Annotated in this window: 45 protein-coding genes; 24 read left to right on the forward strand and 21 right to left on the reverse strand. The window is 66.6% G+C overall.

Translation table 11 applies throughout. The annotated features are described in order from the left end of the window. Positions 1 to 148 precede the first annotated feature (148 nt). Both ACFR9U_RS11755 and ACFR9U_RS11760 read left to right on the forward strand, forming a co-directional pair. On the forward strand, positions 149 to 1,720 hold the full coding sequence (locus tag ACFR9U_RS11755) for a succinic semialdehyde dehydrogenase (protein ID WP_247380897.1): 1,572 nt from the start codon (positions 149 to 151) through the stop codon (positions 1,718 to 1,720). A 485-nt stretch (positions 1,721 to 2,205) separates the two neighbouring features. Then, positions 2,206 to 3,285: a YihY/virulence factor BrkB family protein gene (locus tag ACFR9U_RS11760; protein WP_247380894.1), complete on the forward strand. Its 1,080-nt coding sequence runs from the start codon at positions 2,206 to 2,208 to the stop codon at positions 3,283 to 3,285. A 22-nt stretch (positions 3,286 to 3,307) separates the two neighbouring features. On the opposite strand, the gene ACFR9U_RS11765 is transcribed toward ACFR9U_RS11760, so the two are convergent. The 3 genes from ACFR9U_RS11765 to ACFR9U_RS11775 form a co-directional block, all read right to left on the reverse strand. Continuing rightward, positions 3,308 to 4,354, reverse strand: a complete 1,047-nt coding sequence (locus ACFR9U_RS11765) for a Brp/Blh family beta-carotene 15,15'-dioxygenase (protein WP_247380890.1) — start codon at positions 4,352 to 4,354, stop codon at positions 3,308 to 3,310. Positions 4,355 to 4,357: 3 nt separating this feature from the next. Further along, complete coding sequence (locus ACFR9U_RS11770) at positions 4,358 to 5,146, reverse strand: lycopene cyclase domain-containing protein (protein ID WP_247380887.1); 789 nt, start codon at positions 5,144 to 5,146, stop codon at positions 4,358 to 4,360. 164 nt (positions 5,147 to 5,310) lie between these two features. Next, positions 5,311 to 6,051 (reverse strand): bacteriorhodopsin, encoded by a 741-nt coding sequence (locus ACFR9U_RS11775; RefSeq protein ID WP_247380884.1) that lies wholly within the window; start codon positions 6,049 to 6,051, stop codon positions 5,311 to 5,313. Positions 6,052 to 6,308: 257 nt separating this feature from the next. Here ACFR9U_RS11775 and ACFR9U_RS11780 point away from each other — a divergent pair, with 257 nt between their 5' ends. From ACFR9U_RS11780 to ACFR9U_RS11800, 5 genes are all read left to right on the forward strand, one after another. Then, positions 6,309 to 6,770 (forward strand): histidine kinase, encoded by a 462-nt coding sequence (locus ACFR9U_RS11780; protein WP_247380881.1) that lies wholly within the window; start codon positions 6,309 to 6,311, stop codon positions 6,768 to 6,770. Positions 6,771 to 6,851: 81 nt separating this feature from the next. After that, positions 6,852 to 8,033, forward strand: a complete 1,182-nt coding sequence (locus tag ACFR9U_RS11785) for a tRNA sulfurtransferase (protein ID WP_247380878.1) — start codon at positions 6,852 to 6,854, stop codon at positions 8,031 to 8,033. Positions 8,034 to 8,084: 51 nt separating this feature from the next. Further along, entirely contained in the window at positions 8,085 to 8,639 is a 555-nt protein-coding gene (locus ACFR9U_RS11790) for a DUF6735 family protein (RefSeq protein WP_247380875.1), read from the forward strand. A gap of 66 nt (positions 8,640 to 8,705) precedes the next feature. After that, on the forward strand, positions 8,706 to 9,488 hold the full coding sequence (nucS, locus tag ACFR9U_RS11795) for an endonuclease NucS (protein ID WP_379814383.1): 783 nt from the start codon (positions 8,706 to 8,708) through the stop codon (positions 9,486 to 9,488). 70 nt (positions 9,489 to 9,558) lie between these two features. Further along, on the forward strand, positions 9,559 to 9,951 hold the full coding sequence (locus tag ACFR9U_RS11800) for a cupin domain-containing protein (RefSeq protein WP_247380873.1): 393 nt from the start codon (positions 9,559 to 9,561) through the stop codon (positions 9,949 to 9,951). Positions 9,952 to 9,960: 9 nt separating this feature from the next. On the opposite strand, the gene mutS (ACFR9U_RS11805) is transcribed toward ACFR9U_RS11800, so the two are convergent. The 6 genes from mutS (ACFR9U_RS11805) to ACFR9U_RS11830 all read right to left on the reverse strand — a co-directional run bounded on the left by mutS (ACFR9U_RS11805) (position 9,961) and on the right by ACFR9U_RS11830 (position 17,264). Continuing rightward, on the reverse strand, positions 9,961 to 12,675 hold the full coding sequence (gene mutS, locus ACFR9U_RS11805; protein WP_247380869.1) for a DNA mismatch repair protein MutS: 2,715 nt from the start codon (positions 12,673 to 12,675) through the stop codon (positions 9,961 to 9,963). Between the two features lie 79 nt (positions 12,676 to 12,754). Further along, entirely contained in the window at positions 12,755 to 13,594 is an 840-nt protein-coding gene (locus ACFR9U_RS11810) for a DUF1641 domain-containing protein (protein ID WP_247380868.1), read from the reverse strand. A gap of 10 nt (positions 13,595 to 13,604) precedes the next feature. After that, positions 13,605 to 14,783, reverse strand: a complete 1,179-nt coding sequence (locus ACFR9U_RS11815; protein WP_247380867.1) for an NAD(P)/FAD-dependent oxidoreductase — start codon at positions 14,781 to 14,783, stop codon at positions 13,605 to 13,607. Between the two features lie 136 nt (positions 14,784 to 14,919). After that, the gene (locus ACFR9U_RS11820; RefSeq protein ID WP_247380865.1) at positions 14,920 to 15,915 is read right to left on the reverse strand and encodes a sulfite exporter TauE/SafE family protein; all 996 of its coding nucleotides are present in this window, start codon (positions 15,913 to 15,915) and stop codon (positions 14,920 to 14,922) included. Between the two features lie 2 nt (positions 15,916 to 15,917). Next, positions 15,918 to 16,067 (reverse strand): DUF7512 family protein, encoded by a 150-nt coding sequence (locus ACFR9U_RS11825; RefSeq protein ID WP_247380863.1) that lies wholly within the window; start codon positions 16,065 to 16,067, stop codon positions 15,918 to 15,920. Positions 16,068 to 16,088: 21 nt separating this feature from the next. Beyond that, on the reverse strand, positions 16,089 to 17,264 hold the full coding sequence (locus tag ACFR9U_RS11830; RefSeq protein WP_247380862.1) for an MBL fold metallo-hydrolase: 1,176 nt from the start codon (positions 17,262 to 17,264) through the stop codon (positions 16,089 to 16,091). A 231-nt stretch (positions 17,265 to 17,495) separates the two neighbouring features. On the opposite strand from ACFR9U_RS11830, the gene ACFR9U_RS11835 reads away from it, so the two are divergent. From ACFR9U_RS11835 to cydB, 6 genes are all read left to right on the forward strand, one after another. Further along, positions 17,496 to 18,584, forward strand: coding sequence for a rhodanese-like domain-containing protein (locus ACFR9U_RS11835; protein ID WP_247380860.1), 1,089 nt, complete (start codon positions 17,496 to 17,498; stop codon positions 18,582 to 18,584). A gap of 200 nt (positions 18,585 to 18,784) precedes the next feature. Then, entirely contained in the window at positions 18,785 to 19,963 is a 1,179-nt protein-coding gene (locus ACFR9U_RS11840; protein WP_247380857.1) for an NAD(P)/FAD-dependent oxidoreductase, read from the forward strand. Positions 19,964 to 19,965: 2 nt separating this feature from the next. Next, positions 19,966 to 20,802: a helical membrane plugin domain-containing protein gene (locus tag ACFR9U_RS11845; protein WP_247380856.1), complete on the forward strand. Its 837-nt coding sequence runs from the start codon at positions 19,966 to 19,968 to the stop codon at positions 20,800 to 20,802. Between the two features lie 182 nt (positions 20,803 to 20,984). After that, entirely contained in the window at positions 20,985 to 21,674 is a 690-nt protein-coding gene (locus ACFR9U_RS11850) for a peroxiredoxin (protein ID WP_247380853.1), read from the forward strand. Positions 21,675 to 21,749: 75 nt separating this feature from the next. Then, positions 21,750 to 23,150, forward strand: a complete 1,401-nt coding sequence (locus ACFR9U_RS11855) for a cytochrome ubiquinol oxidase subunit I (RefSeq protein WP_247380851.1) — start codon at positions 21,750 to 21,752, stop codon at positions 23,148 to 23,150. Continuing rightward, on the forward strand, positions 23,143 to 24,150 hold the full coding sequence (gene cydB / locus ACFR9U_RS11860) for a cytochrome d ubiquinol oxidase subunit II (RefSeq protein WP_247380849.1): 1,008 nt from the start codon (positions 23,143 to 23,145) through the stop codon (positions 24,148 to 24,150). The genes ACFR9U_RS11855 and cydB overlap by 8 nt, the downstream gene beginning before the upstream one ends. A gap of 9 nt (positions 24,151 to 24,159) precedes the next feature. Here cydB and ACFR9U_RS11865 read toward each other — a convergent pair whose 3' ends face one another. Both ACFR9U_RS11865 and ACFR9U_RS11870 read right to left on the reverse strand, forming a co-directional pair. Beyond that, positions 24,160 to 24,357, reverse strand: a complete 198-nt coding sequence (locus tag ACFR9U_RS11865; protein ID WP_247380846.1) for a DUF8073 family membrane protein — start codon at positions 24,355 to 24,357, stop codon at positions 24,160 to 24,162. Between the two features lie 126 nt (positions 24,358 to 24,483). Then, positions 24,484 to 24,684 carry a hypothetical protein gene (locus ACFR9U_RS11870; RefSeq protein WP_247380844.1) on the reverse strand — a complete coding sequence of 67 codons (201 nt, stop codon included), beginning with the start codon at positions 24,682 to 24,684 and terminating at the stop codon, positions 24,484 to 24,486. Between the two features lie 276 nt (positions 24,685 to 24,960). Here ACFR9U_RS11870 and ACFR9U_RS11875 point away from each other — a divergent pair, with 276 nt between their 5' ends. Together ACFR9U_RS11875 and ACFR9U_RS11880 are read left to right on the forward strand one after the other, a co-directional pair. Continuing rightward, positions 24,961 to 26,250 carry a cbb3-type cytochrome c oxidase subunit I gene (locus tag ACFR9U_RS11875; protein ID WP_247380841.1) on the forward strand — a complete coding sequence of 430 codons (1,290 nt, stop codon included), beginning with the start codon at positions 24,961 to 24,963 and terminating at the stop codon, positions 26,248 to 26,250. Positions 26,251 to 26,340: 90 nt separating this feature from the next. Continuing rightward, the gene (locus ACFR9U_RS11880; protein ID WP_247380932.1) at positions 26,341 to 27,489 is read left to right on the forward strand and encodes an MBL fold metallo-hydrolase; all 1,149 of its coding nucleotides are present in this window, start codon (positions 26,341 to 26,343) and stop codon (positions 27,487 to 27,489) included. A 17-nt stretch (positions 27,490 to 27,506) separates the two neighbouring features. On the opposite strand, the gene ACFR9U_RS11885 is transcribed toward ACFR9U_RS11880, so the two are convergent. Further along, complete coding sequence (locus ACFR9U_RS11885) at positions 27,507 to 27,728, reverse strand: hypothetical protein (protein ID WP_247380838.1); 222 nt, start codon at positions 27,726 to 27,728, stop codon at positions 27,507 to 27,509. 109 nt (positions 27,729 to 27,837) lie between these two features. Beyond that, positions 27,838 to 28,728: an NAD(P)-dependent oxidoreductase gene (locus ACFR9U_RS11890; protein ID WP_247380836.1), complete on the reverse strand. Its 891-nt coding sequence runs from the start codon at positions 28,726 to 28,728 to the stop codon at positions 27,838 to 27,840. 112 nt (positions 28,729 to 28,840) lie between these two features. Between ACFR9U_RS11890 and ACFR9U_RS11895 the strand changes: the two genes are divergently transcribed. Continuing rightward, on the forward strand, positions 28,841 to 29,719 hold the full coding sequence (locus tag ACFR9U_RS11895) for an EamA family transporter (protein WP_247380833.1): 879 nt from the start codon (positions 28,841 to 28,843) through the stop codon (positions 29,717 to 29,719). 25 nt (positions 29,720 to 29,744) lie between these two features. On the opposite strand, the gene ACFR9U_RS11900 is transcribed toward ACFR9U_RS11895, so the two are convergent. Then, positions 29,745 to 30,647 carry a hypothetical protein gene (locus ACFR9U_RS11900; RefSeq protein ID WP_247380830.1) on the reverse strand — a complete coding sequence of 301 codons (903 nt, stop codon included), beginning with the start codon at positions 30,645 to 30,647 and terminating at the stop codon, positions 29,745 to 29,747. A 100-nt stretch (positions 30,648 to 30,747) separates the two neighbouring features. Here ACFR9U_RS11900 and ACFR9U_RS11905 point away from each other — a divergent pair, with 100 nt between their 5' ends. Beyond that, positions 30,748 to 31,143, forward strand: a complete 396-nt coding sequence (locus ACFR9U_RS11905; RefSeq protein WP_247380828.1) for a CopG family ribbon-helix-helix protein — start codon at positions 30,748 to 30,750, stop codon at positions 31,141 to 31,143. Between the two features lie 29 nt (positions 31,144 to 31,172). Here the strand turns inward: ACFR9U_RS11905 and ACFR9U_RS11910 are convergent, their stop codons facing one another. Together ACFR9U_RS11910 and ACFR9U_RS11915 are read right to left on the reverse strand one after the other, a co-directional pair. Next, entirely contained in the window at positions 31,173 to 32,021 is an 849-nt protein-coding gene (locus tag ACFR9U_RS11910; RefSeq protein WP_247380826.1) for an ABC transporter permease subunit, read from the reverse strand. Next, the gene (locus ACFR9U_RS11915; RefSeq protein ID WP_247380822.1) at positions 32,018 to 32,941 is read right to left on the reverse strand and encodes an ABC transporter ATP-binding protein; all 924 of its coding nucleotides are present in this window, start codon (positions 32,939 to 32,941) and stop codon (positions 32,018 to 32,020) included. Before ACFR9U_RS11915 ends, ACFR9U_RS11910 begins: the two co-directional genes overlap by 4 nt. 199 nt (positions 32,942 to 33,140) lie before the next feature. Here ACFR9U_RS11915 and ACFR9U_RS11920 point away from each other — a divergent pair, with 199 nt between their 5' ends. Continuing rightward, complete coding sequence (locus tag ACFR9U_RS11920; protein ID WP_247380820.1) at positions 33,141 to 34,172, forward strand: AIR synthase family protein; 1,032 nt, start codon at positions 33,141 to 33,143, stop codon at positions 34,170 to 34,172. A gap of 49 nt (positions 34,173 to 34,221) precedes the next feature. On the opposite strand, the gene ACFR9U_RS11925 is transcribed toward ACFR9U_RS11920, so the two are convergent. Beyond that, on the reverse strand, positions 34,222 to 34,374 hold the full coding sequence (locus tag ACFR9U_RS11925) for a hypothetical protein (RefSeq protein ID WP_247380818.1): 153 nt from the start codon (positions 34,372 to 34,374) through the stop codon (positions 34,222 to 34,224). Positions 34,375 to 34,590: 216 nt separating this feature from the next. On the opposite strand from ACFR9U_RS11925, the gene thiD reads away from it, so the two are divergent. Beyond that, positions 34,591 to 35,961 carry a bifunctional hydroxymethylpyrimidine kinase/phosphomethylpyrimidine kinase gene (gene thiD / locus ACFR9U_RS11930; RefSeq protein ID WP_247380815.1) on the forward strand — a complete coding sequence of 457 codons (1,371 nt, stop codon included), beginning with the start codon at positions 34,591 to 34,593 and terminating at the stop codon, positions 35,959 to 35,961. A gap of 5 nt (positions 35,962 to 35,966) precedes the next feature. Here the strand turns inward: thiD and ACFR9U_RS11935 are convergent, their stop codons facing one another. Beyond that, on the reverse strand, positions 35,967 to 37,217 hold the full coding sequence (locus ACFR9U_RS11935; RefSeq protein WP_247380812.1) for an MgtC/SapB family protein: 1,251 nt from the start codon (positions 37,215 to 37,217) through the stop codon (positions 35,967 to 35,969). 134 nt (positions 37,218 to 37,351) lie between these two features. Continuing rightward, positions 37,352 to 38,842, reverse strand: a complete 1,491-nt coding sequence (locus ACFR9U_RS11940; RefSeq protein WP_247380809.1) for a CocE/NonD family hydrolase — start codon at positions 38,840 to 38,842, stop codon at positions 37,352 to 37,354. Positions 38,843 to 39,019: 177 nt separating this feature from the next. On the opposite strand from ACFR9U_RS11940, the gene mutS (ACFR9U_RS11945) reads away from it, so the two are divergent. After that, the gene (mutS, locus tag ACFR9U_RS11945) at positions 39,020 to 41,722 is read left to right on the forward strand and encodes a DNA mismatch repair protein MutS (RefSeq protein WP_247380806.1); all 2,703 of its coding nucleotides are present in this window, start codon (positions 39,020 to 39,022) and stop codon (positions 41,720 to 41,722) included. Position 41,723: 1 nt separating this feature from the next. On the opposite strand, the gene ACFR9U_RS11950 is transcribed toward mutS (ACFR9U_RS11945), so the two are convergent. After that, the gene (locus tag ACFR9U_RS11950; RefSeq protein ID WP_247380803.1) at positions 41,724 to 42,095 is read right to left on the reverse strand and encodes a hypothetical protein; all 372 of its coding nucleotides are present in this window, start codon (positions 42,093 to 42,095) and stop codon (positions 41,724 to 41,726) included. A 135-nt stretch (positions 42,096 to 42,230) separates the two neighbouring features. On the opposite strand from ACFR9U_RS11950, the gene ACFR9U_RS11955 reads away from it, so the two are divergent. Together ACFR9U_RS11955 and ACFR9U_RS11960 are read left to right on the forward strand one after the other, a co-directional pair. Then, a complete protein-coding gene (locus tag ACFR9U_RS11955) occupies positions 42,231 to 42,722 on the forward strand; it encodes a pyridoxamine 5'-phosphate oxidase family protein (RefSeq protein WP_247380800.1) in 492 nt (163 codons plus the stop codon). A gap of 62 nt (positions 42,723 to 42,784) precedes the next feature. Then, positions 42,785 to 43,201: an SRPBCC family protein gene (locus tag ACFR9U_RS11960; RefSeq protein ID WP_247380796.1), complete on the forward strand. Its 417-nt coding sequence runs from the start codon at positions 42,785 to 42,787 to the stop codon at positions 43,199 to 43,201. Positions 43,202 to 43,221: 20 nt separating this feature from the next. Here ACFR9U_RS11960 and ACFR9U_RS11965 read toward each other — a convergent pair whose 3' ends face one another. Next, positions 43,222 to 44,235 (reverse strand): lysylphosphatidylglycerol synthase transmembrane domain-containing protein, encoded by a 1,014-nt coding sequence (locus tag ACFR9U_RS11965; RefSeq protein WP_247380793.1) that lies wholly within the window; start codon positions 44,233 to 44,235, stop codon positions 43,222 to 43,224. A 123-nt stretch (positions 44,236 to 44,358) separates the two neighbouring features. Between ACFR9U_RS11965 and mutL the strand changes: the two genes are divergently transcribed. Then, positions 44,359 to 46,560, forward strand: coding sequence for a DNA mismatch repair endonuclease MutL (mutL, locus tag ACFR9U_RS11970; protein WP_247380791.1), 2,202 nt, complete (start codon positions 44,359 to 44,361; stop codon positions 46,558 to 46,560). Positions 46,561 to 46,658: 98 nt separating this feature from the next. Next, positions 46,659 to 46,841 (forward strand): hypothetical protein, encoded by a 183-nt coding sequence (locus tag ACFR9U_RS11975; RefSeq protein WP_379814396.1) that lies wholly within the window; start codon positions 46,659 to 46,661, stop codon positions 46,839 to 46,841. Positions 46,842 to 47,000 lie beyond the last annotated feature (159 nt).

The following is a 47,000-nucleotide window of genomic DNA, read 5'->3' on the forward strand; positions in this document are numbered from 1 at the left end:
CTGGACTAAAACGACCTTCACGCTCGCTTTGCTCGCGTGAAGTGAACCGTGCGCCCGCGGCGCACGGATGCTCGAAATACAACCCCCAACATCGGCAAACACCCGTGGCACCGACAGCCATAGATGCAGGCCTGTGGAACTGGCAAGCATGGCGAACGCCATGGAAAGCCGCCGCGAAGCCGCCGAGTTCGACACCGAGTTCGAGCGGCTGCGCGAGCGCGTCACGCTTGCAGACGACAGCCGCGAGTCGATTCCGGTCGTCGCGCCGTTCACGGGGGAACAGGTGGGGACCATTCCGGCCGGCACCGAGGCCGACGTCGACGAGGCCGTCGAGCGCGCCCGGGCCGCCGGCGAGCAGTGGGCCGAGCGCTCGCCCGAGGAGCGCGCGGCCGTCGTCGACGAGTTCCACGACCTCGTTCTCGACCGCCAGGACGAACTACTCGACGTCATCCAGACCGAGACGGGGAAAGCCAGACTCGACGCCTTCGAGGAGGTGCTGGACGTGGCGTCGACGGCCCGCTACTACGTCGAGCGCGGGCCGGGCCTGCTCACACCCACCCGCCGTGAGGGAGCCATTCCGCTGGCGACGCGGACCGAGGTACGCCACCACCCGGTGGGCGTCGTCGGCATCATCAGTCCGTGGAACTATCCCCTCGCCCTCAGCATCTCCGACGCCATTCCCGCGCTCATCGCGGGCAACGGTGTCGTGTTCAAGACAGCGGCGGAGACCTCCGTCACCGCGCTCAAAGCGCTCGAACTGCTCGAAGAGGCCGGCCTCCCCGCGGACCTCTGCCAGGTCGTCACGGGACGGGGGAGCGAACTCGGCGAACCGTTGATCGACCGCGTCGACTACCTCACGTTCACGGGAAGCACAGAGACCGGTCGGACGGTCGCGGCGCAGGCGGGCCGCAACCTCATCGACTGCTCGCTGGAACTCGGCGGGAAGAACCCGATGCTGATTCTGGACGACGCGGACGTCGACGTGGCGGTCCAGGGAGCGATCGACGGTTCGTTCACGAACGCCGGCCAGCTCTGTCTGTCGGCCGAACGCATCTACGTCCACGAGACGGTAGCGGACGCGTTCACCGAGCGGTTCGTCGCCGAAACCGAGACCCTCCACCTGGGCGTCGGCTACGACTGGAAGACCGACGTGGGATCGCTCACCTCCGAAGCGCACCTGGAGAAAGTCGAGGCGCACGTCGAAGATGCCGTGGACGCGGGTGCAACGGTGCTCGCCGGCGGCGAGGCGCGGCCCGACGTCGGCCCGTACGTGTTCGAGCCGACGATCCTGACTGACGTGCCGGAGTCGGCCGAGCTCTATCGGGAGGAGACGTTCGGCCCCGTGGTGTCGATCTACGAGGTCGGCTCGGTCGAGGAGGCCATCGAGAAGGCGAACGACACCGAATACGGACTCAACGCGAGCGTTTTCACCCAGGACAGCATCCTGGGTCGGGAGGTCGCCCAGCAGATCGAAGCCGGAACGGTCGGCATCAACGACGCCTACGGTGCCAGTTACGGCTCCGTCGACGCGCCGATGGGCGGACGAAAACAGTCCGGCGTCGGCCGCCGCCACGGCAGCGAGGGACTACTCAAGTACACCGAAGCCCAGACCATCGCCGAACAGCGCACCGGCCCGGTCGCCCCACCGGAACCACTCCCGCACGAATGGTACGCACGGCTCATGACCGGGCTCATGCGCGTACTCAAGCGGATCTCCTGAGCCAGTCGGTGCTGCAAGCCGGCCGTGCGATGCTTTATCATACTGGGCGTCGTACTGGTGGTATTCGTCCACGGGTGTCGGTGCGTTGCCGCGGACCCTGGAGGGAACCCATGAAGATCGCATGTGAGAACTGCGGGCGGAAGGTTACGGTGAATCGAGAGGGTCAGGAGTCGCGAGCGCCGATGCGCTACTGCCGACGGTGCGGTGAGGAACTGCCGCCGAAGGAGGAGTGGGAACGGCTAGCGCAGTAGGACCGCACTGGCAGTGACACCTCGTGAGCGCACGGTCATGTGAGTGGTGACAGTATCGCCAGTGCCAGCAGGGTGGAGAATTCCAAACAGCAAGCAGACGGCGAGCAGAGCGAGCCGTGTCCGGTCTTTTTCGCCCACGTTTTTCGAGTTCACGAAAGCGCGGCGCTCGTGAGTGAACTCGACGATGAAAAAGGTGGGCGTGCGAGTTTTCAGTGTCCCCAGCGGAACCGTAACATGGTCGGCCTTGCCACGTACACCCGAACGGGGAAACAGATCGCCGCCGACTTCTCCGCGAAGAACGTGACGTTCATGGCCGCGGGACTCGCCTACAACGCCTTCGTCTCGCTGGCCCCGCTGCTGTTGCTCGTGCTGTTCGTGACGTCCGTGCTCGGGGGAGACCTCGAAGGGCGACTCGTCGCGCTGGCACAGTCGGGACTCCCGACGCCGATCGCCAACGTCGTCACGCAGGTGTTTCAGGGTGAGTCGGGCGTCGCGGGCGCGTCGGCGGTCGGGATCGTCGTGTTACTCTGGGGGACGCTGAAGATATTCCGCGGGCTGGACACCGCGTTCTCGGAGATCTACGAGACCGAGGGGAAGAACACCTTCGTCGACCAGCTGGTCGACGGACTGATCGTGCTGGTAGCGCTGCTCGTCGCAATCGTGGCGACGATCGGGGCGACGGCCGTGTTCGCCGTGCTGGCGGGGACGATTCCGTTCGTCCAGTATCTCACTCCGGTCGTCCTCATCGCCGGGTTGGTCGTCGCGTTCCTCCCGATCTACTACCGGTTCCCGGACACGGACCTCGACTGGGAACACGTCCTGCCGGGGGCGATCTTCGCCGCGGTCGGCTGGGCGGCGCTCCAGGCAGTGTTCCAGGTGTACCTCACGTTCTCCAGTGGCGGGTCCGGCGACTTTTTCGGGGGCGTCATCGTCGTCATCACCTGGCTGTACTTCTCCGGGCTGGTACTCCTGCTGGGAGCCGTCATCAACGCGGTCATCGGCGGGTACTCCTCGGGGAAAGCCGGCGGCGTCGGCCAGGGCGCGACCGGCCACGAGACTGACCGCGAGGAGACGCTCGACCGCGAGGAGTTCGCCGAGTACCTCACGGAACTCCGGGCGGAACTCACCAGTTACGACGCGGGAACGAAGCCGTTCGCCGAGCCCCAGATCGGCGACCGACACCTCGACCCGGAGACCCCGGTCACGCTGATCGAGCAGAAGAAGCGGGACGGTGACAAAAAGAAGTGGGCCGTCTCGTTCCGCTGGACGACCGACGAGACGTCGGCCGGTCGGTCGAATTCGACCGACGACTAGGGGAGTCGCGAACGGGGTCAGGCTACCCCCAGACGGCCTGTTCGCGGTCCATCCAGGTGACCACGGCCACGTGGGGCAGCGTCAACATCGCGATGAGCACCAGATACACCGCGAGCAACCCCAGCACGTCGCCGGGACGGCGCGGGACGAACAGCCAGAGGCCACCGAGCAGTGCGAGCGCCGCGAGCGTTAGCGGCGTCGCCTCGACGGCAAACCGGCCGAGTGCCGACCAGAGCCGGCCAGTCCGGACCGCATCGCGCGTCCGCCGTGGCAACAAGACGAGCCGGACGATGTGTCGCAGCGAGTGCCACACGCAGAAGTAGACGCCGATGGCCAGCAGGGGAGGGACCACGGCGAAGTAGACGGCGAGCAGTAGCGTCTCGCCCGCGTCGATCAGCCAGGGGGTCCGGTCCGAGCCAGTCCGGACGTATCCCAGCGCGAGGTATCCCGCGATGAGCAGGCCGTACGCGGCCCCGAGTGCCAGCCGCGTCTCGACGCGGAACAGCCACGTCAGCCCCGCGAGCGAGTCCGCCTCGAACAGGGACGTCAGCGCCAGCGCGACGCGCCGGTACCAGTCGGGGAAGGCGAGCAGGGGCACGAGCATCGGGAGCCCGCCGCGAACGACGACCGCGAGCGCGCGCTGCAGTCTGCTCTCCAGCGCCTCGACCCGGGCGAACGCGAGCAGAGCGTAGAGGTCACCCTGGCCCCAGTGGAACCAGGTCAGCAGGATGAACCCGGCAAACGCGACCACGGGGGCGACGTACCAGACGACCCCGTAGGCCAGTCCGCAGACGAGGTAGAGCAATCCCACTGCGCCCATCGCGCGCCAGGTCGGACGCCGGCCTCGCACGCGGGGGAGCGCCAGGTGATCGACGGCGCCGTGGGGCAGTCCCAGAACGAGGGCGCTCACCGCCAGCGGGACGGCCTGGACCCAGAGGGGAACTGACGCCCCGAGCAGAAACGGGACGACGAGAGCAACCGTCACGAGCCACCCCGGCCAGAGGACGCCGCTGGCGATGGCGTCGCGAGCGCCGGCAGTGAGGTCGACGCCCGGAACGGACTCGGACACGGGTCACACCCCTGCAGACTCGCGGACGTCGGCGTACAGCGTCTTGACTTGCGGCCAGCGGTCGGTCACCCACCAGAACAACAGCAGGCCCTGGACGACGAAGAGGTTCGTCGACAGGAAAAAGAGCAGTTCTTCGATGGGGAGACCGAGCACCCCGACGCCGGTCAGGTACTGTTCGTCGAACGTCCAGATGCCGAGTTCGATGGCGATGCGGTCGGCGACCCAGAGATAGGCGCTGGGAACGAGCACGCCGACTGCGAGCGTCCGGCGCAGTTCCCAGAGCACGGGCCAGCCGAAACCCCACTGGAGCGCCAGGACGGGACCGGCCCACAACAACAGCGCCCCGAGGTAGTAGGTCGACTCGGAAAGCAGCAGCAGGCCCACACCGGCGACGAGGCCGCCACCGAGGACGCCCAGTGCACGATCGCCGAGAGAGATGCCGAACGGCCGGTCGGCCCGAGTTGGAAGACGACAGAGCCAGAGACTCGTGATCAGCGGCTGGAGGACGAAAAACAGGTACTCCTCGAGCGGGGCGTGCCAGAGTCGCGCGCGGACGGCCCCCTCGCCGTAGGACCAGACCCCCGTCGCGATGAGGTGGTTGTCCCAGGGGGTCGTGTAGACGACGGCGATCACGACGAGCAGGGCGACGCCAGCGGGCGCGGCGTACCGGCGACCGTCCGGCGGGAACTGAGTCGTCAGCGCCAGCCCGACGAGCGGCGGGAGGACGAACACCAGATGGAACTGCAGATAGCTGAGCGTGAGTACCGGTCCGACCGAGGGGAATCCAGTCATCACCGATCACCCGGTCGATACCCGACGGTCCGCCGCAGTTCCCCTATTCGTCTCGACACGTCCTGGTGTTGGGCGGGGACCGTCATGTCGTTTTGGCTGTTGTGTCAGAGTGATTCGTTCGGAGAGCTGTTGGCGAGAGGCCAGACCAAGCGGGGCGGCGGCGTTCAGCCGGCAGGCGCGGCGGCCTCCGGGGCTTCGACGGTGGCCTGTTCCAGCGTGCTCCGACTCCGCAGCAACAGGAAGCCGAATCCGACCTTGGCACTCACGTCGAGCACCATGAACGCGGCCGTCTCCCAGTACAGCGGGACGAGTGCGAGCCCTTCGGTGCCGATGAGCCAGACGATGGGGTAGGCCGTCCACAGCAGGATCGTCAGGTTCCGGAGCGTGCTGAACAGGTCCCCGACGTCACCGGGTTGGGTCGCCGCCTGGGCAGACAGCCGACTCACCAGGATGTACAGCAGAGCGAGGAAAAAGCCCGAACTGATCCCCCACCAGACGATCCGGAACGTCTGGCTCACGGTGATGATCGTGGCGATGAACCCGGTGACGATCATCCCCACGTCGAGACCCACGAGCGTCCCGATCGTGTTGCGATTCGCGCCCGCCAGCAGCGCCAGATCGAGCAACAGGAGCGGCGTCGTAAACAGCCAGTCCGCGTACCGGGCCCAGTAGATGTCGAGGGCTGCCTCCTGCCACGGGACCTGGAGTTCGATCAGGCCAAAGCCCATCGCCATCGAGAAGTACGACAACGCGGCGATGACCGGAATGAAGATCGTCACGATGTAGAACGCCTGTCGCTCGGGGTCCTCTTCGCGCCAGCCCATCCCGATGAACGCCAGCGCCCCGAGCGCCATCAGTGCCGTGCCGATCCACAGCCATATCGATTCCGTACCTGGTTGTGCCATGATACAATGAGCTTAGGAGACGACGATGATAAATGTCATTGGACAAAAATATTAGTATCCGCGCTGAGTGGTCTCGTAGGTTTCTCTTTCCCTACCCTGAAAACACGGGCGTTTCTAAACTAATATTATTAATTATATATTAACGGCGAGCAGGGTGGCCGACGTCGCTCGCGAGTACATGAATCGTGGGTGGTCGTGTGCCGAGTTTGCATTACGCAACTAGGGATACCCCGGTTCCTGTGGACGGTTCAGTCGCAATGTCGATACAGACAGACGCGGTGTACGAACGGGGAGTCCATCTCGCGGCCTGGCAGGCGGGCGTCGTCGGTGGTCTCGTCGGGGCGGGCGTCATGGCCGTCCTGATGGTACTCATGAATCCGCCAGTCCTCACCGCAGCCATTCCGGCCCTCTACGGGGTCAGCGGTGGGATCGCTGGCGTCACGATCCACCTCGCACACGGTGCGGTCCTGGGGGTCGCGTTCGCGGCCGTCGTCCAGTCAGGTGCAGTGGGGGACCGCACGGTCGGCCGGTTGCTCGGGGCGGGAATCGTCTGGGGCGTTCTCGTCTGGGCGACGATGGCAGCGCTCGTGATGCCGGTGTGGCTCGCAAGCGTGGGCTTTCCCATGGCACCGCCGTTCCCGAACTTCGCCGTGCCGAGCCTCCTGTGGCACGTCGTCTACGGCGGGGCCCTCGGCGCGGTGTACGTGGTCGTTCGCTAACCACTCGTCCATTTTTTCTAACCGACGTGGAGACGACTCGGCAACAAAGGGGCTTTACTCTCGAATCGTCTGGTACCGACCATGGAGCCGCCGGGGGCAGCAACGGTCGTCGTTCGCTACGGTGATATGAGCACGAAGAGCAGTCGCGTCCGCCGCGACATGGAACACCAGCTCGTCGAGAACATCGACGCGCTCCTGACCGATCGCGGGATTCCCGGCGACGTCGAGCGCCACTCGACGCGACCGCTCGTCCGGACGACGTCCGAGGCAGTCCGGGACGCGGCCGAGGCCGCTGCCGACGCGTTCGGCGTCGTCTCGACCAGCCCCGCGCGGTCCGTGCCACCCGAGAAAGACGCCATCCTCAATGCCCTCGCCGAGACCGCCGACGCCTGCTACGACGGCGGGAGTTTCGCCGTCAACGCCCGTCGGTCGGGGACGGACTACCCGTTCACGAGCGAGGAACTCGGCGAGGACGGCGGCCAGGCCGTCTGGGACGCCGTCGAGCACGAGTTCGAGCCGGCGGTCGACCTGGAAGACCCTGACGTCTGCTTCAACGTCGAGGTCCGGGAGGACGAAGCGTTCCTCTTCTTCGAGAAGGTGTCGGGACCTGGCGGGTTACCCCTTGGCAGCCAGCGCCCGGTCGTCGCCCTGGTGAGCGGCGGCATCGACTCGCCCGTGGCGACCTACGAGATCATGCGGAAGGGCTGTCCGGTCGTCCCGGTGTACGTCGACCTCGGCGAGTACGGCGGCCAGGACCACCGGGCGCGGGCCGTCGAGACCGTCCGCACCCTCCAGGGGTACGCACCCAACTTCGAGATGCCGCTCCGCGTCGTGCCCGGCGGCGACACCGTCTCGCTGCTTGCCGACGAACTCGAACAGGGGCGGATGCTCGCGTTCCGTCGGTTCTGTCTGCTCGTCGCCGAAGCGGTCGCCCTCGAGGAGGACGCTCGCGGGATCGTCACCGGCGAGTCCATCGGCCAGAAGTCCAGCCAGACCGCCCAGAACCTGAGCGTCACCAGCCCCGTCACGGACCTGCCGGTCTACCGACCGCTGCTCACGACGGACAAGAACGTCATCACCGAGCGCGCGAAGGAGATCGGCACGTTCCACGACTCGACGATTCCGGCGGGCTGTAACCGCTTTGCCCCCGGACAGGCCGAAACCAACGCCCACCGGGACCGGCTCACCGAGGCCGAACCCGACGACCTCCGCGACCGCGCACGCGAAGCCGTCGACGACCTCGAGCTCGTCGACACGACGTAATTCCGCGCTTCGCCCCGAGATTTTTGCCCGAAGACCGGACCACCCAGTCGCGTGACCGACGTGGGACACAGAGCACTCGTCGCCTACGAACGCGACAGCGACCGCTACGACCTGCACTACTCACACTGGGGCGCACACCGGTGGCAACTCGCGACCGCGATCACGCCCACACAGCCCTACGGACAGCCAACCACTCCGGAGAACGTGACAACCGCGACCGTCGATCCAACACCGCTCGCGACGGACTGCTCGTTCGGCGAGGTCCTCGAGTCCCTCGATTTCCAGCAGTACGAGGCGTTCTATCTCGTGACCGAGGCGTTCGCGGTGGAACCGTGGCTCGTCTGCTGGTTCGGCGTCCCGGGCGTCGACGAGAACCGACCCGGAGACGGCGGTCTCGTCGCCGTCGATCCCGAGGCCCCTCGTTCCGACGGGGCGGCCCTTCGAGAACAGATCAGGGACGCGAAAGAGACGGTCTGTACGCTGGTCGCCCGGGATCGAATCGACAGCGCGACGGCCCGAGCGGCGCTGGCCAGTACGGTCCAGTCCTGGGGACGGGAGGGGCGCACCGTCCGTCTGGGTCCGACGGCGAGCACTGCAGTCGAGTGAGCGACCGGTCCGCAACTGGGCCGGTCCCGACGGGCTTATTCGCCCGAAGGCCGGTAGTTTCGAGCAGTGACTGCGAACCAGGGGACGCCTGCAGAGACCGGCCAGCCTGTGGCCCACGTCGCGAGCCCGACGCCAGCCCAGGCGCAGGAACAGGTTGCAGCCGCCATCGACCGCGGCGACCTCGTGACGATCTTCGGCCACTGTACCGTCGAGTACGACGGGCGAGCGTCGAGCCACCTGGGCCCCGGCGACCGGCTCGTCGTCTGCAAACCCGACGGGACGACGCTCGTCCACACCGACGAGGGACACCAGCCGGTCAACTGGCAACCGCCGGGCTGCACGCAGGACGCGCGACTCCGCGACGGCCAGTTCGAGCTTCACAGCGTCCGCTCGACCCCCGAAGAGGAACTCCTCGTCACCTTCGAGGAACTGTTCCAGGTGACGGCCTACAACCTCACCGACGAGCGTGAACTTGCGCTCGTGGGAACCGAATCCGATCTACGGGACCGCATCCTCGACGAGCCCGCGCTGCTCGAACCGGGATTTTCCCCGTTGGCGACGGAACGCGAGACGAGTGCGGGCGCCGTCGACATCTTCGGCGAAGACGAGCGCGGGCGGCGGGTCGTCGTGGAGTTGAAGCGCCGTCGGGTCGGTCCGGACGCGGTCGGCCAGCTCACCCGGTACGTCGACGCGCTCCAGCGCGACCTCCACGCCGACGCGGAAGTCCGTGGGATCCTCGTCGCACCCTCGGTGACCGATCGGGCGCGGGAGTTGCTCGCGGAAAAGGGGCTGGAGTTCGTCGCGCTGGAGCCAGAGACCGATGCCGTCGCCGACGAGCCGACGGAATAACTAACCCACCCGGACAGTCCTTTCATCCACGAACAGTAGTTATAGACGTGTGCGCCATACCGGACCACGAATGCACCAATCGAAAGACGACCTCCCGGTTCGGATCGACACTCCGGACGCGGTGGCGCGCCGGCAACCGGACTTCGGTGACGCGACCGACTACGGAACGCTCGGTGCGGAGCACTTCACACTCACTGGGGGTACCGACATCACACCACTGCTCGAAGGACTGGAGGACGACATGTGCCAGTCACCGCACTGGGGCTACGTTCTGGACGGACAGCTCACGGTCACCTACACGGACAGCTCTGAGGAAACCGACGAGGGCGGGGACATGTTCTACTGGCCGCCTGGCCACACGGTTCGAGCCGACGAGGACTCGGACTTCGTCCTCTTTAGCCCCCAACACGAACACGGCGAAGTCATCGACCACATCGAGCAGCAACTGAGTGAAACTCCGTAGCGGGCGGCGTCACTCCTCGACCTGTTCCTGGAGTTGCTGTAGCAGACTGAGTGCTTCCAGTGGGGTGGTCGTCGCCAGGTTCTGCTCGCGAATCGTCGCCGCGAGGTCGGCGTAGGGCTCGTCCGAGTTCCCAGTGCCGTCCGCGCCGCCGGGCGCCTCTCCGTTCGCCTGCACGGTCGACGGGTCGTGCCCGTTCGTCCGGTTAGTTCCTTCGTGTGCACTTTCCTCCTCGACCGGCTCCTCGGCCAGGAGTTCTCGCGAGCGTTCGACGACGGCCTCGGGAACGCCGGCTTCACTGGCGACTTCGACGCCGTAGGACGCCGCTGCCGGGCCAGGGCGAATCTCGTGGTCGAAGACGACGTCACCGCCAGAGCTACCCGCTGACGAGCCGCCACTCGCTTCGGTCGCGGAGACATCTCCCCGTTGATCCGCGGCGAAGTGGAGGTTGAAGACGCCGTCGAGCGAGTCAGCGGCGGCGGTCAGTTCGTGGTGATGGGTCGCAAACAGCGTGCGAGCCCCGAGTTCGTCGTGGACGTACTCGGTGACGGCGCGAGCGATGGCGAGACCGTCGGTCGTGCTCGTCCCGCGGCCGACTTCGTCGAGCAGGACGAGCGAGCGCTCGGTGGCGTTGTCGAGGATGTCGGCGAGTTCCGTCATCTCGACCATGAACGTCGACTTCCCGCCGGCGATGTCGTCGCTGGCACCGACGCGGGTGAACACCCGGTCGACCAGGGAAAGTTCGGCGGCCGCGGCCGGGACGAAACTCCCGGCCTGGGCCATGAGTTGGATCAGCGCGACCTGGCGCATGTACGTCGACTTCCCGCTCATGTTCGGGCCGGTGATGACCGCGAAGAAGTCGTCGGCACCGAGGTGCGTGTCGTTCGGGACGAACGACTCCTGAGTCCGCTCGACGACCGGATGGCGACCGCCCTCGACGTGGGTCGCCTTCGGCTCGTCGACGAACTCGGGCTGCGCGTAGTCGTGTTTCGCGGCCACCTCGGCCAGCGACACCAGCACGTCGAGGGTCGCCAGCGTCTCCGCCAGTGATTGGACGCGCTCGGATTCGGCGGCGACGGTCGCGCGAACCTCTTTGAAGAGGCGATACTCCAGGTCGTCGGCGCGCTGTTCGGCCTGGATGATCTCGTCTTCGCGGGCCTTGAGCTCCGGCGTGTAGAACCGTTCCGAGTTCTTCAGCGTCTGGCGCCGCGTGTAGTCGTCGGGCACCGCATCGAGGTTGGCGTTGGTCACTTCGATGTAGTAGCCGTGGACGGAGTTGTGGCCGACCTTCAGCGAGTCGATGCCCGTGCGCTCGCGCTCCTGTCGTTCCAGCGAGTCGATCCAGGCTTTCCCGGACCGTTCGGTCTCGCGGAGGTCGTCCAGTTCCGCGTCGTATCCCTCCTTGATGACGCCGCCCTCCGTGACCTCGATGGGCGGTTCGTCCCGGATGGCGCGCCCGACGAGAGTCCGGACCTCGGCGAGGTCGTCCAGGTCCGCGCGGAGCGCCCGGAGCCTGTCGCACTCGCAGTCGGCCATGGCCGCCTTGATGTCGGGGACCACGTCGAGGGTGGCTTTCAGCGAGCGGAGGTCACGGGCGTTGGCGCGGCCCCGAGAGACGCGCGAGATGAGGCGCTCGACGTCGTACACGTCACGGAGGAGGTCGTGCAGCCGCTCGCGCGTGCGAACGTCGCCAGTCAGTTCCGCGACGGCGTCGTGGCGCGCCTCGATTCGGTCGCGCTCGACGAGCGGACGGCGCAGCCAGTCTTTGAGTTCGCGACTGCCCAGCGCACACGCCGTTTCGTCGAGCACGTCGATCAGCGTCGCGCCGGCCCGCCCGTGGACCGCGCGCCGCTCGAACAGTTCGAGGCTTTCGAGCGCGACGGCGTCGAGCAGCATGTACTCGCGCGGATCGTACCGCGTGAGGTGGTTGAGGTAATCAAGCCGCCCCCGCTGGCCGTCCTCGTCCCCCTCGGCACCTCGCGTGTACTCGGCGTAATCGAGGAGTGCGCCGCAGGCCCGAATCTCCACGTCGGTCGCCAGCAGGTTCTCTGGCGACCCGAAGTACGACGCGACCATGTCGCGGGCTGCGTCGAGTTCGAACACCGCCTGGTCGTACGGCGTGACCATGCACTCGGCGTCGAAGGGGTCGGTGGGCGCGTCGGGGCCGACGATCGCCTCGGCGGGACCGAACCGCCCGAGTTCGTCGGCGATGGCCGACTCACGGTCGGCGCTCGTGGCGTAGAAGTCCCCCGTCGAGACGTCGAGGAGCGCGAGGCCGTACGCCCCCTCACCCGCCGCGAGACAGGCGACGAAGTTGTTGTCGTCGGTCCGCAGGAGTTCGTCCTCGGTGAGCGTTCCCGGCGTGACGATGCGCGTGACGGCGCGGTCGACGACGCCCGTCGTCTCCTCGGGGTCCTGGACCTGGTCGGCGACGGCGACGCGATAGCCGGCGTCGAGCAGCGTCTCGATGTAGCTCTCGGCGTTGTCGATCGGGATGCCCGCCATGGGATACTGTCCCGTCGAGTCCTCGCGTTTGGTGAGCGTGATCTCACAGAGTCGCGAGACCCGCTCGGCAGCGTCGCAGAAGGCCTCGTAGAAGTCACCCACCTGAAAGAGAACGAGCGAATCGTCGTAGGTGTCGCAGAGCTCGAAGTACTGGCGCATCATGGGCGTCAGCTCGTCCGCCCTGTCGGCCATTTTCTCGGGTGCGCCGAGTGCCGCGTCCATACGCGTGGGACAACACCGCCGGCGGCATAGGCCCTCCGGAACAGGCACGTCCCGTCCGGGGGTCTGCGGGTCTTGGCGGCTACTTGCGCGAGTTCGCGCCCATCCGGCGGATGGCTTCGACGAGCTGGCCGAGCCCGGCCTGGACGTCGTCGTCGAAGAGCGCCCGGAGCACGCCCAGCGGCCCGAGTTTGTCCGGCGGTTCCTCCTCGGTGAACGCGCCGAGGCCGGCGTCGACGGTCTCGACGACGCGCGGGTCGCCGACGGTCGCACCGAGCGAGAGCGCGCGGCCCAGGCTCTGTCCGAGTTCGTACGGTTCGAAGTCGGCGTCCTCCTGCACGTCGGTGAAGCCAGCGATCATCAATCGGAGGTCGGCGATGGGGTCGCGGGCGTCCGTTGCGGCCTCGCGCAGTTCGGGCACGAGTTCTTCGAGAAGGCCGTGGCTCGCGTCCAGCAGATCGAGCAGTTCGATGAACGTGTCCGCGTTCTCGCCGAGTTTTCTGACGAGGACGAACGTCTCCTCGCGTTCGAGCGCCACCCGGAGCTGGGCCATCGGCTCGCGGGCGTCGGTCGCTGCCTCGCGCAGTTCCGGGGCGATGTCTTCGGCGAGCCCCTTCGTCGCGCTGGCGAACTCGACGAGTTCGGCCAGGTCCTCGGCGTTGTGGCCGACCGTTTCGAGCAGGGTGACAGTCTCTTCGCGTTCGAGCGCGACACGGAGGTCAGCCAGCGGTTCGCGGGCGTCGGTCGCCGCCTCGCGCATCTCTGGGGTGAGTTCCTCGCCGAGCTGTTTGGTGACGACGACCAGCTCCACCAGCTCCCGGAGTTCGTCGGCGTTGGCTTCGACGGTGTGCAGCAGCGCTCGCGTCTCCGGGTCCAGTTCCGCAGTCGTGACGCCGTCGTCGGCGTCTGAGGTGTCCGACATCGTCACCACCTCATGGGATCGGGTCGTAGCCGCGCATCCACATGTTCCAGTACATCGGCGGGATCACGTTGACGTCCAGCACCCAGTTCGAGCGCGTCTCGACGGGGGCCGCGATCGGGTCCTCGTAGTTGAACTCGGCGATCATCGCCTTGCCTTTCTTCGTCAGCACCGGACAGGCCGTATAGCCGTCGTACTCGGCCCGGAGCGGCCGGTCTGCCATCACCGCCTTCAGGTTCTTCACGAGAACGTGGACCTGCTTGCGAGCGGCCGAGGCCGTCCGCGAGGTCGGGAGATTCGCGTTGTCACCGATGGCGAAGACGTCGTCGTAGTCGTCGTGCTGGAGCGTGTGTTTGTCGACGGTGACGTACTCGCCGTCGGTCAGCGGCGAGTTGTCGGTCAGCGCCGGCTGGCCGTACTGTGGCGGGACCGGCGCGTAGAGGTCGTACTCGACTTCGCGGCCGTCCGTCGAGACGACGCGCTCGTTCTCGTAATCGATCTCCTCGACTTCGAACTCCGCGAGGAACTCGATGTCTCGCTCGGCCCAGATCTCCTCGACCTTGCCGTTGTAGTGTGCCTTCGGCGACGGCGGCGTGCCGAAGGGCGCCTCGGTCGGTTTGGCGACCGCGACGTCGACGTCGTCGCGGATGCCCTGGCGGCGGAAGTAGTCCTCGGCGAGCATCGCCATCTTCAGCGGCGCGCCCCCGCACTTGATCGGCGTCTCGGGGACGGTGACGAGGAACTGCCCGCCGTCGAAGTCCTGGACGGCCTCGCGCAGGGCGACCGCCGCGTCGTAGTGGTAGAAGGGGTACACCGCGTCGGTCTCTTCCCAGGCCTCCAGCATGCCGGGGACCGACTCCGGCGCGAGGCGATTGCCGAGGGCAGAGATCAGATAGTCGTACTCGAGCGTCTCGCCGTCGGTCTCGACTTGCTTCGCGTCGGGATCGACGCCCTCGACGGTCGCCTGCACGAACTCGACGCCGTCGCGCAACAACCCCTCGACCGGTCGATGTTGGTTTTCGGGCTCCATGTACCCGAACGGGATCAGATAGTACGCGGGTTGGTAGTGGTGTTCCGCGCTCTTGTCGACGACCGTGATCGACGCGTCACGGTCGAGTTTCCGGTCGAGCATGTTCGCCGCCATCGTGCCACCGGCCCCCGCACCGAGAACGAGAACGTCATCAGTTGGCATAGCGGCCATTGGCTCGCCAAATACAAAAGACTTTATTTAATACATATATAGTGTGTTGTACAAAAAGAACAATATAATTCGTGGATCTGGCCCTCGATCTCCCGGAACGGGGAGTGGCCCACGGTGAGAGAGGGCGTCAGTCGGCCGTCGAGCCGGTCGACGGACCCTCGGTAGTCCGGAGTTCGCGGACGCTGCTGAGCACGACGGCGCCGCTCACTACCAGGGCCGAGCCCAGGATGAGCACGATACTCACGGTTTCCAGCGCGTCGATCCCCAGCGGGTTGCTGAGGTTCTTGCTGGCGACGGCCAGACTGCCGGCCAGCAGCATCGCGGCGAAGTACCCCTTGATGTCGTCCTCGTCGGCGAGACTCGTCGCCGCGGCGCCGATGCGGGCGCCGAGAGCACTCCCGCCGAGCAGTGCGGCGACGACCGGGATGTTGACGTAGCCCGACTGGGCGTAGGTGAACGCGCCGAACGCGCCGGAGAGGGTGATCTGCAGGATGTCCGTCCCGACCGCGACGGCGGCGGGCACGCCGAAGCCGTACATCATCGCTGGCATCAGGAGGAACCCGCCACCGACACCCAGGATGCCCGAGAGGACGCCGATGCCGAAGCCGACGGCCAGGATGATCCAGAGCGAGACGGTTGCGCCGCCGTTGAGCGAGACGAGCGGCGGTATCCGGATGTCCTGCAGGTGCGAGGCGAACCCGCCCTCGTCGTCCTCGCCGGTGGACTCGCTCCGCGCGTCACGGAGCGTGATGAGTCCGACCAGCGCCAGCAGGCCGATGTAGGCGACGCTGATGAACAGGTCGAGCGCACCGAGCGCACTGAGGAACTCGATGACGTACTTCCCGACCTCGATGCCACTCGTCATGCCGACGACCATCAGCACTGCCAGTTTGTAGTCGACCTGGCCGAGGCCGCGGTGTCGAAGCGCCCCGATGACGGAGGTACCGAAGACGAAGGCCAGGCCGCTGCCGACCGCGACCTCCGACCGGAACCCCATGACCAGCAGCGCCGGGGTGACGAGGAACGACCCGCCCATGCCGAAGAAGCCGAACAGGATGCCGATGAGCAGGCCGAAGCCGGTGAACGTCCCCAGCATGAGAGCACTCATTCCGAGTAGTTCCATCGCTACTCACCCCGCACCAGGTCGATGACGTACGTCCCGAGGGCTCGTTCGAGCGCGCCGTACCCGACGTAGAGCGCGATCGCTTCGAGCAGGACCAGGCCCACGAGGGCGGCGGCGTGTGCGTTTCCAGAGAGGGATTCGATTCCAAACATGATAGTGGAGAGTGATTTCCCTCAGTCGTCGGCGACGGCGCTGTCAGAGGTGGCAGCACACCGGTTCGGCCCGAGTTCGAGTTCGGTCTCCTCGTCGTCGTCGTCGGGTTCGTACTCGCCGGCGTTGGTCGCGATGACCTGCTCGTAGTTCGGCGGCTTCGACGGGAGGTTGTCGAACATGTGCTCGACGAACTCGTCTTCGTCCATCCGGAGGATCTCGTTGTTCTCCCAGAGGTAGCCGACGGTCGAGAACATCGGCTGGCCGGGCGTCACGTCGATGTACTCGCCGTCGTCGGTGACCGAGAAGTGACCCGGCAGGATCTTCACGTCGTTCGACTCGGTCATGATGACCTTGTGGAGCGTCTCGTACTGGACGCGCGCGCCGTCGCGGGCGTCCTGGTCCGCGAACTGCAGCTCCGTCCGACCGATGGACTCGACGAACAGCGTGTCGCCGGTGAGCAGCGCCTCGTCGTCCACGAGGTAGGAGGTCATGCCCGTGGTGTGCCCGGGCGTGTGGACGGCTTTGATCTCGACGTCGCCGAGTTCGACGACGTCGTTGGGCTCGATGGGGTCGAACTCGAAGTCGGGGTCACGCGTCTCGGCGGGCTTGCCGAGGTGGTACGGCACGTCGAGGCGGTCGGCGAGTTCGCGGCCCTTCGAGATGTGGTCCGCGTGGATGTGTGTGTCCAGGACGCGCGTGACTTTCAGCCCGTACTCGCTGGCGGCGTCGAGGAACTCGTCGGTGGCCCGGGTCACGTCGACGAGGGCGGCCTCGCCGGCGCGCTTCGAGCCGACGACGTAGCCCAGACAGCCCTTCGAGCGTCGCTGGAGCTGCAGCACGACGAGGTCGTCGTTCTCGGTGGCGATGGGTGCAACGTCGTACACCATGCTCCAGGCCTCCATGCCGCCCTCGACGGTCTTGACGTCGTGGGCGAGGCCTTCGCGTTCGAGGTACTCGGCGAAGCTGCTGGCGGAGTTGCCCGTCGCACAGATGGTGACGACCGTGTCACCCGCGTCGAGGTCGTCCGCGTCGAACTCGCCGACGAGTTCGTCGTCGTCGCCGGAGTACTCCACGTTCTCGGCGTCAGCGATGTGCCAGTCCGCGTAACTGTCCGGGGACCTGGTATCGAAGAGGACGAAGTCCTCGTCGGCGTCGATCATATCTCTCAGCTGTTCTGCCGTGATTGTCTCGACCATCGTCGCTGTATTGTACCGACAGCCCACGTAAAACGATTCGAGCGGGGAGAATAATTTCTCTTAGATACTGAGAACGAACGGGTATCGGAGAAAGTACCCGAAATAACTTCCGGGACATCACTCGGCTACCACGAACTGAGACACCGATATTCGCGTGCGAAACGTGACACTCGAGACGACGGTACCAGTAAGGTCTTTACGCGCAATCCGCTAGAGAGTATTGTAAAACCAATGCAAACCCCAGACGTCGAGGAAGCGCTGATGGACCTGCCGCCGAGTTCGAAATTCATCTACAAGACGCTGTCGCGGGAGGGGTCGATGACGCTGAAGCAGATCACGGAGGAGACGCTCCTCTGTTCCCGGACGGCGCGCTACGGACTCACTCAGCTCGAGGAGGAGAACCTCATCGAGGCGGCACCGGCGCTTCACGACGGGCGACAGACCTGTTACAGCATTAGCTTTCGGTCGATCGGGCGTGACCGAACCGGCTACCCGGAGCAGGTGCTCGTCAGACCGGACAGCGCGTACGACCGACTGTCGGAGTTCAAGACGGACGATCCAGACCTCCGGCTCGTCGAGATCTCGACGGAGTACGACGACGGCCACATTCCGGGCGCCGTCGAGCTCGACCCGCGAGCCGACTTCCTGGATGCCGGGACGCGGACGATTCCGAGCGCCGACCGGCTCGAAACGATGCTCGGCGAGCGGGGCATCACCCCGGACAGCACGGTCGTCCTCTACAGCGACGAGTTCAACGAGTTCGCAGCGTTCGTCTACTGGACGCTGAAGTACTACCGCCACCGAGACGTCCGACTGCTCAACGGCGGCAAACACTACTGGACGGAGAACGGCTTCCCGATGACGGGAACGACGCCGTCCGTGACCCCCGTCGAGTACGAGGCACAACCCCCGAACGACCACGTCCGGGCGTACCGGCAGGACGTGCAGGACGCCCTCTCGGAGGACGTGTCCATCGTCGACGTCCGGTCACGCCAGGAGTACTGCGGGGAAGCGGACGCACCCGCTCGCGCCAACGGCCACATCCCGCGGACGGTCAACATCGAGTGGGAGAGCGTCGTGCGAGAATGTGGCCGATTCGAACATCCGCGGGCGCTCGAGCGCCCGTTCGCAGAGGCGGACATCACCGAAGAGGACGAGATCATCGTCTACTGTAACGTCGGCGAGCGGTCGGCGCTGGTCTGGTTCGCCCTCTCGGAGCTGCTCGGCTATCCGGACGTCGCGAACTACGACGGCTCCTGGACCGAATGGGGCAACCTCGTCGACGTCCCCATCGAAACCTGCGACTCGATCGAAGAGTGACCGGGACCGATCGCGAATCGTTCTGAACGCACCATTTCTCCGGGCTCGGTCGGACTGATCACAGCTGCGTACCGTCAGGTTCGGCGACAGGACCCAGCTGTCAGCAACCTTTTCCGCAAGTTCGCCCTCGCGCCGAGGTCGCCAACATTGTCTCAGCTACCTCAGCGTTCAGGTACAACACCGCCCAACAACGGATGTCTATGGATCACATAGTCGTGCTCGGTGCCGGCGTCGGCGGCACGATGACCGCCAACATGCTTCGCCGCCGGTTGGACCGCACCGACGCCGAAATCAGTGTTGTGGATAAAAGTACAGAACATGCCTATCAGCCGTCGTTCTACCTGCTCCCGTACGGGTACATGGAGCCCGACGACCAGTTCCGGGAGGTAAGCGAACTGCTCCGGAGCGGCGTCGAGTTCGTACACGACGAGGTCACGGGCGTCGACCCGGACGAGAAGGTCGTCGACCTCGGAGACGGCGACCTCTCCTACGACTACCTCGTCGTCGCGCTGGGTCACCGGCTCGCACCCGAAGCGACCCCTGGGATGCTCGAAGGGTGGGAAGAGACCGACTCTGTCTACCCCTTCTATCACTTCGAGGCCGCGATGGAACTGCGCGACGCGCTCGAAGAGTTCGACGGCGGGACGTTCGTCGTCTCGGTCCCCGACACGTCGATCAAGTGCGGGGGCGCCCCGCTGAAGATGACGATGCTCGCCGAGGACTACTTCCGCCGCCGGGGCATCCGCGACGACGTCGACGTCGTCATGACCAAGGGCAGCGACGCCGTCTTCGGCGTCTCGCCCTACCGCGAGAAGCTCGAAGAGATCTGGGCCGACCGCGACATCGAAGCCAACCTGAACTTCACGGTCGAAGAGATCGACCCCGAAGCGCAGGTGATCCACTCGAACGAAGGCGACACACAGGAGTACGACCTCTACGCGCCGGTGCCGCCCCAGGAGGGGCAGCCGGCGCTGACCGAGCACTCGCCACTGACCGAGGACGACGTCGAAAACGACGGCGAGTACGTCAGCGTCGACGAGCACACGCTCCAGCACACCGAGTACGAGGACGTGTTCGCCCTCGGTGACGGCTGCAACACGCCGAACGCGAAGACGGCCGCCGCAGCGCGCAAACAGGCCCACGTCGTCCTCGACAACCTCACCGCCCACATGGAGGACAAGCGCCAGACCGCCGAGTACAAAGGGTACGCCGCCTGTCCGCTGCTGACCGAGAAGGGCAAAGCGATGGTCGCCGAGTTCGACTACGAGGAGAGCATCTCCGCGCCCGTCGAGAGCCGGATGAACTGGATCATGGACGTCAACGTCCTCCCGAGTTTCTACTGGGACTCCTGGCTGCGCGGCTACGATCCCCTCCCATAACAATGGCGAGCGATTCACACTCCGCCGACGCCGCGGTCGCGTCCGACGACGCGTCGGAACTGGCACGAGCCATCGAGGAGAACGACGAGGAGCTCGCGGAGCTACTTCGACTGCTCACGACGACGGAAGAACTCGCCGAGGACCTCGCGCCGGAACTCCGCGAGGCGGTCCGGGAGAACCGCGAACCGATCAGCGAACTACGGCTGGCCTTCGAGCGCGAGGAGACGCTCGTCCTCCTGCAGCGCGTCGGCGAAGAGGCCGACACGCTCGTCGAGTTGCTCGACGTCCTCGCCGCGTCGAAGGACCTCACGGACGACCTCGTGCCGGAACTCCGAGTCGCCATCCAGGAGAACCGCGACGTCATCGAACGGCTGCGATACTCGCTGGAGAGCGAGGAGACGCTCGCGCTCCTCGAACGCCTGGGCGAGAACGCCGACACGCTCGCCGACCTGCTCGAACTGCTCGACGCGACCCACGACCTCGCGATGGATCTCACGCCGGAACTGCGCGAGGTCGCCCAGGACAACCGGAACGTCATCCGCGATCTCCGGATGGCCGCGGCGGGCTTCGCGGACGCCCACGCCGAGAACGAGGTCGAGATGTACGAACTCGGCCGGAACGCCGGCAACATGATCGCCCTCGTCCAGACGCTCGGCGATCCGAAGGTCACCGACGCCCTCGGTGCCACCATCGACGGACTCGCCACGGAAGACCCCGAGCCGGTCGGCTTCTTCGGGCTCCTGGGCGCGCTGTTCGACGCCGATATCCGGCGCGCGCTCGGTCGGTTGCTCGCCGCCGCCCGCGGCCTCGGCAGCGTCTCCTTCGAGGAATCGGACTGACGCCGTGGGCAGGTGCCGAGTCGGATTCGACACCGCAGGCTTCCCACCGACACTCGCAGCCCGGACCACCGGGGCCAGATACCGGAAAGAATGTTTTCTAGTTCGCAAACGTTGTACGAGAGTCCGAAAAGATAGTTCGTAGAAGACCAGTTTAATGGGTCGTCTCCCAATTCGGAAGTAGGATGACACAGGAACCAGCATCCGCGGACGAATCGGCTGTCGAGACGCCTGGCATCGGCGATCAGTTCCCGGAAATGACGGTCGAGACGTCCCACGGCGAGTTGACCATCCCCGACGAGTACGAGGGGCAGTGGCTCGTCCTGTTCAGTCACCCCGGCGACTTCACGCCCGTCTGTACCTCGGAGTTCGTCGCCTTCGAGCAGCGTCGCGAGGAGTTCGAAGAGTTGCAGGCCGAACTGCTCGGCCTCTCGGTCGACCGCGTCCACTCGCACATCAAGTGGACCGAGTGGATCCGCGACAACCTCGACGTCGACATCCAGTTCCCGATCATCGCCGACGACCAGGGAACGGTCGCCGAGCGGCTCGGCATGCTCCACCCGGGCGCAGGAACGGCAACCGTTCGCACCGTCTTCATCGTCGATCCGGAGGGCACGGTCCGGCTGCGCCTGACCTACCCGATGGAGATCGGCCGCAACATCGACGAGATCCTCCGCTCGCTGCGCGCGCTCCAGAAGAGCGACGCCGCCGGCGTCGCCGCACCGGCCGACTGGCCGAACAACGAAAAGTTCGACGACCGCGTGCTCCTGTCACCGCCCGGGACCGAAGCTGACGCCCAGGCCCGAAAGGAAGAGGTGGCCGACCGCGAGGACACGGACTACTACGACTGGTGGTTCGTCACGCGCGAACAGTAACGAGCGCGGTCAACAGCACGCAGGCGACACCCGCGCGGTGACAGCCGCGACCCCGACAACGACTCCAATTTAAGTATGATCGATCCAGTCATCGCCAGCAGACTTCAGTTTGCGGTGACGACGATAGTCCACATCATCTTCCCAGTGATGAGCATGGGGTTAGCGCCCTTCCTCATCTACTTCACGTGGAAGGAGATACGGACGGAGGAACAGGTGTACGAACAGCTCCGGACCTTCTGGACGAAGATCTTCGCGATCTCGTTCGTCGTCGGCACCGTGACGGGCATCGTCCTGGAGTTCGAGTTCGGGACGAACTTCGCGGCGTTCTCGACGGCGGCGGGCGAACTGTTCGGCGGCCCGCTCGCCATCGAGGGCATGATGGCGTTCATGCTGGAGGCGACGTTCCTCGGCATCTTCGTGTTCGGCCGTGACCGGGTCACCGACCGGCTCTACATGCTGTCGAGCGTCCTCGTGGGCCTGGGCACGTGGCTCTCGGCCGTCTGGATCCTGATCGCCAACTCGTGGATGCAGACCCCGCGCGGCTTCGAGGTCGCCCGCGAGAGCGGCCAGCCGATCATCGCGCTGGTCGACCCGATCGCGGCGTACGCCAACCCCCGCTTCCCGTGGATGTACGTCCACATGCAGAACGCGGCCGTGCTGTCGGTCGCGCTGTTCATGACCGGCGTCGCCGCCTACTTCGTCTGGACGAACCGCGACACGGAGTTCTGGCGGAAGACGATGAAGGCCGGCCTCGCGGTTCTGCTGGTCACGGCCCCGTTCCAGGCGATCCACGGCGACGCCTACGGCCGCCACGTCGCCGAAACCCAGCCCCAGAAGTTCGCCGCCATGGAGGCACAGTACGACACCGACTCTTCGGTCGGACTGAAGTTGCTGGCGTTTCCGACGAGTTTGGACGACATCACCGATCCCCACGCCGAGGACCTGTTCGTGATCGAGATTCCCTTCGTCGCGTCGTTGCTCGCCAGCGGGGGTGATCCCGGAGCGACCATCACCGGACTGAACGACATTCCCACCGAGAGTCCGCCGGTCGCCATCGTGTTCTGGGCGTTCCGAGCGATGGTCGGGCTCGGCATGTGGTTCATCCTGCTGGCGTTCTGGGGCGGGTATCGGTGGCTCCAGGGCGACCTGTTCGACGACGACCTGCTGGCGAAGGCGCTGGTCGGGTCGTCGGTGCTGGGCATCCTCACCGTCGAGTTGGGCTGGATCGTCACGGAGGTCGGGCGCCAGCCGTGGGTCATCCAGGGCGTGATGAAGACCCACGCCGGCGTCTCGCCCGGACTGACCGGGACGGAAGCGCTCGCCACGCTCGCCGGCTTCGTCGGGGTGTACTCGGCGCTACTGGTCCTCTACTGGTACGTCGTTGTGCGTCTGATCCGCGAGGAAGCGCCGACGAAGCCGGCGACGCCGAAAAACGACGGGAGCGCCAGCAGGGAGGTCGTCCCGAGCGATGACTGACGTGATGACGCCACTGAGCCTCGCCGACGAGCCGCTGTTCGGGTTGCCGCTCCCGGAACTCTGGTTCGCGCTGGTGTTCGCCGTCTTCGGAACCTTCCTGTTTCTCGACGGGTTCGACTTCGGCGTGGGCGCGCTGTTCGCAACGCGCCGCACCGACGCCCAGCGCGAGCAGTTGCTGGCCGCCATCGGCCCCTTCTGGGACGGCAACGAGGTGTGGCTCGTCGTGTTCGGCGGCATGCTGTTCGCCGTCTTCCCGTCGGTGTACGCCGACCTGTTCAGCCGCCACTACCTGCTGATGTTCGCCATCCTCGGCGCGCTCATCCTCCGCGGCCTCGCGCCGGAGATGTACGAACAGCGCCACGACGAGGAGTGGCAGCGCCGCTGGGGGCAGGCGTTCGTCGTCGGGAGCGTCACGGCGCCGTTCTTCCTGGGCGTGTTCGTCGGGAACTGGCTGTTCGGCGTCGCGGGCGTCGCGTCGGTCGCGAGCGTGCTGACGGGGCTCGCCGTCGTCGCGCTCACCGTCGTCGACGGCGCCGTCTACCTCGGGCTGAAGACGCGGGGCGACGTCCAGTTGGAAGCGCGGCCGCTCGGCTACCTCGCGCAGGCGGCCTATCTCGTCCTGGCCGTCGCGGCGCTGGTCGTCGGCAGCGGTTCGGCACCCCACGTCGAACTGTTCTCGCTCCCGACGCTCGGTCTGCTCGGACTGACCGTGCTGCTGGCCGTCGGGCACGTGGTCGCTGGCCGGCTCGACCGCCCCTACCTGGCGTTCGTTGCCGTCGCCGGCCAGGTGTACGGCCTCGTCGCGCTCGTCGCGACGCTGTTGTTCCCGCTGGTCGACCCGGTGACGGGGCTGACGGTCGGTGACGCAATCGTGTCGACGCTCCCACTGAACCTCTCGTCGATCGGCGCGGCGTTCCTGCTGCCGCTGGTCGTGACGTACTTCGTCGTGCTGTACTCGGCGTTCAGCGGCCCAGTCGAAGAAAACGAATCCTACGCGTAGGCACCTCGCCTACGTCTCACGCCACTTCCGATAGAAGCCGACGCTAAACAGCAACAGGAGCAGCCCGATCCCGAGATTGCGGAAGAACGAGCCCAGATCGCCGGTGATCGACAGTTGCAACAGGCCGACGCCGACGAGAAACGCGATGACGACCCCCGAGAGGGCGAGCATCCACGTCGCGACGTCGACGGACTCGGAGTCACGCACGGGAACTCACATCCAGCGGGCCGCGGCCACACGCGACACTGGGACGGAGCGATACATCACCGTGACTGCAGAGTGACGTGCGTATCATGGCGTCTCGAAGGAGGCCAGCGATAACGAGGGTGTTGGTCAGTGCGTCGTCGTCTCGGGCGACAGTCCGATGCCCGCCAGCAACAGGCCGGCGGCGACGAGCAGGCCGAGGCCAAGCGCCGTGACGATGTCGCCGAGCCTGAGCATCCAGGCCGCCGCACCGAGGCTCACGAGAACCATCACCGTGCCGGCCACGAACAGGGGCATGTCGAACCGCTCGCGACGATCTATCAGTGACATCAGTTGATCACATCCGTTACTAGCCACCGAACCGGCTAAAGTAGCGGTCTGCGGGATATTATTGGCCGTTTCGGCCGGCGTGCCGTCGGTCCCGGAAATAATTGCGAGCCGGCCGCACCCAGCGACCGACAGCGAGCTCTCGGTCGCGGACGGTGCGAGATCGTATCGGCCGCATGCCGTCACGGGGTCGATTCCGGCGCTCTCTGTCGGCGTCCGGGCCGACCCGCACGTGTTCGGCCGAGCAGTGATCGACGTTCGGACCGTACGCGGACCACCATGGCAGCCACGAGCCGAAGCGGATTGCGGCTGACGCCCTTTCACGTCGCAGCGCTCGGTTTCTTCGGCGGCGGCCTCCTGCTGGCCGCCTACAACGGCCTCCAGGCCGTCGATCTGGTGTCCACAGTGAGCTGGATCGGCTGGAGTCACGTCCACTTCGTGACCGTCGGCGGGTTCACGCAACTGCTGTTCGGGATGCTCCCACAGTTCGCCGCACGCAAACTCGATCAGCCGGCCCCGGGTCGACGCGCCGTCCTGGGTCCCTTCGCTGGCCTGAACGGCGGATTCGCCGCGATCTGGTACGGCCGGGCGTTCGGCCGTCCGGCGTGGTTCGACCTCGGAACGATCCTCGTGTTCGTGACCGTGCTCGCAGTCCTCGGCAGTCTCCTGGCGATGGGGTGGCGAAGCGAGCGACGCTGGTGGCGCGACGTGACCGTCCGCACGTACGTCGCCGCGCTCACCGTGTTCCTGGCTGGGATCGTCTACGCGTTCGGCCTGTTCAGCCACCCCGTCGACGTGCCGGGTGGGTTGGACGGGCTGCGTGAAGCCCACGTTCACGCCAACGGCTGGGGCTTTCTCGGCCTGGCCGCCATCGCCACGCTGTACGACCTCTTCCCGCGCCTCGTCGACGCCGATCTCTACAGCGAACGCCTGCGGGCGTACTCGTCGTGGCTGTTCATCGCCGGCATCGTTCCCCTAATCACTGGCCCGTGGCTCGGGCTGGGACGAACAGTCACGGCGCCGGGCCTGGTGCTGTACGCCAGCGGCTTCCTCCTGTACGGCTACACGCTCGTCAAAACCTACCTCGCCGGAACTGGGTCGGGCGTCGCCCAGTCGGTACTCGCTGCGCAGGTCTGGGTGCTCGGCCCGGCCAGTTTCGCGCCGTTCATCCTCTTCGGCGTCCCGCTCGGCATCGAGTCGGCGTGGATCGAACAGGGCGCGCTCCACTTTTTCTTTCTCGGCTGGGCGCTCCCCATTGCGATGGCCGGGCTGCTCGTCACCGTCCGGACGTTGCCGTGCCTGCACGATGACGCGACTGAAGGCCAGGGAACGCTCTCGGACATGGTACCCCGGGACGGCACGCTCGACGTCCTCCCGACGTGGATGGTCGGCACCTGGAACGGCGCCGTGTTCCTGACGGGACTGGGCTTTTTCTTCCAGAACCAGCCGATTGCCACCCAGTTGTTCGGCGTCGGCTGGACAGTCATCCTGCTGATCTGGGGCTATCAACTCGGACAGATCATAGCCCAGCGACGACCAGGCCTCGCCTGGCTCCCGGGACTCGGCTGAGGGATACCGTAGCCCGTTACGGCCACCTGGTTGCAGCTTCCTCCGTTCGGAACGAACCCCAAAGAGCGTGGACGCCGAATGACGCACGGGATGATCGATCAACTCACCGCCGAGCAACTCGCCGCGAAACTGGACGCCGGGGAGCCGTTCACGCTGTTCGACACCCGACCGGCGGACAGCTACGACGCCTGGCACATCCACGGCGCCGAGAACGTTCCGTTCGGGCCCGGCGACGAACTCTCCGAGGACGACCTCGACCGCGTCCGCAGCAGGGCCGACGGCGGGCCGATCGTCACGATCTGCGGGAAGGGACTGACCTCGACCGGCTTCGGGTTCGCGCTCGAACAGCACGGCTTCGAGGACGTGGCCGTCGTCAAAGGCGGCATGCAGGACTGGAGCGAGGTGTACGAGGTCGTTCCAATCGAAACCAGTTCCGAGGACCTCGTGCTCGTCCAGCTCCAGCGCCGCGCGAAGGGCTGTCTGGGCTACGTCGTCGGCTCGGCCGAAACTGGCGAGGCGGCCGTCGTCGACGCGACCAGGCAGACGGACCAGTTCAAGATCGTCGCCGAGGAGGCCGGCCTCACGATCGAGCACGTCATCGACACGCACGTCCACGCCGACCACATCTCGGGCGGGCGCGACCTCGCGGACTCGCTCGGTGTGCCGTACCACCTCGGTGAGAAAGCCGCCGACCGGGACGTCGCCTACGAGTACGAACCGCTCGCCGACGGCGACGCGCTCGAACTCGGTGACGTGGAACTGAAAGCGTTCCACACCCCGGGCCACACCTCGGACGTAATGAACTACCGCGTGAACGACGAGGCGCTGCTGACGGCCGACACGCTGTTCGTCGAATCCGTCGGCCGCACGGAGTTGCAGTTCGGCGACGCCGACGCCGCGACGGGCGCGGAGTTGCTGTACGACTCGCTCCACGACACGATCCTCGACCTCCCCGACGACACGACGGTTCTGCCGGGCCACGTCTCAGTTTCGACCGACGGACGGTACGAGGTCGCCGCCCCGGGCGATCCGATCGCGGCGCGACTCGGCGACCTCCGGTCGGACCTCGACCTGCTGGGACTGGACAGGGAGGCGTTCGTCGAGCGACTCACCGACCAGACCCCGGAGAAGCCACCCAACTACGAGCGGATCATCGCCATCAACAAGGGGCTCGAAGCGCCCGCCGACGAGAGCGAGGCGACGGAACTCGAACTCGGGCCGAACAACTGCGCGGCCTGAGAGCCACACCGGATGGGTCAGTTCGCAGAGTTCGGCTCTCTGGCTCGGCGAAGCTTCCGTTCGACGTCGCGGCGTTCCGCCCTCGCGCCGACGGCACTGAGGGCGAACAACACGAGCGGGACGACCACTCCGGCCAGTCCGTAGTCCTTGGTTTTCAGCCACGGCACGACAGACACAGTCGAGACGAACCCAGCCAGCAGCAGCCAGCCGTTCGTCCGTTTCAGTAGGTCGAGTTTCATGGATAGACGTGTCAATCAGCCATTCGAAGCTCCATCACCGCTCCAGATAAATCCTGGCTTGTTCTGCCGAAAGAAACGAGAGAGCCCGACTTCGCTGGTCCCACGTCGTTCAGTCCGAGGAACCGACCGTCCGCCCGGTCACGGCTTCGAGGTGCTTGACGAGCGCCATCATGTCTTCCTCGCCGTGGCCGAGCGCCCGGGTCGCACTCGTGGCTTCACGGGTAGCACCGACCGCAGGGAGCGGCGTGCCGTCCTCTCCGGCGGCGTCGAGGACGAGGTTCAGGTCCTTGAACAGGAGATCGACGGGAAACTGCGGCGTGAAGTCTCGCTCGCTGACGACCGGTCCCTTGTAGTCGTACAGCGGCGCTCCGAGAACGCCGTTCTGGATCACGTCGAGCACCTCGTCCGTGTCGAGTCCCTGTCCCTCGGCGAAGGCCAGCGCCTCCGAGAACCCCTCCATCATCACCCCGAGCAGGAGGTTCGTCGTCAACTTCGTGCTCGTCCCCTCGCCGACGTCGCCGACGTGGCGCACGTCGCCGAACACCGAGAGCAGCGGCCGCACGTCCGCCAGCACGTCGTCGGACGCGCCAGCGAGGACGAGCAGTTCGCCCGCTTCGGCGGGGCCGACGGTTCCGAGCACCGGGGCGTCGACGAAGCGTCCACCCGTCCCTTCGACCGTGCTCGCGACCTCCTCGGTCGCCTCCCGCGAGACGGTGCTGGTGTTGACGACGGCCGTCCCTGGGTCGAGCCCCTCGATGACCCCCTCGTCGCCGGTGACGACCGCCCGGAGCGCGTCGGGGCCGGTGACCATCACGACGACGGCGTCGACTGCCGCCGCCAGGTCTGCGGGGGTGTCGTGGGTAGCGACGCCCTCAGCGGCGAACGGGGACATCGCGGCCGCCGTGCGGTTGTGGACGTGGAGGTCGTAGTCCGCGCCGTGAACGTTCCACGCCATCGGTTCACCCATCGCACCGAGACCGACGAAGCCGATTCGGTCCATACCCGCGATTACGGCCGCCCACAGTTTGTAAGCTCCCCTTCAGTCGACGGCCCGCGCCGGCCGAGATCGACGAACCGACAGCGAGACAAAGGGCACTCCCGAGCACTGAGTCGTGAACGAGGGACTGCTGTTGTCGGTCGCGGCGGCGCTGTGGCTGGGCTGTTACCTCGTCGTCGTCAAGCGATACTTCAGTCACTACCCGCCCGTCCTGTACGTCGCCCTGTCGAACACTACGAGCCTGGTGTGGTACCTCCCGGTCGTCCTGTTCACGGTGCCCGCCGACGAGCGGGTTCCCGCGTCACTGGACCTCGCTGGCGTCGCCGTGCTCGCAGGGACGGCCGTCTTCACCGGCGTCGCACTGCTCTCCTTTTACCACGCGCTGGCCATCGGCGACGTGTCGTACGTCGCGCCGCTGTCGAAGATCGTGCCCGTGTTCGTCCTGCCACTGGAGGTCGTCCTCCTGGACCAGCGGCTCTCGGCGCTGCAGATCGCGGGCGTCGTCGTCGCGACGCTGGCGGTGTACGTCGCCAACTACCGGACGGGGTCGCTGATCGGCCCGCTGCGTCGGATCGCGACGAACCGCGCGGCCGGCTTCGCGCTCCTGAGCGCGGCGACGTTCGGCGTCGTCGACGTGGGCAAGCGCGTGAGCATGCAGGAGCTGGCGGTGCCGCCGGAGACGTTCGTCGCAGTGATGCTCGTCACGGTCCTGCTGTTGGTCGCCCCGTTCGCGGTTCGCCATCGGGGAACGGTCGACGCGCGCGATGACGCCGTGAAGCTCCTGGCCGCCGGGCTCCTCGTGGCTGGCGGCCAGCACCTCATCGCGACGGCGTTCCAGACGCTGCCGGCCAGCGTCGTCTCGCCGGTCGTCAACACCCAGGCCGTCGTCGCAGTCGTGCTGGGAAGCCTGCTGCTCGACGAATCGCACTTCCGGACGCGACTGGCTGCGGCGGGGCTGGCGGTCGGCGGGATCGCGCTGATCACGCTCGGGTGAGCGGCAGAGACGGGTGCGCGCGGTCTCAGAACAGGCCAGTGATGAACCCCATGCCCATGAGTACGAGGACGGCCGCGGAGAACACCGGCAGGTAGGGCGTGTACTTCTCGACCTCGTCCTCGTAATGTTGATAGCCAGCGACCAGGGCCAGCGTCAGAGCGACGATACCCAGGACGACCGTGAGCGCGTAGACGCTCATCAGTTCGAGACACATGGTCGAGCCGGCGCACATGGCGATGATCTCGAACTCTTCCTCGTGGGCGAACCCGAGCACGAACGCGAACCACGCGATGCCGAGCAGGCCGCGGTCAGCTGCGTCATCTAGGGAGCCGTGCGCGTGCGAGTGGCTACCCACGAACGGGAGCAGCCCAGCGAGCCGAGCGAACAGCCCGGCATCGGCGTGGTCGTCGCTGGGGTGAGCGTGGGAGTGGCCGTGCGCTCCGTGGTCGTGCTGCGCGTGGGCCGGCGTCTCGTCGAGAGTCACGGTGGCACTGTCGTGGGCGTGTCCGCCGTCGAATTTGTCGACGGCTCCGGTGTGGCCGTGGTCATCGTGGCCGTGACCACCGTCGCCGTGGGAATGGCCGTGGCGGTACTCGCGAACCCCAAGCGCGATGAGCAGGACGCCAGCGACGAGACTGACGGGACCGCCGAGCTGGACGCCGCCGGCGACCGTGATCGGCTCGTTGACCTGGGTGAGCGAGAAGTACGATTTCGCGTAGAAGAACACGCCCACCATCGCGAGACTGCTGACGAGGTGGCCGACGCCGATGAGGAGGCTCGCTGCGAACCCGGAGACCCACTTGTTTGACTGGTCGAGTGCGTACGACGCGGCGACGGGCCAGCCGTGGCCGGGTTCGACCCCGTGGACGGCGCCGAGGACGACCGCGCCGATGAGCAGGCCGAGCGATTCCGCCTGGAACAACGCCATACCCGAAACACGGTGGATCGCACGTTTAGGGGTTGTTAATACCGGAACCGGGGTATCGTCATACCGAGGAGTCTTGTGGGAGCGACGCACACCACTCGGTATGCGGACGAGCTTCAACATTCCCGACGAGATCGTCGACGAGTTCGACCGGGTGTGGCAGGCCGAAGGCATGGAGAACCGGTCGCGAGCGGTCCGAGAGGCGATGCTGGAGTACATCGAGGTCCACACCCGGCTCGAAGACACGACGGGCGAAGTCGTTGCGCTCGTCGGCTTCGACTACCGTCACCACGACGTCATCAGAGACCTCCACACGGTCCAGCACGACTACCAGGACGTGATTCTGAACACGAGCCACACCCACCAGGGCGAGTGGTGTCTGGAGTCGCTGTTCTGTCGCGGCCCGGCCGAGCGCGTGCGCGAACTCACGTATCGGCTTCGTGACTTCGACGGCGTCCGGCGCGTGAAGCTCATGGTCATCCCCGACGACGACGAGTAGCGACCCGGGACCGACCACGAGGCTTGCAGTCAGGCGAGGTCGGCACGCTCGAATCGCCAGTACCCCAGCGCCAGCGGGACGAAGGCCCACGCGAGTAACACCGCGAGCCCGAACAGTTGGAGCCGAAGCTCACCGAGGTAGCCGATAGACGGATCACCCAGGCTGGCGACGAACTCGCGGCTGTGGACGAAGTTCTGGATCGGGTTGAGTCGCTGGACGTACGGATACCACGCCGGCCACGTGGTCGGATCGATCTGGCTGATGCTCGCGGTTGACGCGCTCCCTGTGAGCGCGAGTGCCGCGAGCGGAAGTGCGATTCCCTGCCAGAGTTGGAACGGCCCGAACAAGAGAAAGAGGCCGAGCATGCCCGCGATCGCCTGCAGTCGTGAAGTGACAGCCGCGGAGACACCGACGGTCACCGCAGCCCAGACCGCACCGTAGGCCATCACGTACAGAGCACTCACCACGAACAGTGCGATGGGGAGGGTACCGTACACTGCGACGACGGCGATGCCGAGCCCGAGCGTCGTGATCAGCAACACGAGCGCGACGAGTGCGGCGCGCCCCAGCACTTTTCCGGCGACGAGATCGCGACGCGTGACGGGATGGCCGAACAGGACTCTGAGACTGCCGGATTCACGTTCTCCGACGACGGACCGGTACGCGGCGATCATGGCGAGCGGTGCGACGTAGTTCTCGAACGCACCCGGGAGCCACTCGGCGGCGTCCACTGCGCCGTCGATGAACGGGGAGTGCAACAGGCTGTGAAAACTCGGAACGGTCACGACGAGCAACACCAGGGTGAGTCCCCACAGCAGTTTCGAGCGGGCGGCGTCTTCGAAGTCCTTCGCGGCGATTGCCAGGACTGGCAACGTCATTCATGCACCTCCGGCGCAGCGGTCTCGTCCGTGTACTCGACAAAGACGTCCTCCAGCGTCGTTTCGTCGACGTCGATGTCAGTGACAGTCGCGCCCGCACGTTCGATCCGCGAGATGACGGTCGCTTTGACGCCCGGATCATCGCAGTCGATCCGCAGTGTGTCGTCGACGACGGTCACGTCGCTGACGCCCTCGACTTCCTGCACGGGACCCACGTCCGGAGCGTTGTCGACGGACACCACGAGCGTGGACGTCGACCCGGTCGCCGATCGAAGTCCATCGACCGTGTCGACGGTGACGAGTTCAGCGTCGTTCATAATCCCGACGCGGTCACAGACGGCTTCGACCTGGTCGAGAATGTGGCTGGAGAAAAACACCGTCGCCCCGCGGTCAGCCTCCTCGCGGACCAACTGACGCATCTCTTTTGCCCCCTGCGGGTCGAGTCCACTGGAGGGCTCGTCGAGGACGAGGAGGTCGGGTTCACCGACGAGCGCCATCCCGAGCGCGAGTCGCTGTCGCATTCCCTTCGAGAAGCCACCGACCGATCGAGCCGCGCTGTCAGCGAGTCCGACGCGGCGCAGAACGGCGTCCGGATCGTCGTCGGTCGCCGCCAGTTCGATCGCGAGTTCGACGTGTCGACGGGCCGAGAGGCGATCGTAGAGGTCGTACCCCTCCGGGAGAATACCGATCCGCTCGCGAACCGCACGCGGTTCGGTGCGTGGATCGTGCCCAAGAACGGTGAGTTCACCACTGGTCGGCCGGACGAAATCCAGGAGCATGTCGATAGTGGTGGACTTCCCGGCACCGTTCGGCCCTAAAAACCCGAACACCTCGCCGTCGTCGACACGCAACGTGAGATCGCGGACCGCAGTGAAGCCGCCAAACCGTTTCGTCAGCTGTTCAGTCCGGATCGCAGTCATGTGGTGAGAGACGAAATCCGAGGACTAGAAACCAGGGTTGAGTGAAAGACTCGTTTGAGTCATGCGGTACCACACGGGAGCGGCGCAAACCGAGCGAGCACAGACGGGCACGCGCGTCGAGATCCCCACAGAGTTGCCGTGGCGATCCTCAAACTCGACAGCGGTACGTCTAAGTGCAACTCGCAGGTACCACTCGGTCATGAGCGAACTCGGGAAGGTCGACAGGGAGTTTTTCGACGAGTACATTTACCCGCACCTCGGCGCCGACCGGGACGACGTCACGCTCGGGCCGCAACACGGCGTGGACTTCGGGGCGATCGAGGTCGCCGACAGAGCCGTCGTCATGGCGACCGATCCCGTGTTCGTCATGCCCTCGCTCGGGTTCGAGCGGGCGGCGTGGTTCGCCTTCCACATTCTCATGAGTGACGTGGCAGTCTCGGGACTGCCGCCGACGCACCTGTCGGTCGACTTCAACCTCCCGCCGGAGATCACTGACGCGGAGTTCGAGACGGTCTGGGAGACCTTCGACGAGGAGGCCCGAGACCTCGGCGTCTCCATCGTGACGGGTCACACCGCCCGCTACGCCGGCTGTAACTACCCGATGGTCGGCGGCGCGACCCCCATCGCAGTCGGCGATCCCGACGAGCTGGTCCGCCCAGACGGCGCACGCGTGGGCGACCGCGTCGTCGTCACGAAGGGGCCGGCCATCGAGGCGACTGGGCTGCTCTCGATCCAGTACGAATCGTTGCTGGAGGGCGAACTCGACCCTGAGACGATCCAGAACGCGAAAGACCGGTTCTACGACATGAGTCCCGTCAAAGACGCGCTCACGGCGGCGGCCGCGGGACCGGTGACGGCGATGCACGACGCCACGGAGTGTGGCATCTACGGCGGCCTCTTCGAGATGGGACGGGCCGCAGGCGTCCGGATCGACATCGAGACCGACCGGGTCCCGGTCCAGCCGGGCGTGATAGAAGCCTGCGAGTTCTTCGGCATCGACCCCTGGATCTCGATCAGCGAGGGAACGCTCCTGCTGACGGTCGATCCGGACGGGGTCGACGACGTGCTCGGTGCGCTTGCCGACGAGGGCATTCCCGCCGCGGACGTGGGCGAGGTCCGCGACGGCTCGGGACTCGTCGTCGACGGCGAGAACACCGACCATCCGGGCGCGGACCCGTTCTGGGCCGCGATGGAAGAGTACGCCGAGAAACTGGAATCGGCGGACGAATAGCGAGATCGTCGTGTCCGTCAGAACGGCTGAACCGATAGATCGACCGCAGTCAGCGCCAGTCCTGGACCTCGGTCACGGTGTCTGATTGAAACCACGACGTCGGGTCGCCCCGGTTATAGATGACGAGGTCGCCGTCGGCGGTTTCGAAGCTTGCAAACGATCCGTGCTGTTCGAGGTCTGAATCGACAGTCTGTTCTTCCATGGTCTTTCGTGCGCGGTGACGGGCAGCGCCGCCGAACCGCAGCTACTCGATTGGGAACGGTTCACAAACATAAGCGTTGCGTTGAATGTAGTCTAGAAATTGATTAGCATACTAGGCGATATTAGGGCACGTTGTTCCCCGCGGAATCGCCGGCAGACGCGGCGAATGCGGGGCGTATCGCCACCATCTTAGTTACTGCCCGCCCAGATAGCGGGTATGACCACACGCCAGGCTGCACCCGACCGACCGCCGGTTGCACTGACCATCGCTGGCAGCGACTCCGGCGGTGGCGCGGGCATTCAGGCCGACCTGAAGACGATGGAGGCCTGCGGCGCGTTCGGCACCAGCGCGGTCACGAGCGTCACCGCACAGAACACCCGGGGCGTCGAGAGTTCGCACCGCTTGCCTACGTCGGAAATCGCGGCGCAGATCGAGGCCGTCCTCGACGACTTCGACGTTCGCGCGGCCAAGACTGGGATGCTCGCGACGAGCGACGTGATCGACCTCGTCGGGGAGTACACCGGCCACCTGCCGGCCCTCGTCGTGGACCCGGTGATGGTCGCCGCGTCGGGCGACCGGCTGCTCGAACCGGACGCCGAGGACGCCTACGAGGACCTCGTCGCCGCGGCGACGCTCGTGACGCCCAATGCCGACGAGGCGGCCGTTCTGACCGGCGTCGAGCCCGAGGACGAGGCCGACTGCCGAGCAGCGGGTGAGCGACTGGTCGAGATGGGCGCCGACGCCGCGCTCGTCAAGGGCGGGCACGTCCCGGGCGAGGCCGTCGTGGACGTGCTCGTCACCGAGGAGACCGTCGAGACGTTCAGACACCCGCGCGTCGACACCGACGCCACGCACGGGTCGGGCTGTACGCTCTCCAGCGCCATCACCGCACACCTCGCACGGGGTGCGGACCTGACGGAGGCCGTCTCGTCGGGCATCGACCTGCTGGCCCGCGGCGTCCGTTACCCGCTCGACGTCGGCGAGGGACCCGGCAGCGTCCACCACATGGTCGAAGTCCGCAACGACGCCGCGAGAGACCCTACGGGGGAGGCCGTCGAAAGCGTCGTCGAGCAGTTCGTCGACCGCGACGTGCGCCGCCTCGTTCCCGAAGTCGGCATGAACGTCGTGGCCGCGACGCCCTACGCGGAAATGCCCGAAGAGACCGCTGCCGTCGAGGGCAGAATCACGAAGACGCTCTCGGGCGTCAAGCCGAACCGGGGCGTGCGGTTCGGGGCGTCGAGTCACGTCGCGCGCTTTTTGCTCTCGACCCGGGAGTTCGACGGCGACCTGCGCTTTGCGGTCAACTGCCGGTTCGACGACGAGGTGGAAGACGCACTCGGCGTCCTCGACGGTCCCGTCGCGGAGTACGATCGAAGTGCCGAACCGGCGGACGTGAAAGCCGAGGAAGGCTCGACGATGCAGTGGGGCGCACGCCGAGCGTTCCGGGCGGCCGACGGGACGCCCGTGGCCGTCATCGACCGGGGAGAGGTGGGCAAAGAAGCCATCGTGAAATTGCTGGCAGCGGACGCCGAGACGCTGACAGAGCGCGTCTTCAGCGTGCTCGACGAACTGGAATCGGACGAGTAGAGCCGTCAGACCATCACGACGACGAGTCCGGCCAGCGCTGCGACGCCCAGCACTGCGGTGACGCGCCGGCCGAGGCGGCGAGTCCCGAGAACCCAGGTGAGGCCGGCCTTGACGAGCGTGTTCGCGATAGCCGCGATGACGATGCCGGTCGTCGCCACGTCCGGCGAGACCGATCCTTCGGCGGCGAGTTTGCTGAGAGAGAGGGTCATGGCGTCGACGTCGGCCAGTCCGGAGAGGAACGCAGTCACGTAGATGCCCCGGCTCCCGAACCAGGCGTTCGCGTACTCCGAGACCAGCAGCACAGCGGCGAACAGGGCACCGAAAAAGAGCGCCGACCGGAGCCGGAAGGGATTGGTCATCTCGGTGTCGATCGCCTCGCTTTCGTCGGAATACCAGTAGAGCGCGACAGTGGCCACCGCGGCGACGACAGTCATCACGAGCATCGGGACCGCGGCGTGGGGGAGCAAGGCGGGATTGACCACGGCGACTTCGACGAGCGCCCGCGGGAACATGACGGTCGCGGCGATGACGGCTGCGACGCCGGCCACCCTGTACAGCGACGGGTTCTCGGCCGTCCGCTCGGCCATCGACACCGTCGTCGCCGTCGAGGAGACGAACCCGCCGAGGACGCCCGTGAGGATGATGCCGCGTTCGGTGCCGATCGCCAGCGTCAGGAGGTAGGCGACGAAGCCGAGTCCGGAGACGAACACGACCATCAGCCAGACGAACTGTGGGTTGAGTCCGCCGATGACGGCAAGTTCTCGGTTCGGGAGCACCGGCAAGACGACCAGCGTCACGAGGATGAGCTTCGCGACGGCGCGACGTTCCCGTTCGTCGATGCGGTCGGCCACTGCGTGGATGGGGTCTTTCGCAGAGAGCAGAACGGTCATCACACCCCCGACGACGACGGCGACGAGGAGTCCCTGCTCGGAGTGCATCGTCAGCGCACCGAGGAGGGTCGTCACCAGCGCCGCCATCACCGTCGTCAGCCCGACGTCGCCGACGGTCGCGATCTTGGCCACGTAGGCGACGGTGAGAGGGACTGCGAGCACAGCGAGCGCGACCGGGAGCAAATCGGGGAAGAAGGCCTGCACCACCGCCCCGTAGAGCCCGAACAGCGGGAACGTGCGACTGCCCGCAAAGGTGCCCGCGGACTCGCTCTGCTCGCGCTCCATCCCGACGAGGCCGCCGATCCCGAGCGCGACGAGCAGTCGGACCACGAGCGACAGCGTCGATCCCGAAAGCGACTCGAACATCTCTCAACTGGCTACTCGAAGCCGGTACGGGTCAATGTTCGGGGTGTGGACGGTGGACACGGAAGTCACAGGCGGCGCGGCGGTCCCGGCCGAAGCCGGGACTCCGCCGGTCCAGAGCAGGACAGACGGCGGCTCTACCGCTGTGGCAGCAGCACGCGCGATTCGCTCGCGCGCACGGTCACGCCGTCGGAGTCCCGCGAGTCGAGATAGAAGGGGTTCGAGACGCTGATCTGCAGGCCGAGTTCGTCGCCCTTCGAACAGAACCGCTGGAGCGTCGGGTAGCTGAACCTGATGCGGTTGGTTCCGGAATTGCCGATGCGGTACACTTCGCCCACGTCGTTGATGTTCTCGCCGTCGTGCTGAAGATTGAAGAACAGGCGCGCCTCGTCGCCGTGGACGTCGAACGAGAGGTCGAGTTCGGGGGTACCGACGACCTCGACGTCCTCGCCGACAGTCCAGGTGTACGTGACCTCGGTGTCGTGCCACCAGCTCCACTGCTCGATGGTTGCCTCGCCGTCCCTGCTCGCGGCGCCGAGGTCGTAGGCCCGTTTCGAGACGTCGGTGGGCGGCCACTCGGAATCAGTCCGCCACTCGTCGCGCTGTTTGAGGTAGCTCGTCGTCCGGGGCACCTCCGCGTCGGTGCCGCGGACGTGCTGGTCCATCCACGAGACCGCGAGGCCGTTCATGTGCTCGCGGGCGTCGAGCGGCACCGCGATTTCCTCGACGGCGTGGCCGCCCTCGTAGAAAGCCAGCCGCGTGTCGACGCCGGCGTCCTGCAGCTGTCTGTAGGTCCACAGCGCTTCGTTGGGCTTGAACAGCGTGTCGTCCCAGCCCTGGACGAGGAACGCCGGCGTGTCGAAGTCGTCTTTGGAGGCCACCGAGCGGTTCCGGAACGCCTGTTCGGCGTCGGCCGGAATCTCGTTGTTCCACACGGCGTCTTTGTACCACTCGTAGAGCCGGTCGGTGACCTGCGAATCGGTATCGCCGTCGGCCGTTCCGATAGTGCCCAGGCCGAGCAGGATGGTGAGCCAGCCGCTCTTGATGACGCCGTTCGGGGCCAGCGAGTAGGTGAGATCGTTCCAGGTGATCCGCGGCACGATGGCGTCGATGCGGTCGTCGGCTGCCGCGGCCTGGAACTGGATGCCGCCGGCGTACGAGACGCCGTCCATGCCGAGTTTCGGATTTCCAGTTCCCTCGAGGGCGACTTCCGGCCGCTTCGCCAGCCAGTCGATCAGCGCCTGGGCGTCTTTGGTCTCACGCGGGCCGTCGAGGCCCACGGTACCGTCGGAATTCCCGAATCCTCGCGAGTCGTACGTCAGCACCGTGTAGCCGTTCTTGGCGTAGGTGAGCGCCTTCGGAGCTGTGAGCGGCGACTGTCTGAACGCGCCCCAGCCGTGGGTCATCAGCACTGTCGGACGTGGCCCGCTCCCGCCGGGCACGTACAGCGTCGCCGCCAGCTCCGTGCCGTCCCAGGAACTGATCGTGTGGTCCGACGTCGACACGCCGAACCCCGACGCCGAGGCCGTCCCGGTTCCGAGCGCGAGTCCCGTCGCGGCGACCCCCGCCGACCGCAGTAGCTGTCGTCTGTTGACACCGCTCCCATCCCCATCGGTTTCGCGTACCATTGAACTCCCCAACGTTTGCAGTGTGCAGCCACTCGCCCCTATTTTAATTGCCGCGCATCCACGGAAATTTATATGATGGTCCGAGATCGGACGTGACCCGAGGGAGACTCCCGGCGTCGCACCCGTCGGCGGTGACGACCCGTAGCGTTTTACCCCTTGTCGGGCACACCCGAAGGTATGACAGAGGCGACGGGCATCGTGGGGGAGTTTCTCTCCCTGAAGGCCGAGACGGACGCGGACGTGTTGGCGATGCAGTGTGGGGACTTCTACGAGTTCTTCGACGAGGACGCCGAACTGGTCGCCGAGGAACTCGACCTGACGATCTCCCAGAAGTCGAGCCACGGCTCGTCGTACCCGATGGCGGGCGTTCCGCTCGACGACCTGACGCCGTATCTGAAGGCGCTCGTCGAGCGCGGCTACCGCGTGGCCGTCGCCGACCAGTACGAGACAGCCGACGGGCACGCACGCGAGATCACGCGGATCGTCACGCCCGGCACGCTCGTCGAAACGGGGGCCGACGACGCGCAGTACCTCGCAGCCGTCGTCAGCGATGGCAGCGGGAGCGACGAGCGCTACGGCGTCGCCTTCGCCGACGTGACGACCGGCCAGTTCTTCGTCTCCGGCCTGGACGGCGCGGACGCGACGGCCGAACTCGTGACGGAACTCTATAAATTCGATCCCGTCGAGGTGCTGCCCGGCCCGACCGTCCGCACCGACGACGTCCTGCTCGACCGCATCCGCGAGCGAACGGACGCGACGCTGACCTTACACGCCGCCGACGCGTTCGCGCCCGGCAGAGCCCGCCACACCGTCCGCGAGCAGTTCGGCGAGGAGACCGTCGACGCGGTCGGCATCGCCGACGACGAGGGAGCGATTCGGGCGGCCGGCGCAGTGCTCTCCTACGTCGAAGAGACCGGGCAGGGGGCGCTGGCAGCCGTGACCCGCCTGCAGCAGTACGGCTCGGGCGACCACGTCGATCTGGACGCGACGACCCAGCGCAACCTCGAACTCACCGAGACGATGCACGGCGGCACGGACGGCTCGCTGTTCGCGACCATCGACCACACCGTCACGAGCGCGGGCGGCCGCCTGCTCAAGGAGTGGCTCCAGCGCCCGCGACGATCGCGGACGGAACTGGAACGCCGGCAGTCGGCGGTCGCAGCGCTGACCGAGGCGGCGATGGCCCGCGAGGAACTCCGCGAGATTCTGGACGGGGGCTACGACCTGGAACGGCTCGCGAGTCGAGCGGCCTCGGGGAGCGCCGACGCGGGCGATCTCCTCCGTGTGCAGGGCACGCTGGACCTGTTGCCCCAGGCCGCAGACCTCGTCGCCGAGACGCCGCGGCTGGCCGACTCGCCGCTGGCGTCGGTGATCGAACAGCCGGACCGCGAGACGGGCGCGTCGCTCGCGGCCGAACTGGACGAGGCGCTGGTCGAGGACCCGCCGTCGACGGTCACGCAGGGCGGCCTGTTCCGGCTGGGGTACGACGAGGAACTGGACGAGTTGATCGAGCGCCACGAGGCGGCAAAGGAGTGGATCGCCACGCTGGACGACCGCGAGAAACGCGAGCACGGCATCACGCACCTCCAGGTCGACCGGAACAAGACGGACGGCTACTACATCCAGGTCGGCAAAAGCGAGACCGACAAAGTTCCCGACGAGTACGAACCCATCAAGACGCTCAAGAACTCCGAACGGTACACGATTCCCGAACTGGAAGAGCGCGAACGCGAAATCCTCCGGCTGGAAGAACAGCGCGGCGACTTAGAGTACGAACTGTTCGGAGAGCTGCGCGAACGGGTGGCTGCCCACGCGGAACTGCTTCAGGACGTGGGGCGGGCGCTGGCCGAACTCGACGCGCTGGCGAGTCTGGCCGCCCACGCCGTCCGCAACGACTGGGCCCGGCCGGAGCTGGCCGAGTCGCGCGAACTCGACGTCCGGCAGGGGCGTCACCCAGTCGTCGAACAGACCACGGAGTTCGTCCCGAACGACCTCCGGATGGACGACGATCGACGCTTCCTCATCGTCACGGGGCCGAACATGAGCGGGAAATCGACCTACATGCGCCAGGCGGCGCTCATCACGCTGCTGGCGCAGGTCGGGAGTTTCGTGCCCGCCGACGCGGCCCGGGTGGGGCTGGTCGACGGCATCTACACGCGCGTGGGTGCGCTCGACGAACTCGCCCAGGGTCGCTCGACGTTCATGGTCGAGATGCAGGAGCTCTCGAACATCCTCCACTCGGCCAGCGACGACTCGCTCGTGATCTTGGACGAGGTGGGCCGCGGGACCGCGACGTACGACGGCATCTCGATCGCGTGGGCCGCCACGGAGTACATCGTGAACGAGATCCGGTCCCGGACGCTGTTCGCGACGCATTACCACGAGTTGACGACGCTCGGCGATGAACTCCCGTCCGTCGAGAACGTCCACGTCGCTGCCGACGAGACGGACGGCGACGTGACCTTCCTCAGGACGGTGCGAGACGGGCCGACCGACCGGTCTTACGGCGTCCACGTCGCCGACCTGGCCGGCGTCCCGGAGCCGGTCGTCGACCGCTCGCGCGACGTCCTCGACCGGCTGCGCGAAGACGAAGCCATCGAGGTACGCGGGAGCGGGGGCAGCGAGGGCGGCGACACGACGCAGGTCGTGTTCGACCTCGATTCCGGCCAGTTCAAAGGCGACGAGCAGACGAGCGGCGAGACGCGCGTCGCGACCGACGGCAGTCCGAATCAGGCCACGTCCGAGGACGACGATCCCCGGCTCGATCCGGCGACCGAAGCAGTGCTCGACGAGTTACGCGACGTCGACGTCAACGAGACGCCACCGGTCGAGTTGCTGGCGAAAGTGCAGGAGTGGCAGGCGGAACTCGACGGCGAGTGAGTTAGCGGGGCGGCGCCACGACCACGGCCTCGTCTGCCACGTCGAGGTGGGCGGCCGCCGTCTCGGTGTGGGCCACGCGGGCCATCGACCGCCGCACGCAGTCCCCGAGATCCATCGCGTCGAGCACGGTCTCGAGAACGTCCGGCCCGAGGTAGACGACGGCCTCACCGCGCTCGGTCGTGATCCGCTCGGTCCGGTCGGCGCGCTCTGCGAGGGTATCGCGAATCGCCATCGCCTGTTCGTGCACGGCCGTGAGCAGCGAGTCGATGTCGTTGGCAGTGAGTGCGCACGGGTGTGACGTGTCCTGCTTGCGCACGCGAGCCGTCTCCGCGTGCTCTCGCGGCACAGGATGGGTCTGGGCGGTATTGCTCATACTGCGACACTTGCCGGTCGGTCGTTTAGTTCGACCGATCTGCGACGGGCAGGGAGCGGAAAACCGTACGCAGACTGTCGTCTCGCTGTGCTGACGCACGAGCGATTAATGAGGCCACTTGTGGGTCTAGGAACTATGTCCCTCGACGAGCTCCGGGAGTATGGGATGGAGTGGATGGACGACGGCGAGATCAAGAACTTCCTGTCGAGCCAGGGCGTGGGCGTGCTGGGCCTCCAGGCCGAAGAGGGGCCGTATCTCCTCCCGCTTTCGTACGGGTACGACGGCGAGTCGCGACTCTACTTCACCTACGTGATCGGGTCCAGCAGCCGCAAGCAGTCGCTGACGGCCGAGACGGAGACCGCTCGCTTCCTCGTGTACAAGGCCGAATCGATGTTCAGCTGGGAGAGCGTGCTGCTGAAAGGCTCGATCGAGGCCGTCCCGATGGACCAACTGGACGACCACGAAGCCGCCATGGAGAACGCCTGGCGACCCGACCTGTTCGTCTCCGGAGAGACCTCCGGCGGCGTCGAAGTGTATCAGTTCGAGATCGACGAACAGGTCGGCATCAAACACACCGGCCTGCCGCCGGGGTTCCGGCGCGAGTCCGACGAGACCGAGGCGGACTGACGTGCGGCCACCAGCTGATTAGTAGCAGGTGAATATATACGAGCCGAGCGACCAGGACGCGTATGGAGACGGTTTCGCTCTCGCGGTCGCTCGCAGCGCCGCCCGACGCCGTCCGGGCGGAGGTCCTGGACGTCGAACCGTTCATGCGCGCGGCCGGCTTCAGCACGGTCGAACGCGACGGGGAGGAACTGACGATCGGGAAGGGGTTCGCGATGGCCAGCATCGAACTGGAGCTGCGACTCCTCGACGACGCGGACGCGGTCCTGGCCTACGAGCAGCGCGACGGTATCTTCGAGGAGATGTGGACCGGATACACCATCGAACCGACCGACGACGGCTGTGAGATCACGGCGACCACGGAGTTCGCGCTCGACGTCGGAGGCGTGGGGGCGATCCTCGACGGGACGGTCATCAGGCGCCAGCGGACGAAGGAACTGACCGCCCAGTTCGACTACCTGGCAGCCGAGACCGGCGAGTGAGCCCACACCGACAGCGTCCATCAGTACGAGTACACCTCGTAGAAGGCGGCGAGTCCGCCGACGCCGAGGACGTACCAGTAGCTCGCCACGCGGTAGAGCAGCGCGATGGCCGCGGCGGACCCGGCGCTGAGCGGCGTGAGCGCGACGAGTAACCCGACGAGAGCGACCTCCACGCCGCCGAGGCCGCCGGGCGTCGGCACGAGGCCGGCGACGGTGCTGGCGGTCACGACGAACATGACGACCAGCGGGTCGAGCGTGACGCCGACCGTCAGGCCGGCGAGATACAGCGGGATCGTGAACAGGACCCAGCCGGTGACGCCGAGCGCGAGCGTGTAGCCGAGCAGACGCGGTTCGTCGGCGATCCGGTCCATCTCTTCGTAGAAGCCGTGAATCTCCTCGCGGACGGTCGCGACGTCGACGAAGGGTGTCCGTTCGAGCACCGGCGTGAGGAGAGCGACGAGCGAGTACGTGACGGTCGTTCGATAGCGCCAGGCGAGGTAGCCGCCGCTCCCGACGACGACCGCGACGCCACCGAGCGCACCCGCGAGCAGGTCCGCACGACGGGGGAGGCCGCCGCGGAATGCGAGGCCGAGACCACCGACGACGGCGAACAGGAAGTACGGGACCAGGTTGAGCAGGTCGGCGGTCGTCAGCGTCGCCAGGCTCTCGTGGTAGCTGATCCGATCGTCCGTCGAGAGGAGGTACGCGATCAGCGGCCCGCCGCCGGCCTTCCCCATCGGCGTCACGTAGTCGGCGAAGGTGCCGGCGAAGTACGTGACGACGAGCGACGGGAACGGAATGTCGACGTCGATCACGCAGAGCACTTCGTCCCACGCTTTCGCCCAGGCGGCGAGTCCGAGGGTGGTCGAGGCGAGCGCGAGCCCGAACCACCGGGGGTCAGCCGCCCTGAGCGTGCGAGCGATCGCGGCCCAGCCGACGACGGTCCCGAACAGGTACAGGAGCACCAGCGCGATGGCGAACCCGGCGCCGACCTTCGCGACCGTCCCGCCGTTGAACGCGTTCTGGGTGGCCATGCGGGTCGTCCATGGTACGACGTGAACGTCCTTCAACCCGGTCCCGGTCGGGGCGCCGGTCTGACGGCGAGTGGATGCCACCAACCACAGCACGTTTTTGCCCCTGGGGACGTTCGAGCAGGTATGAGCGAGGGGTCCATCCGGGAACTCGATCCGAAGACGGTCGAGCGCATCGCGGCCGGCGAGGTGGTCGAGCGACCGGCGTCGGTCGTCAAGGAACTCGTCGAGAACAGCCTCGACGCCGACGCCAGCCGCGTCGAGGTCGCCGTCCAGCGCGGCGGCAAAGACGGCATCCGCGTCACCGACGACGGGATCGGCATGAGCGAGGACGAGGTCCGCCGCGCGGTCGAGAAACACACGACCTCGAAGATCCGCGACATCGAGGACCTGGAATCCGGCGTCGCCACGCTCGGGTTCCGCGGCGAGGCCCTACACGCCATCGGCGCGGTCTCGCGCCTGACCATCAAGACCAGACCTCGCGGGGGAGACACGGGCACGGAACTCCGCGTCGAGGGCGGCGACGTGGCCGAAGTCAAACCGGCCGGTTGTCCCGAGGGGACCACTATCGAAGTCGAGGACCTGTTCTACAACGTCCCCGCGCGCCGGAAGTACCTCAAACAGGACGGGACGGAGTTCGCCCACGTCAACGACGTGGTGACCAGTTACGCGCTGGCGAACCCGGACGTCCGGGTCTCACTGACCCACGACGACCGGGAGACGTTCGCCACGACCGGCCAGGGCGACCTCCAGAGCACGGTGATGTCAGTCTACGGTCGCGAAGTCGCCAAAGGGATGGTCGAGGTCGATCCCGACGAGTCGGACGAGAACGACTCGAACCTGCCAGACGGCCCGCTCGAATCGGTGTCGGGGCTCGTCAGTCATCCCGAGACGACCCGCGCGAGCAACGACTACGTGACGACCTACGTCAACGGTCGGTACGTCCGCTCGGGGACAGTTCGGGACGCCATCGTCGACGCCTACGGCAACCAACTGGCGCCCGATCGCTATCCCTTCGCCGTGTTCTTCCTGGAGCTTCCCGCCGACACCGTGGACGTGAACGTCCACCCGCGCAAGATGGAGGTCCGCTTCGCCGACAGCGACGGCGTCCGGGAACAGGTCCAGACGGCCGTCGAAGAGGCGCTCCTCCGCGAGGGGATCGTCCGCTCGTCGGCGCCCCGCGGTCGGTCCGCGCCGGCACAGGCCGAGATCGTGCCGGAACGCAGTGACGACGCCGAGGGCGATGCCGAGACCGCGGGGACGGCGGGGACGGCGGACGCACCCGAGGCGGACCGACCCGACGAGCCGACCGACGCGGCCAGCACAGAGCCGGCACCGACGGACCCGCCCACCAGACAGCAGGACCCGATCGGCCCCGACGACATCCGGGAGACGAGCGGCGTCAGCGCGGCGAACGGTGGCGATGTCGCCGACCCTGCAGAGGCCAGCAGTGGAGAGACCGAAGTCTCGGACGCGAGCCCCCAGGCCGACCCCGGTGTCGAAGAACGAGCGGACGGATCGGCAGTCGACCGGCCGTCGACCAGCCCACCATCGACTGACGGGCCGGCGTCGCAGAGCTCCGATACGCGACAGTCCGAGGCCGCCGAGTCCAGCGGTACCGAGAGTTCCCACGAGCAGGCCGGTCGCTTCCGACCGGGGTCAGCACAGACGCGCCTGGGCACCGACGACCAGGCGGCGGTGGGCGGAGACACCGAGGCGTTCGATCGACTCCCGGCAATGCGAGTGCTCGGGCAGATACACGATACGTACGTGGTTGCCGAAACGGACGACGGGGTGGTGTTGATCGACCAGCACGCGGCCGACGAACGGGTCAACTACGAGCGGTTGCGCGAGCGCTTCGCCGGCGAGACGGCGACCCAGGCGCTGGCGAACCCGGTCGACCTCTCCGTGACTGCTCGGGAAGCCGAGCTGTTCACCGAGTACGAGGACGCGCTCGCGCGCCTGGGGTTCCAGGCCGAGCGCGTGGACGACCGGACGGTCGAGGTCCGGACGGTGCCGGACCTCGTGGCCGAGGCGGCTGGTCCGGAACTCGTCCGGGAAGTCCTTTCGGCGTTCGTCACGGGCGAGGCGGCGGCCGCCGAGACGGTCGACGCCGTGGCCGACGAACTGATCTCGGACCTGGCCTGTTACCCCTCGATCACGGGCAACACGTCGCTCACCGAGGGGTCGGTGCTCGCGCTGCTGGAGGCGCTCGACGACTGCGAGAACCCCTGGGCCTGTCCCCACGGCCGCCCCGTGCTCATCGAACTCGACCGCGAGGAGATCGAGTCGCGGTTCGAGCGCGATTACCCCGGGCACGGCGGGTAAGACGGTACGCAGCACCGGATTCCGTCAGTATAGGCCTGGTCGTGGCGCGCAAAATACTATTCAAAGACAACAAATCCACAGAGGTTTTGCTGTAAAGCATGGTCGCTGAATTGGTCCTCAGTTTTGCGCTCGGATTCGTCGTCCTCGTCGCAGCCTCGTACGTTGGAACGACAATGGCACTCAGAGGGTTCTTTGGACGAGAGTATTACAACCCAGAGAACCGACAGTTCACCATCTCAACCACCGACGGCCCCAGAGAGACAGGTGACGAGAATCAGTGACGACACTCAACTAACCACCAGCATCCGCGCGACCGCAGGGAGCGCGGTTCCCGGAACTCGCGCCGTGGCGCGAGTTCCGCCTTTTTCGCCCACGTCCGCAAGAGTGGAGTTCTTGCGAGGCCCACCAGAAATCTTCAATTTCTGGGGACGTTTTTCGAG

The organism is Halorientalis brevis, assembly GCF_042678165.1.
Lineage (GTDB): Archaea > Halobacteriota > Halobacteria > Halobacteriales > Haloarculaceae > Halorientalis > Halorientalis brevis.

What these genes read in the sequence shown, in the direction of transcription:
- ACFR9U_RS11785 (WP_247380878.1), top strand. Translation starts at nt 6,852, where the DNA reads ATGGAGCCGCCGGGGGCAGCAACGGTCGTCGTTCGCTACGGTGATATG.
- ACFR9U_RS11915 (WP_247380822.1), bottom strand. Translation starts at nt 32,941, where the DNA reads ATGACTGCGATCCGGACTGAACAGCTGACGAAACGGTTTGGCGGCTTC.
- ACFR9U_RS11940 (WP_247380809.1), bottom strand. Translation starts at nt 38,842, where the DNA reads ATGGTACGCGAAACCGATGGGGATGGGAGCGGTGTCAACAGACGACAG.
- ACFR9U_RS11815 (WP_247380867.1), bottom strand. Translation starts at nt 14,783, where the DNA reads ATGCCAACTGATGACGTTCTCGTTCTCGGTGCGGGGGCCGGTGGCACG.
- ACFR9U_RS11885 (WP_247380838.1), bottom strand. Translation starts at nt 27,728, where the DNA reads ATGAAACTCGACCTACTGAAACGGACGAACGGCTGGCTGCTGCTGGCT.
- ACFR9U_RS11880 (WP_247380932.1), top strand. Translation starts at nt 26,341, where the DNA reads ATGATCGATCAACTCACCGCCGAGCAACTCGCCGCGAAACTGGACGCC.
- mutL (WP_247380791.1), top strand. Translation starts at nt 44,359, where the DNA reads ATGAGCGAGGGGTCCATCCGGGAACTCGATCCGAAGACGGTCGAGCGC.
- ACFR9U_RS11855 (WP_247380851.1), top strand. Translation starts at nt 21,750, where the DNA reads ATGATCGATCCAGTCATCGCCAGCAGACTTCAGTTTGCGGTGACGACG.
- ACFR9U_RS11920 (WP_247380820.1), top strand. Translation starts at nt 33,141, where the DNA reads ATGAGCGAACTCGGGAAGGTCGACAGGGAGTTTTTCGACGAGTACATT.
- ACFR9U_RS11965 (WP_247380793.1), bottom strand. Translation starts at nt 44,235, where the DNA reads ATGGCCACCCAGAACGCGTTCAACGGCGGGACGGTCGCGAAGGTCGGC.
- ACFR9U_RS11950 (WP_247380803.1), bottom strand. Translation starts at nt 42,095, where the DNA reads ATGAGCAATACCGCCCAGACCCATCCTGTGCCGCGAGAGCACGCGGAG.
- ACFR9U_RS11760 (WP_247380894.1), top strand. Translation starts at nt 2,206, where the DNA reads ATGGTCGGCCTTGCCACGTACACCCGAACGGGGAAACAGATCGCCGCC.
- thiD (WP_247380815.1), top strand. Translation starts at nt 34,591, where the DNA reads ATGACCACACGCCAGGCTGCACCCGACCGACCGCCGGTTGCACTGACC.
- ACFR9U_RS11870 (WP_247380844.1), bottom strand. Translation starts at nt 24,684, where the DNA reads ATGTCACTGATAGATCGTCGCGAGCGGTTCGACATGCCCCTGTTCGTG.
- ACFR9U_RS11900 (WP_247380830.1), bottom strand. Translation starts at nt 30,647, where the DNA reads ATGGCGTTGTTCCAGGCGGAATCGCTCGGCCTGCTCATCGGCGCGGTC.
- ACFR9U_RS11975 (WP_379814396.1), top strand. Translation starts at nt 46,659, where the DNA reads ATGGTCGCTGAATTGGTCCTCAGTTTTGCGCTCGGATTCGTCGTCCTC.
- ACFR9U_RS11955 (WP_247380800.1), top strand. Translation starts at nt 42,231, where the DNA reads ATGTCCCTCGACGAGCTCCGGGAGTATGGGATGGAGTGGATGGACGAC.
- ACFR9U_RS11775 (WP_247380884.1), bottom strand. Translation starts at nt 6,051, where the DNA reads ATGGCACAACCAGGTACGGAATCGATATGGCTGTGGATCGGCACGGCA.
- ACFR9U_RS11800 (WP_247380873.1), top strand. Translation starts at nt 9,559, where the DNA reads ATGCACCAATCGAAAGACGACCTCCCGGTTCGGATCGACACTCCGGAC.
- ACFR9U_RS11755 (WP_247380897.1), top strand. Translation starts at nt 149, where the DNA reads ATGGCGAACGCCATGGAAAGCCGCCGCGAAGCCGCCGAGTTCGACACC.
- mutS (WP_247380869.1), bottom strand. Translation starts at nt 12,675, where the DNA reads ATGGACGCGGCACTCGGCGCACCCGAGAAAATGGCCGACAGGGCGGAC.
- mutS (WP_247380806.1), top strand. Translation starts at nt 39,020, where the DNA reads ATGACAGAGGCGACGGGCATCGTGGGGGAGTTTCTCTCCCTGAAGGCC.
- ACFR9U_RS11960 (WP_247380796.1), top strand. Translation starts at nt 42,785, where the DNA reads ATGGAGACGGTTTCGCTCTCGCGGTCGCTCGCAGCGCCGCCCGACGCC.
- ACFR9U_RS11845 (WP_247380856.1), top strand. Translation starts at nt 19,966, where the DNA reads ATGGCGAGCGATTCACACTCCGCCGACGCCGCGGTCGCGTCCGACGAC.
- ACFR9U_RS11810 (WP_247380868.1), bottom strand. Translation starts at nt 13,594, where the DNA reads ATGTCGGACACCTCAGACGCCGACGACGGCGTCACGACTGCGGAACTG.
- ACFR9U_RS11935 (WP_247380812.1), bottom strand. Translation starts at nt 37,217, where the DNA reads ATGTTCGAGTCGCTTTCGGGATCGACGCTGTCGCTCGTGGTCCGACTG.
- ACFR9U_RS11770 (WP_247380887.1), bottom strand. Translation starts at nt 5,146, where the DNA reads ATGACTGGATTCCCCTCGGTCGGACCGGTACTCACGCTCAGCTATCTG.
- ACFR9U_RS11910 (WP_247380826.1), bottom strand. Translation starts at nt 32,021, where the DNA reads ATGACGTTGCCAGTCCTGGCAATCGCCGCGAAGGACTTCGAAGACGCC.
- ACFR9U_RS11825 (WP_247380863.1), bottom strand. Translation starts at nt 16,067, where the DNA reads ATGTTTGGAATCGAATCCCTCTCTGGAAACGCACACGCCGCCGCCCTC.
- ACFR9U_RS11820 (WP_247380865.1), bottom strand. Translation starts at nt 15,915, where the DNA reads ATGGAACTACTCGGAATGAGTGCTCTCATGCTGGGGACGTTCACCGGC.
- ACFR9U_RS11875 (WP_247380841.1), top strand. Translation starts at nt 24,961, where the DNA reads ATGGCAGCCACGAGCCGAAGCGGATTGCGGCTGACGCCCTTTCACGTC.
- ACFR9U_RS11890 (WP_247380836.1), bottom strand. Translation starts at nt 28,728, where the DNA reads ATGGACCGAATCGGCTTCGTCGGTCTCGGTGCGATGGGTGAACCGATG.
- ACFR9U_RS11850 (WP_247380853.1), top strand. Translation starts at nt 20,985, where the DNA reads ATGACACAGGAACCAGCATCCGCGGACGAATCGGCTGTCGAGACGCCT.
- ACFR9U_RS11780 (WP_247380881.1), top strand. Translation starts at nt 6,309, where the DNA reads ATGTCGATACAGACAGACGCGGTGTACGAACGGGGAGTCCATCTCGCG.
- cydB (WP_247380849.1), top strand. Translation starts at nt 23,143, where the DNA reads ATGACTGACGTGATGACGCCACTGAGCCTCGCCGACGAGCCGCTGTTC.
- ACFR9U_RS11905 (WP_247380828.1), top strand. Translation starts at nt 30,748, where the DNA reads ATGCGGACGAGCTTCAACATTCCCGACGAGATCGTCGACGAGTTCGAC.
- ACFR9U_RS11840 (WP_247380857.1), top strand. Translation starts at nt 18,785, where the DNA reads ATGGATCACATAGTCGTGCTCGGTGCCGGCGTCGGCGGCACGATGACC.
- ACFR9U_RS11925 (WP_247380818.1), bottom strand. Translation starts at nt 34,374, where the DNA reads ATGGAAGAACAGACTGTCGATTCAGACCTCGAACAGCACGGATCGTTT.
- ACFR9U_RS11835 (WP_247380860.1), top strand. Translation starts at nt 17,496, where the DNA reads ATGCAAACCCCAGACGTCGAGGAAGCGCTGATGGACCTGCCGCCGAGT.
- ACFR9U_RS11830 (WP_247380862.1), bottom strand. Translation starts at nt 17,264, where the DNA reads ATGGTCGAGACAATCACGGCAGAACAGCTGAGAGATATGATCGACGCC.